Genomic DNA, 55,341 nt, shown 5'->3' with positions numbered 1-55,341 from the left:
TGCGAGGCAAACGACGGTTCCGCATGGCGCTGAGCAGAGATGAAATGCGCCGCGGTCGGGAGCGTGGAAAGCGGCGATTTTTCAGCCATGGTGCCAGTCGTTGGCTGCACGGCCGGTTGGTCCAGAGCGTGAACCGTTCAGGGGAAACCCAAATCGAAGGTTGTCGAGCGACAGGCATGCACGATCCCGAAGCAATCGACGGTTCACGACAAATCGTACACTGAGTCATCTTGTGCAAAGACGCTGTCACCACCGGAAAAGACGGAGTTTCCGGTTCATGCTAATTTCCCTTCAAATCGACGTTGCGGGCAGGCCGGCCTTGGGCGTTTAAGAAGGCCGTTTCCAGAAGCGGCGCGCAGGAGGTGGCGCAAAGGAGTGGAAAGTTGAACGCAATGGCCGGAAAGGTTCGCATCGCAACGCGAGACTTGGCGGAAAGGGACAGGGTTCCATTCGTGCGGGATTTCTACGGCCGCACAATCCTGGGCCTCGACATGGCACCGCTGGTGGACGCGGATTTTGATATAGATATGTCCGTCGTCCAGCTCGACGGGCTGGGCGTGGCCCACGGCTCGATCTCCTCCCTTACGGCAACCCGGACGAGCGCGCTTGTGGCGGACGGCAACTCCAATATTCTCATGGGTATGTGCGACAGCGACTTCATGATGGCGGACGCCTATGGCGACACGCAGGTCATCAGTGCCGGCGAGATCCTGCTCATGCCGCTGGACCAGAAATTTGCCTGGACCTTTCCCGAAGCAGGAATGACGACGGCTATCCATATCGACCGCGCCGCCCTTATCTCGCGGTTTCCCCGTTTCGAACCCAAGGGGATCCATCGCCTCAATACTGGAGTGCCGGGGGCGGATCTGCTCTTCACCTATGCGCGCGCCCTGCATCAATCGGAGAGTGTCACGAATGAGGCTGCCAGCCTCGCCTCCCGTCAGCTTCTGGACCTCGCCGCTTTCGTCATCGCCGAAGCGAACAATACCGACGAGATCGGCGCCGCCGCCAGCGTGCGGGAAGAACGGTTCCGCGCCGTCAAACGCGATGTAGCCCGGCATTTCCACGAGCCCAGCCTCTCCATTCACGATGTTGCAGCTCGCCAGGACGTGACGCCGCGCTACCTGCAGCGTCTCTTCGACGAGAACGGCACGACGTTCACGACCCATCTGCAAAACATGCGGCTCGAGTTCGCCCGAGCCCGCCTGGTGAACGCCAAGTCGCCGGTCCGCATACTGGATGTTGCCCTCGAGGCCGGTTTCACCGACCTGTCCACCTTCAACAGGCTGTTCCGCAAGCGGTTCGCCGTCACCCCGTCGAGTTTCCGGCGGGATCACCGCGAAGTCGCACCCGCTGGTGCCGCGGCCTGACGTATTGTCTGCGTCGAAGACGAAACTTCCCGAAAGCCGAGTTCTAGCATAGGCTTGGAAACCATAACATGGTTGTCGCTTGCCTATGACGTTCACGAAGCTGGAATTCACATCCGAGACGTTGCCCGATGGGAATGCTATCGAGGTGATGAAGGACTATCTCGGTCGAGAGATTTGTCACATCGAGATTAATCTCCCCGAAGGGGCCACAGAAATCGACTATCGCCTCGACCTCCATGTTTCCGGCACGACCAAGTGGGGGTACTGGACGCAATTGGCCGCTACCCATGAACGGACGGACAAGCTGCGGGAGGACGGAAACGACGACGTGATCCTCACGATGGCCGACACTCCGATCCTGATGCGTTCAGCCGGCATGGAAGACTTCGTCGTCAAGACGGGCGATATGCTGGTGCTTTCTCAGGCGCGCAGCACTCAGTTCACGCTTCCGCGGGCGGCCCGTGGTTGGTCCGTACGCCTGCCTCACAAAGTTCTCCACGATGCGGTCGCCGGTCTCGGCGAAGCGCCGCTACGCGGAGTTTCGCGGCAGGCCCCCGGCATGCTCCTCCTCCGCTCCTATCTCCAGGCGACAGCGCACGAACGGTTTAACGATCCAGCAATCACAGCGATGGCGGCCCGGCATCTCCAGGATCTCATCGCGTTGACCCTAGGCAGCGGCGATCAGCGCGGCGCGGAAACGATGGAGGGCGTCGTCTCTCGTTCCCGTCGCAAGGTCATCGAGGCGGACATGCTCGCTTATCTCGGAAAACCGACCCTGAACCTTGAATGGATCGCCGCCCGCCAGGGTGTCAGCGTGCGACATGTCCAACGCCTCTTCGCAAGCCAGGGGACAAGCTTTTCCGACGAACTGCGCCGGATGCGCCTGGAAAAGGCGGCGGCGGTCCTTTCCGACGAGCGGAACGCAGACCGCACGATCCTGTCCATTGCGATGGACCTCGGTTTCTTCGATACACCGACCTTCAATCGCAGCTTCAAGCGCCATTTCGGTTTTACGCCGGGCGAGTTGCGCCCGCGCCGATAAAGATCACGGCAGCGGGTAGAGCGTCATGAAGCGGTTGGCGTTTCCGGCCGCGATCACGGCGCTAGCTGCATCATTGAGCTGAACGGCAGCTCTCGCATAGCGCTGCAGATCAAAGGTCCTGTCGGGCATGAACGGTTCATGGTCCACGAAGACCTGCTCGAACTGGACACTGTAGTCCCTGTTGGTGTCGTTGAACACGTCGACGACGATCTCTGGGGGCAGGAAATCCGGCTTCTCATATCCGGTGAGTTCGGCAAGCTTACCGGCAGTGTTCATTCCGACGAGCGTTATGTTTGTTCCCTGAATCTTGCCTATTTCGGCATCGATCTCGAGCACGAGACCGGCGCCGGCTGGCCGCTCACCGGCATTGGTGACAAGGGTCACGTCCATGCTGAAAATGAACTTCGTGCCCGTGCTGGTTTCACCGCACTGCGCGTTCTTCGCCTCGACGCCGATGGCCCTGAGGTCCTCGACGACATTTGCAAGCTCGGCTCCACAGTGTGCGGGCTTGTTCCATTTCACCATGACGTCGGCAGTGGTGGTCGTAGGCTTCGCGGTCTCCGCGGTCTCGACGATGCTGCTGACGGGAAGGCTGATATGCATGAGAGGCGTGCAGGCACCTGAAAGCGAGACGGCACCGAAGCAAAGAAGAAGCAGACCCACGGGAACCTCCGATGAGCGGGTTGAAGCGAGCGTCCATACCTCTCCGCTTATCGTTTCACGCTGTTGTCTCGCTTGGCGGCGCAGATGCCGCGGGCTTAACCGCCGGCACCGTCGTTCAACATCATGCCGGTCGTGCTCTCGAAGATCGAGGTGCACATCTGCCAGCGCGGGCAACGCTCCATCACGGTCAGGGGCAGATAGAGGCAGATCAGCATAGCCAAACCGAGAAGGACATCGAACCGCCTTGTCCGATTGAAAGCACTGCGGATCAAGAGGACTATTCCGGCAAGAAGTAGCATTGCGGAAAGCGCGGTCTGCGGCAGGCGCATAAGCCGGTCATAGGGGCTGATATAGCCATCCGGGAAACCGGCACTCCCAAGGCCCATGAGTATAAGGCTCGCAATGCCGACACCGGCAAGGGCCCAGATGGCGATGATCAGACGCATGGCGACCTCCGAGGGTTTTTGCAGGGTTATGCCGGATCGCTGTTTCAGCATCTTGCCCCGGAGATGGACTGGCCGAATTCGGAATGAAACAGAGCGGCGGTAGCAAGGGGCATCGAGGGGATTACTCCCCACTCATAAGGATCGCCGTCATGACTCTCCCAGATATTGCCGATGGCATCGTTGTCTCCCGTCCGGATATAGGCCAGCGGCCCGCCGGGAAACAGGTGCGCTACGGGATGCGCCGGCTCGGTCTGGCCGGCCTTATGATGCTTTTCTCCAACTCAATGGGGTTCGCGGATGCATTCACCTATGTCGGCATGAGCCCGCACTGCAACGACCGGATTTTCACACCCAACATCAGCGATCTCCAGCCACTCCTGACAAAGGGCGCGCCGGCCCTCCTTGCGGAGTGAGCGCCATGCGTTGGATTTTCCCTGTCTTCTTCGCAGTGCTCGCCGCCGGATCGGCCTGGCTGTTCCATCTCCGCTACTGGCTTTATCGCGATTGCATAGAGGCGGCGCTGTCGAGCTGCGTGACGGCCGATGGCGACAACCTCACGCCCGGCGGCATGGTCTGGGGCGGGTTTGCTTTCGTCTTCCTCCTGTTGGCGTTGCTCACCGCCCGGCGATAGCCGCCCGTACTCTGCGGCACGCGCCTGAAACATGCGGGGCGCATGGATAGCGACAACGCACTTCCGCGTCGCCCATTCTTGCCGAGGACGCAACAGATGGCCCGTTCCCCGCTCCTTCTTCTCGCCGCCCTGCTTACGCTGGCCGCCTGTTCACCGGCGATCATGACCCCCGTCCGGCTGTCCGAAATCATCACCGTGGGCGATACAGGCGCGCCGCGCGAGATCGAAGCCACCCTTCGCATCCCCCTACCCGCCTCAGCCGACTGCAAGGCGGAGATCGCCGCCCATGTTGCGAAGCTCGCCGAGATCATGCCGGCCAGCGGAGGTACGTGCTACACGGATATGGCCGCGCCGCACGCCGAGATCGACACCAAGGTCTGGGTCATTCGCGCCGAATCCGAGCGGCCCGAGCGGGCGGGCCTCGTCCTCGAAGTCGCCGCCGCTACCGACCGCGGCAAGGTCTATGACCTCACGGTCTTCTCCGGCGTCACGCTCGATGCGATCGAGCGCCAACTGGGAATGGATGACGCCGTGACGGATCCCGAAATCGTCTTCGGAATCGAGAACGATCTTGGCCGCGACATGGGCGTTCAATTCTCCGGCGCCTTCTATCAAAACCGTCCGGCAAAGGCCGATGCGGGCATCCTGCTTGCCGACAAGGAAAAATCCCTCGTGCGGCTCTCCGATGTCTCGACTGCCGTTGTGGCGGGGGGCAACGGCGACGCGTTCATGAGTGTCTTCGACGTCCACTGGCGAGCGGAATAAGCGCATGAAAGAGGTGGCGAAAAAACATGGCTGGGGCACGATCATCGGCCTCCAGATCATCCTGCTGGCAATGTTGATCTTCTCCATCATGCTGCTTTTCGGTGGCATCAATGCCGCTGTGGTCGACCACCTGTATCTCCCGGCGACTTTCTGCATCATCGGCGGCGTCGGCCTTCTCTGGCCGTCCCTTCTCCTCCTGCGGCGCTTCTATCGCGTCCTTGCCGGCAAGAACCCAGATCCGCCCGGCGCGAAGCCGGCCGATGCCGAATGGCGCGCCGGCCGACTCTTCGACAGCCCGGTCGGCAAGATGGCGTTAATTCTCGTGGTCCTGGCAGCCTTCGCCGGGACCATCACCTTCCTCTCCATCGTCAACGCCCACAAGATCGCCTACGGAATCAAGCACAACGGAATCCCTTGGCTGTTTGTCGGGTTCATGGGCCTGATGTTCGCAACCCTCGTCAGCTGGCTGATCGGTCTCATTGCCGCCTGGCTCCGCTACGGCAAGGGCGAGCTGCGTCTGATCGAAGGGCCGGGCCGCATAGGGGGCACCTTCGAAGCGCGCTTCATCGTGCACGGCAAGGAAAGGCTGAGGGAGAGGCTGCGCGCCGAAGTCACATGCCATCGCTCCGATTTCCGCCATCGTCGCACCAACGCGGAAAGCCACACCGCCGACCTGCTCTTTTGGGACGAAATCGAGATCGACCCGGCGCAGGCGCTGCGCACCGGCGCCAACAATGGGCTTCCGATCCTCTTCCGCATCCCCGCCGACCTACCACCGAGCGGTACCGACGAGCGCACCCGCTACACCGAATGGATGGTCCAGATCACTTCGCTGCCGGGAGCCAAATCCTTCGTACAATTCCAGTGGGTCGTTCCAGTCTTCGAAACTGGGAGCTGAGGCCACTCGGCTGGTGTGGGACCGGATTGCCGGCCATGCCAATGGGCGCAGGAGTGTGGGAGGACTACTTCGGACGATCGGAAAACAAGCCAGCCTTGCCGAGCGCAATCGAAACGATGGCGTGCGCAATGAGAGTGGATACGGGTATGAGCGAAAGCCATCCGGCCAGCATGAGGGGAGCGACCAAGCGTACGGCGATATCCGCATAGCCTCCCGCAACGCGAACAGCAGGCGGCGGGAAATAGGACGCGCCCATGTAGAACACCAAGCTGGTCAAGGCGACGACAGTGCCGTAGCCAAGAATGATGAGCGAACCATAGCGCCTCCTGCCAGCAATCAACCATGCGTCGATCATCCCGAGTACGAATGGAACAGTCGTTACCGCGATGACAAGGCAAACGGCGTAATAACGCGTGACTGGCACCGCAAAACCACGCGCGAGGTCCCGAAACCCCTGCACCCAGCCGGCATAGGGATCACCATGGGAAAGCCAGGCGAAGATCAGCGTGAAGACGCCGCCGATGCTGATGGACATGTGCACCGTGATACTGAGGGTCAGTGCTGCGCAAATATGCGCAATGGACGGGGAATTGGCTCGCAACAGGTCTTCCATCGACTATGAGGCTGTCCGCGGCAAAGCGCCTCGATTTCAGATTGGCGCTCTATAGAAAACGGCAAGGTTTCGGGCGGATGTCGCCGATACGGCGCTTCACATCGCCCATCTCTGAAATCCAGGTGAAACAGCGGCAAGCCAGATCCTCGTATTGCTACTCGGCGTCAAGTCCTATGGCTGCGCGGAGGTAGCCGTTCGGCGATGGAGAAAAGCATGCCCCCCAGAACTCTCTCTCAATCAGACTGGCGGGATCACCCGCTCAACGCTGCCGTTTCCGGCGCCATACTCGTGATCATGCTCACTGGATTTGCGACATGGTTCCATCCGGAATTGTTCGATCCGGAACGTCCCATCCCGACGATCGTCACGCCGATCATCATCTATCCCGTCGTCGTGATCTCGCTCCTTTCGTGGGCTGGTCCGCGCGCGCTCCGGAACGCGCGGCGCCTGACAAGATGCATCGGCTTTGCCGGCATTCTCTCGGGCGCATTCTGCCTGCTGGTCTTTTTCATGAGCTCGCGGCAATTCCCGATGCTGATCGGTGCGATGCTGCTCCAGGTGGCTGTGCCCTGGATCCTGCCGCGCTTCGATATGCGCGCGCTCACGCTTCTCTCGATCGTCGTGCGGGGCGGGACGATAACGTTGCTTGTTCTCTGGTTCGTGGCGAGTGCAATATTCGCGACGCATATCAATGCGGTCGGCGCGAGTATGGCCAAGGGACGGCAATATTGCCTCAGTGCGCCGGCATGGCACGATCTCTTTGGCAGCACCGCGCTGTCGACCGGGTCCGACCTGCTTTTGCTTCAGCGGATGGTCGCGTATCCGGTCGACCTCTATTACGGCCGGCATCGCCTCGAACTGACGATCTTTGAAAGCTCCGATCGCTTCGAGACCTTTCATTGGTCGATGCGCAGCCGGCGCTTCGAGCCGGGAGGATTTCTCACGCCGATTGAAGCCTGCAAGACGGTCGTGCGAGGCGGTGCAGCCTAGCCGATCCCAGACTTACCTGTACGACAACCAGTAGACGGGAAGGGCGACAACCTCGCGGGCGATGGAATAGATGTCGCGAAGCTCGAAGAACTCGGCATGCGCCGAGTGAACCGGTGATATGCCGGCACGCTCCAGTGCGAGGCGGCTTCGCGAAACGTGGAAATACTGCGTGACGACCAGCGCGCTCGCGAGGCCTCTCTCTTTCATGATGCGCGCCGCATTCGTGGCCGTCGCCCGGGTCGTATTCCCCTCCTCGTCGATGAGGATCGCCTGGGCCGAAACACCCGCTTCCTCCAGCGCAGCAGCCATCACCCGCCCCTCGCTGAAGCCCTCGACGCCCATGCCGCCGCTCACGATCACGAAGCGCACCGTGCCCTGATGGAACAGATCGGCTGCCCGATCCAGCCGCGCCTGCAATCTCGCCGAGGGTCTGCCATCCGGCATCACCTTCGAGCCGAGGACGACGGCCGCGTCGGCCGGTTGGATATCGTCGATCAGGCCATCGCCCACGAGGACCGCGCAGCCAATGAAGCCGGCAGCGAGAACTATGATCAAGGTGCGGATAAATAGACGCATCGGGTTTCCTACTCTGAAATTCCTGGCGAGATCATAGTGCGCCGCTTCTGCAGCCCTCGATCTCGGCGGTAAAGACATCACGGCGAAACACGCATGCCGGCATTTCCGTGCGGGATACCACAACGGGAAATTTGGCCATGCGCACGCAATCGGTCTGGTTGAAAGCATTCGTCGCCTTGATCTTCGGTCCCGTGGCCGTGACGCTCGGCATTCTCGGCCTGTACGACATGGTGATCGGGCTCGATCAGAGAGCCCTTACTCCGATGGCGACATTCTCTTTTGCCCTCGGGCTTTTGTTCGGCGGGTTCTTCTCCGTTGCATGCGTTCTCGTCGTCATTCCGATCCTGATATCGCGCGGAGAGGTCTCAATGCTTGCGGCGATGGCAACCGGCGCGACGGCCTGCGCACTCAGCATCGCATTTGTTGTTTTCTTTGACGCGGCCCCGGCTGTCGCTCTGGTTTCGCTGGTGGCGGACACGCTGCTTGCCATCGGGCTCTGGGTGATTTTCCGCATCTGGCGGCATGAAAACTGATTTCCCCAGTGTCGAACCTTATTCAGGTGTTTTCCTTTCCGGGGGGCGTGTCGCGCTGCGTGCCGGGAGACATATACCGCCAGGCGAAGGTCGAAAATCCCGAGCCGAAAATCAGGCCCAGGATCGGCCCATAGACGAAGAACGCGCCCATAGCCGCCGCGCCCTCCATATCTTTCCCGCCGAGTGCGACCCATGCGAGATAGCAGCCGAGGGCGAGCACGATCCCGAGGGTCATGCCCGCGCAAAACGCGGCAATTGTGCCGAGCAATCGCATGTTTCTCTCCTCTCCGGCGGGGCGCTCAGATCCCGCAGAGCGGATAACCCGGTGAGGTGAAGCCGCAGCGGCTGCCGCAGCCCGTCAGGACGAGCATTGCGGCGATGGCGATCGGAAAGAGGAATTTCATGGAAAGCTCCATTGTCAGGCAGCGATGGCTGCGGTTGTTTCGAGAATGTGGAGGCCGGTGCACCCGGCCGGAAAAGGATGCGTGGGTGACGGCTTACCGGCGCAGTTCGGTCCACATGGCGTTGTAGAGCGCAGTGACTTCGGCCGAGCACGGCGGCACGAATTCGGTGGCTGCATCGGCGGGCACGTTCAGCTCCGGCGCGGCCTTGAGGTCGGCAGAGAAGAAGGCCGCGCTGCCCTTGATCGCGTTTGCATAGCCCGCGAAATCGGAGGTCAGCGCCGCGTTCTCAGGGTCCATGACGAAGTTCTGGAAGAGCTTTGCGTTTTCCAGGTTCGGCGCGTCCTTCAGCACGGCGACGTTGTCGGAGAAGGCTTCCATCACTTCCTTCGTCAGCGCAAACTTCACGCTTGCAAGCTGCTGGCGGACAACCACGGCCGAGCCGCTCCAGGTCTGCGCCACGTCCGCCTCGCCCGAGACCAGCTTGTTGATGCTGTCGACGCTGTAGGTCCGCCAATAGGGTTTGGCCTTCATCAGGGCATCATAGACCTTCTTCAGCTCCTCGCGATCGGAGGTGCAGCGCGGCACGCCGACATAACGCTCGGCCGCGTGAATGATCGAGACCATATCATCGAGCATGGCGATGCGGCCCTTCAGTTCCTCTGGCGGATCGAAGAGGAGCGCGATGGAATCGGCCGGCCCCTTGTAGGCGTCGGTATTGACGGCGAACGTGGTCAGGCCGTGCGTCCACGGCGTCGTGTAGTTGCGACCGGCATCCCAGTAGACATCGACGAAGCGCGCCTCGATGTTCTTGAAGTTGGGCATCTCGTTCGGGCGGGTCTCTGCGAGAAGCCCTTCCTCAATCATGATTTTCACGGCGTAGTCGCCGGGCACCACGATGTCGTAGCCGGAGTGGCCGGCGCGCACCTTCGCGAGCATGGTCTCGTTGCTGTCGTATTCGTCGACCGTGACCTTTACGTCGTACGCCTTCTCGAATTTCGCGATCAGCGCGGGGTTGGTGTATTCGCCCCAATTGAAGATGTGGAGTTCGCCTGCCGCCAGAGCAGCGTTGGCGGTAGCGAAAAGGGCGACGGCGGAAAGGCCGCCGGCCAGGGCAAGCTTCAGTTTGGTCATGACTTCATCCTGTCGATTAGCGTGTGGTGAGTTTTCCCCTGGCCGTTACGGCCATGGAGAGGCAGATGAGTGCGATGGAGACGACCAGCATGATCGTGCTCATCGCGTTGATTTCCGGGGTCAGCGGACGCTTGAGCTGCGCCCAGATGAAGACCGGCAGCGTCGTCTGACCCGGCCCCGCCACGAGCTGGCTCATGGCAAAATCGTCGAACGAGACCATGAAGGCCAGCGCCGCGCCCGAGCCGATGCCCGGCATCAGCAGCGGGATGAGGACATGGCGCCGCGTGGCGGTGTCCGAGGCGTAGAGATCGGTCGCCGCGGTGAGGACTGAAGGATCGACGCCGCGGAGCGCCGCGCGGATCGGCATCATGGCGAAGGGCACGCAGAACGCGGTGTGGGCGACAACCAGATTGCCGAGCCCGAGATCCACGCCCGTCGCATTGCGCAGGCTCGAGAAGAAGATGAGCGTTGCGATCGCCATGACGACCTCCGGCACGACGAGCGGCAAACCGATCAGCGCGGTGGCAAACTGCTGCTGCCGGCCGCCGGCGCGCTGGAGGCCGATGACGGCACCCGTCGCCAGAACCGTTGCCAGCAGGGTGGCGGCAGTCGAAACGACCAGCGTGTTCACGGCCGCATCGCGGAACCCTTCATTGGCGATGGCCTTCGCATACCAAGCGAAGGAAAAGCCTTCCCAGCGGTGAAACAGGCGTCCGCCGTTGAAGGAGAAGGAGCAGAGCACCAGAATGGGCGCATAGAGGAAGACGAGGCTCAGGCCGGCGAAGAGCGCGAAGGTCCGGGGCAGATGACGGTTCATCACGCGGCCCTCCGCCGGACGAGGTTTGAAAGCGCAAAGGCCAGCGCGACGAAGAGGACGAGCACGACGGATTCCGCCGAACCCAGCGGCCAGTTGCGGGAAGTGCCGAACTGAAGCGCGATCAGGTCGCCAGCCATCATGGAGCGTCCGCCGCCGAGGATCAGCGGCACAACGTAGGAGCCGAGTGCCGGCACGAAGACCAGCAGGCAGCCGGCAGCAATACCGGGCCGGATGTTGGGCAGGACGATCTGCAGGGCGATCCGCCACCGGCTGGCGTAAAGGTCCGCACCGGCTTCCAGAAGACGGGGGTCAAGCTTTTCGAGGCTCGAAAGGAGCGGCAGGACCATGAAGGGCAGAAACGAGTAGAGCAGCCCGAGAAGGACGGCGAAATCGGTGTAGAGCATGGCGACGGGCGCGTTGATCAGGCCAGAACGTATCAACAATCCGTTGATGAGACCCTGGTCGCCAATGATGAGCATGAGGGCGAGTGTGCGCACGAGCAGGCTCGTCCAAAATGGGATCGTAATGGCCAGCACCCACCATTTGCGTGCGCGAGGCGATCGCGATGCCATGTAGGCGGCCGTCGGAAAGCCGACCGCGAAGCACAGGACAGTCGTGGCAAGCGCGAGCAGGACGGAGCGGCCGAAGATCATAAGATGATCGGGCGAGAACACCAGTTCCTCGCTGAAGAGATCCTTGCGGAAGAGAAGAGACCGATAGGCATTCGCCGAGGCGACCCATTCGACACCGCCGAAGGATGCCGGCGTCAGCAGCGAATAGACGACCACAAAGGCGAGCGGGATGCATCCGAGCACGACCGCAAGGACAATGGCGGGCGCGGCGAGCGACAGCCCGCTCCCCGCCGTCGATGTCCGGTGATTGACGATCGCGGCCATCAGCGTGTCTCCCCGACGATGCGCAATTGCTCGAACGGAATGGAGAGAGGGACTTGCTGGCCGATGCGGAGGGCTTCCATCGCCGCGGAGGCGCGGCTGCGAAGCTTCACGGGCGTGCCATCGCGAAGATGGAGCTGGAAGCTGAGATCGGAACCAAGATAGGACTTCTGGATCACGCTCGCGGTCAACGACAATCCCGGCCCGGATCCGAGCTCGACATCCTCCGGACGGAACATGACCGTCACCTCTCCGGGCGCCGGCATGTGGCGGCCGAGGGCGATACTGGCCGTCTGTCCGTTGCGCATCTCGACGGTGGCATGAAAATTGTCGATCGCCCGCAGCTTTGCGCTCAGGAAGTTCGCCTCCCCCAGAAATGCGGCGACGAAGCGGTCCGCCGGCTGGGTGTAGAGAGCCGCCGGCGTCTCGCACTGCAGGATGTCGCCGTCCCTCATGATCGCGATGCGATCCGACATGGACAGGGCTTCTTCCTGGTCATGGGTGACGAAGATCACAGTCTGGCGAAGCTCGGTCTGGATGCGCTTCAGCTCGACCTGCATGTCCCGACGCAGCTTGAGATCGAGCGCCGAAAGCGGCTCGTCGAGCAGTAGGACTTTCGGAGAGGGCGCGAGCGCACGGGCAAGAGCGACGCGCTGCTGCTGACCGCCGGAAAGTTCGCTGACGCGCCTGTGACGAAGGTCGAGAAGCTGCACGAGCCCGAGAACCTCGTCGACGCGCTCGGCAATATCCTCCCGCGACCATTTGAGCATGCGCAACCCGAAGGCCACGTTTCCGGCGACATTCAGATGCGGAAAAAGCGCATAATTCTGGAAGACCGTATTGATGGGCCTGCGCGCGGCGGGAAGGCCTTCAAGTCTGGTCGCGCCGAGCGAAATCGAGCCTGTCTGCGGGCTCTCAAAACCGGCGATCAGCCGCAGCAGCGTCGTCTTCCCGCAACCCGAGGGGCCGAGCAGCGTGAAGAACTCGCCGTCACGAACGGTAAGCGAGATATCCTTGACCACCTGCCGGCCGGCGATCGCATAGGAGACGCTCTCGAGCACCAGGTCCTGGCGGACGGATGCCGCATCCGCTGGACGATCATCGGTAGAACCGATCGACAAAGGCGATCGTCTGGCCACCCTTTCCATGTTTTCGCCCTTTCCCATGACGCCTCCCTTTCCCGCGATCTGATCAGGGGTTCATCACAGGATCACATTGTGGCCAGCCGCACGCACGCCGAAGGCGTCAACGGCAATCTGGCTAACCTGGGCGCGCGTTACGCCGATATCGTCGAGCAGGTGGTCGCTGAGGGAAGCGAGCTTGCGGGCGTGACACTGGAGTTCGCGGCGTTCCCGCGCTCGCTCGACGTAAAGGGTGACTTTTCCAAGAATGCTCATTGGACCTCTCCATGGATCTGATGTTGATGTGGCCTTTATGGAGAGGCATGGTTTCAGTGCGTTGTCGGGTTCGGCCGCCCCGTCGATCACAGGCGATACAATCGATCGCCCTCAGGCGGAAACAGGCTCGAACATGTATCCTTCGCCGCGCACAGTGCAGAGGATCGTCGGGCTGGCAGGGTCGATCTCGAGCTTTTTGCGCAGGCGCGCGATGCGGATATCGACGCTGCGATCACCCTCACCGAGCGGCCGTCCATGAGCCAGTTCGCAAAGGCGGTCGCGCCCAAGAACCTGCCGGGGATGGCGCGCGAAGGTCTCCAGCAGCTCGTATTCCATCGTACTGATCTCGACCTCCAGCCCGTCCGGATCGATGAGGCGCTTGCCCTCGATATCGAGCCGGTGGCGGCCGATCGGCAGCGTGGGCCGCGCCTTCCTGGCAGTTCCGGCGACGCGCGGCGCGCGACGCAGTACGCTTCTGACGCGCGCCAGCAGTTCCCGCAGTTCGAAGGGCTTGACGAGGTAATCGTCCGCGCCGTTCGCAAGGCCCGTCACCTTGCTCGTTTCGTCGGAATTGGCCGTAAGCATGATGACGCCCATACGCTCGGAGGAACCGCGCAGGCGCCGTACGATCGAAAGCCCGTCCTCGCCGGGCATGTTCACGTCGAGAAGGATCAGATCGGGGCGCTTCGTGCTTAGCAGCTTGTCCAAGGAAGCGCCGCTTTCAGCCTCGTCGACGATGAAGCCTTGCATCGTAAGGTAGTCCTGGATCATGGCGCGCAGTCCAGGTTCGTCATCGACGATGACAATGGAGGTTGTGGTTGTCATGCTTCGACCCTCTTGCGATCGGAGTTTCTTGATTTTTCAGATACAGGGGCGGCGGCCGACAGCAACGGCGCGAGTGCAGCTCGAAGAGCGCCGAGGTCAATCGGCTTCTCGAGCACCGTCACCACATCACGTTCGAGTGTGGTTTCGGATCCAAGCGCGTCACCGGTCATCAGGATGACGCGGCCGCCAAGTTCCGGGCGTGTCTCGGCGATGAAGGAGAGGACCCGTTCGCCGCCGATACCTGGCATGCGAAGATCCGTAATGACGGCGTCGAAGGTCCTGTTAGTGAGCATATCCTGTGCCGCCTGTCCGTCGGTCACGGACGTCACGGTCACGCCCTCCATCGTAAGGGCCTCCGATATGAAGGCAGCGATCCCCGGCTCATCGTCCACGACGAGGACATGCCCCTTGAGCGCCGCTGAAGGCATGTCCGGCACCGATTCCGCAACACTCGTGCCGTCGGTGACGGGCAAGGTGACACGGCAGATTGCTCCGCCGCCTGGAGCCGAATCGAGCGTCAGTGTTCCACCGTGGGCTTTGACGATGCCAAGACATACAGAAAGTCCGATGCCTGTGCCGACGCCCTGCGGTTTGGTGGTGAAGAAGGGTTCGAAGGCGCGCTGCTTGACCATATCGCTGATGCCGTGTCCGCTATCGACAACATCGACACCGACCTCCGAGCCTTGGCATGAAGTGCGAACGAGAAGACGGCGCGGCCCCGTGAGGCCCATCATCGCCTGCTGCGCGTTGACGACCAAATTCATGAAAACCTGATGCAGCTGGTCCGCGTCCGCGTGGACAACGATCGGGGTCTCCGACGGCTGATGCACGACCTCGATGCCATTGCTGCGCAATCCGTAGGCGGCGAGCTCCAACACGTCTGAAATGATCTGGTCGATCGACACACTCGTCTTCTCTATAGGCTTGGAGCGGGCCATGGAAAGGAACGTCTTTACGATGCGGGCGCAGCGCTCGGCGGCGCGATGCACCTCGCCGGCGCGCCGCTTCGTTCCCTCGTCGGCCGCCATTTCATGCAGCATGCCGGCATAACCCACGACGATCGACAGCGGATTGTTGAGTTCATGAGCGACGCCGGCGAGAAGAGAGCCGAGCGCAGCGAGCTTTTCGCTCTGATAAAGCGCCTCCTGCTGGCGGCGCAGCTCCTGTTCGGCCCGCTTTTGCGGGGTCAGGTCCACCGCGCATACGCCGACGCCCTCGATGCTGCCGTTCGCGTCGTGAAGCGGGAAGCGGATCGCAAGGCTGTCGCGAAAGAGGTCGAGGGAGGCATGATGCTCCTCCTTCAGTTCCGCCTCGCCCCTTGCGATCACATTGCTCAGCGAGAGCTCCATGAGTGCCGCCTCGTTCTCGGGGACGATGTCGACAAATCGCTTTCCGGCAAGGCCTGCCATATCCAACCCGAACATTCGCTGGGCCTGCGGATTGGCCATGACGAAGCGTCGGTCGAGATCCATGATCATCATTGCGACTGGGGCATAGTCCAGGAACGCAGCCAACCGCGCTTCGCTCTTGCCGAGCGCTTCTTCGGCGCGCCGTTTCTCCGTGATGTCGCGTCCGATCGCCTGGATTTCGATCAGCTTGCCGTCTGCATCGAAAATGCCGGTATCCGTCCACTCCTCCCAATGAAGCGAGCCATCCGGCAGCACGCTGCGAAACTCGACGGTTATCGTCGGGTTCTCAACCGACAGGGTGCGCAGATGTGCATCATGCTGCTCCCGGTCTTCAGCGACGATGTAGTCGAAATCGCTTTGAGGCTTGCTCAACAGCTCTGCCTCGGTCATGCCCATGTAGCGGCAATAGGCTTCATTCGTGAAAGAGGGGATGCCGTCTGGCGTATAGCGTGCGACGAGCTCAGTCTGCGTGTTGACGACCGTCCTGTAGCGCTCCTCGCTTTCACGGAGCTGCAGCTCACTCTTTTTCGCTTCCGTCACATCGCGCAGAACCACCACCGTGCCGCCGTCCGGCATCTCGCTTCGGCGGCCGCTGATCCAGCGCTCCCCAATCAGGCGAGGATCAGTCGCGGACGTGGAGAACCAGTCGTCCTCGAGCAATATTGAAAATGACGTTCCCGCGGCCAGCCGTGCCGCAGCTTCGGGTCCAAGCAGATCCGCAAGCGCACCGTTGTAGAACGCGATCTTCCCGTCGGGATCGACAATGGCAAACCCGTCCACAAGGCTGGAAGCTGCGGCAACCAGGCGTGCTTCGCTGTCTTCGAGCTGGCGGCGATATCCTCGCGCATTGTCGAACGAGCGTGAAATCGTTTCAAAACTCGGCCGCCAAGCCGACGGCAAGACCGGCGGCGAGGGGTCGCGCCCGGCAGCCTTCTCCTCCAGATAGGCAGCGAGATTGAAACTCGGCCGGATGTAAGATCGGTGCAGAAAGAACAGGAGGCCAGCCAGCGTGGCAACGAGGCCCAGCAGGATCAGGCCGTACGATCCGAAGCGCGGCAGGAGGTGGGCGGTCAGATCCCTGCCGGGAACCACATACAGGAGGCGGAATGAGGAGCCGGGAAGTGCATAGCTCAGCACCCAGGACGAGCCGACGAGGCCGAAGGCGCCGGTAGGAAGGCTCTCTTCCGGGGCTGAAAGGAAGCCCCGATCTTTCAGGAAGCTGCGCATCTGTGCCTTATCGCCGCGGAACGCGCTGCCATTGATGCCGATCACGTCATTATGGGCATTCACGATGGCAAGCATGCCGACGGGCTGTTTCATATGCGCCAACACATCGTCGAAGGCGCTGGAGAGCACATCCGTTCCTACCACTCCGTAGAAGGTGTCGCCGACATAGACCGGCGCTGCATGGCTTACCATCGGCCCCGCACCGCCGGCATCCTCGTAAACGGATGTCCAGTAGGCGGAACGGTCTGGATTGCGCGCGGGCGTTCCAAGCTGAAAGACATCGTAGGTAAGCCAGCGCGCGACGAGGTCGTCGACGGATTTCAGGCCGGCCTCGGGCTCGATGGCCTCCACGAAGTCCTTGAGCGGCGCACCGGGAAGGATCGTGATGAAATCACCCTTCGCCGAGAAGAAGTAGCTCCAGTGCGAAATCGAGCCGACCGCGTTTTCCAGCCGTACCGCGGCGAGCAGGTCCACCGCGGCATCGACCGGGCCGGTGGTTCCGGCGGGCCGATGGCCGAGATCGGCGACGCCGATGACGTTGCCGATATCCGCACTTGTTTTTGCCGCGCGCCACTCCACCCCGTGCAGCGTGCCGCTCGGCCGCTCGATCCTCGTATCGTCGAGCTGCATTGCGGTGGCGGCCGATATGCCGTCGTCGCCGGCTTTGATACGGCGTTCCATCGTCAGCCGCATACGCGCCAGGAGACGATCGGCACTGGTCAGCATGGTGGACACTGCATAGTGCTGTTCACCGGTCAGCCCCGCGAGATCGGTCAGAAAGGCGGCACGCTGGCGCGTGAATTGCTCCACCGCAAGACCGACAATCAGCACGGCGAGCGGGAGCGCGCAAAGCAGGACGATGCGGGATGACAGCCCCACGCCGGGAATACGCGATGTGACCATTTTCCTCAGTCTCTCGAAATCCATACCGTCTCCGCCAGCCCGATCCAGCGATTTGCTTTGGAATCCATCGGCGGCGGCCGTTGCATCAAGACAACAGCGGACCATCCGACGCGATTGTTTCACGGCAGTGTCGTGTGACAATTCGCGTAAGAGGAAGACGCTGCGCACCGTCGAAATCAAGTAAAAGAAGGCTTGGATAAGTAGACCGGCGGAATAAAATCGCGGCAGTTCGTTATTCGCATATTCCGAGTTCGCAACTCACAGAGAATTCGGATGAATGCGCGGCTAGTTTTCCACGAAGGTTGGAAAAGATGTCGGAAAGGCGAGGGTATCGTGATCATGCATGAGCGAAAATCCTGCCACGCATTTCCCGGCGTCGCACTGCGGCTGGTCTGACCCAGATGGCCAATGTGATCGTTGTCGATGACGACCCTGCCCTGTGCGCCATGCTGGAGGACGCGTTGGCCATGGCCGGCCATACGGTGCGGGTTGCCGGCGATGCCGCCGAACTCGACAAGCTGCTCGAAAACGACGTGCCCGAGCTTGCTGTGCTCGATGTGAGCCTGCCCGGCGAGGACGGATTGAGCATTGCACGTCGGCTTCGGCAGAGCCACAGCCTCGGCATCATCATGCTGACCGGGGCCGACGATGTCGTCGACAAGGTGGCCGGCCTGGAGGTCGGGGCCGACGACTACGTCACCAAGCCGTTCTCGCTGCGCGAGTTCGCCGCGCGCATGGATGCGGTGCTCCGCCGCCGCCGCTTCCTCCATGTCGATACGGTTCCGTTCGGGGTCTTTTCGCTCGACCTCAAGAACTGGCGGCTTCTTGATCCGGCGGGAGCGGAAGTCGCGCTGTTCCCCACCGAAATCGACCTCGTCGCGGCTTTCGCGACGAATCCCGGCCGGATGCTCAATCGCGACGATATCCTTCGCCTCGCGCCTGCCTATGGCACCGACCCCATGGATCGCAGTATCGACACGCGGATCACACGGCTGCGTCGCAAGCTCGAAAGCACCGGCCATGACAGCGACCTGATCCATACAGCGCGCGGCAGCGGATACATCTACAAAGGTCCCAGCAGCACGCGCCAGGGCCTCTCCGCATAGCGGGGCGACCTTCCGCGACAATCCCCTGAAACGTCCTCTCCCTATTCCATGACCATCGTGGGGCCATGCCCCGCTCCTGCGGACTGGGAGGTTCGGATATGTTCTGGATTGAATTGATTGGCTATTGCGGCACCGCACTGACCGTCGTCGCCTGGGCGATGAAGACCTCGATCCACCTACGGGTGGCGGGCATCCTGAGCAGCATTGCGTTCCTGCTCTATGGATATCTGACCGCGAGCTATCCGGTCATGATCATGGAACTCATCCTCCTGCCACTAAACACGCTTCGGCTGGTCGAGATGCTGCGCCTCGTACGGTCGGTCGAGGCCGCTCGCTCCGGCGAAAGTGCGGATTTTCATCTCGACTGGCTGGTGCCGCATATGAAGCGGATCAACATCGCCAAGGGCGCAACACTGTTCCGGGCCGGCGACGAGGCCGATACGCTCTACGTCCTACTTTCGGGCGAAATCACCTCGCTTGCCGGCGCGCAAAGGATGCGACCGGGGGCCTTCGTCGGTGATGCGACCCTTTTCCAGACGGCGCGCCGGCAAAGCGATACTTTCATCGCCTCCGCAGATGCGACCGTCGCCGCGCTTCCTCAGGCAGCGCTCTCGGAACTCTACTTCCAGAACCCAGCCTTCGGCTATCAGCTCGTGCAACTCGTCGTCGCCAATATGCGTGCCGAACTCGACACGCTCAAGAACCAGCCGACCCATGGCGCGGCTTTCCAAGCTACTGCCGTCTGACGCGGCGAGCCCTATCCTTTTTTACCCACGGACCCCCACCATGATGTTAGCAAAGCCTCCCCTATCCCAAGGACATGCGGCTCGCTCCCTGCGAATTCTTACCGCCGCCGACCGTCCCGACCTTCGTGCCCTGGGCGACGCGCTCGCGACAACGGCCTGGCCTGTTTTCCTCAATGCGGATTCGACAACGGTTGAATGCTGGGACAGGCTGTATGAACCTGGCCTCGACAGGTTCCAGCTCTTTGCCCTCAGCACGGATGAAGATGGCGGCGAGAGACTGGTTGCTACGGCCAACGCCATTCCGTTTTTCTGGAGCACGCCGGAGGACGACAGCTCGCTTCCGCAGGAAGGATGGGGTGGTGTCCTTGCCGCCGGCGTCAGGGCATTCGGCCATACGGTCAACGCGCTGTCCGCGCTTTCGGTTGTCGTATCGGCAGACAAGCGCGGCGGCGATCTGGCCGAGCGCATGATCATGGCGATGCGCGCTATCGCCAAAGCTTCCGGTTTCCAAGCGATGGTCGTGCCGATCCGGCCGACCCGCAAATCCCACTATCCACTCGAAACGATGGAGACCTATCTCTCATGGATGACGGAGAACGGTGAGCCTTTCGACCCCTGGATTCGCAAACACCGTCGCCTTGGCGCACGCGTCGTCGGTATTGCCGGCCACTCGATGGAGGTCTGCGCGAACGTTCCGCAATGGGCTCGCTGGACCGACCTGCGCTTTCCCGTCAGCGGACGCTACCACGTCGCCGGCGGGCTCGCACCGGTCGAGATCGACCTTGCCGGGAACCGAGGCGTCTACCACGAGCCGAACGTCTGGATGCGCCATTTCTAGACCGGCCTCGCCGGGCGGGGATTGTAAAGGACGCAGCCCCGATCACGGCATCGCGATGAAACATCCCCGCCCTATCAGGAGACATCCTGAAACAGCAACTCACCAAGGAGATGATCATGGAGAAGCTCAAGGGAATCGACTTCAAGTACCTCTTTCTCAGCTACGAAGGCCGCATCGGGCGCAGGGATTTCTGGATCTCCGTCGCGGTGATGCTGGCCGTCGGCGTCGTCATGTCCATCGTCTCGTCGATCCTCGGCGCGATCTACGCGCCGCTCGCCTACATCGTCAGCGTCGTCTCTCTCGCCACGATCTATCCGGCATGTGCTGCCTATGCGAAGCGTTGGCATGACCGCGGCAAGTCCGGCTGGTGGACGCTGGTCGCCCTCGTTCCCCTCGCTGGCATCCTCTACATGATCTGGGAACTCGGCATCCAGCCGAGCATCGAACAGTCCAACGCCTGGGGCGAAAAGCCGGTCCCAGCTGCCATTTGAGCCATGTCGGCGCCCTCCTCCCCTCGGGGGCGATAACGCGACATCCGCTCATTGATGCCCTGCCCCAATGCCCCCGGGGTGGGGCATCCGCCTTTCAGACGCCGCCGGCTCCCACATCTTTTCCCTTAATCGTCTCGCCCAGCGCTTGCGGGGCCCTTCAATGCAAGATGGCACGACCAGCCTCGTTATCAGCCTCGCCGTCGTCCTCATCGGAGCCTTTGTCGTTACCGAGACGCTGACGTCCCGTAGCCCCTGGGCGATGCCGGCGACGCTGATGGCGGCTCGCCAATGGATCAGAATGCGGATGGCGTTCGTCCAGTTTGCCAGCCTCGTTCTATTGTTCGGGAAAGGCGGCCTGATCTCCCCTCGCATTCGCGGCGCCGGTGTTTTTCCATATCGTCCGCGTCACCTCGGCCTGATCCCCTTGACGGACGACATATTGGGGAAACGTCGAGACACGACATCATGACCTTCTCCACCTGCAGAAGGTAATCCACCATGCGTGTGCACTTCTTCGCCTTTGCTTTTTCGCTACTGGCATTTCCCGCTGCGGCCTGGGATCAGTCGGTTCTCACCGATACTCGTTTCTCGCCCGACGGCCGCTACTTCTCCTTCGTGGAGTATGTAGAGCCGGAAGCAGAACTGCGCGGCTATGCGACGATGTATGTGATCGACACGGCGAAGAACGCATGGGCACCCCAAACGCCATTGCGTATCGCTCTCGAAGGTGAGGGGGCAAGCGGGAAAGCGGCGCTTGCCGAGGTCAGGAAGAAGGGGGCAGCCCTCATCGATCATTTCGGGCTCGTTGATGCCGGCACGCCTTCCCTCCCCTTCCAGCCCGTCGATCGCGGCGATCCTTATCGCCACAGACACGCCGCGGCACTTCCGAATTTAGGCCAACTCATGCTCGTCGAGCGAAAAGCGCAAGCCGCCCATGGCTGCACGACGGACACACCTGAGCCCAGCGACTTCAAGCTGGTTCTCTCGGCCCGGGACACCGTGACATTGGAAGATTATGCCGGCAGGCTGCCCCGCTCGCGCGGCTGTGCGAATGGATACGACATCGCGGCAGCCTATATCCACGAAGGCGGCGGCCGGAAGGTGCTTGCTGTTCTTGTCGGCATTTACACGCGCGGCTGGGAAGGCTCGGACCGCTATCTGATCGCGGTGACAAAAGTTTTGCCGTGATCCCGGCAAATGAATGAAACATCCCTGGCGGATAGGCTTTGGCTACATCTTCATTTCCACCCGTCGATGGGAGTTTTCATGTCTAGCACCGTGCCGCAGCTCTTCAAGATCATCACCGTCAGGGACGATGTCATCATTGGCGTTGCGCCGGACGATATTCAGGCACTCGGGCCATCAAGCAGTGAAGCGATCAGCGTGATCGGTCATGCGCTGGCCGACCGCGGAGAGCTCACCGCCTGGCAATTCGCCATCCGCAAGGGAGGCGATGGCGCGTTGGAATATGCGCCTCACCAACGTATCAGCCTTCTCGGCCACGATAGCCTGCGGGTCGAACCCTTCCCCACCTCGATGCGCGTCGTCGCGCCCTGAAGGCGCCACCATCCCTCTCCAGCGAGGACTGCACCATGCGAAGATTCGCCCCGATCCTGATCGCCCTATCCTCGGCCGTCGCCATCTTCGCGGCACCGGGCCCGGCGAGCGCCACGGCAAGCGTCTGCTCCTTCACCGCCCATACCTGGGATCCCGACCCCGCCGGAACGAACGTGCGGTCGGAACCGAACGCGTCTGCGACGATCCTTACCAAACTGCCTCAGGAAGCCGGTGAAGGGGACGCGGCGTTTTCGCCGGAATTCGAGGTCGTCGGCTACGAGAACGGCTGGTTCCGGATCAGAAATGTCGCCGTCGATCAGTATGGCGAAAGGCCGGAGCGGACGATCTTCGAGGGACCGGGATGGATTTCCGCAAAACTCGTCACGTTCTCGATCAACAACCCTCACCTGCGCGAGGCTCCCGACCCATCGGCTCGGATCCTGACCGAGCTTGTCGGCGACGACTGGGGACCGGACAGCGCGACCGTCCGAAAGGTTCACGATTGCAGCGGAACGTTCGCCGATGTCACGCTCGAGACACCCGATGGCGCCGAGCACCGTGGCTGGGTAACCGGCCTTTGCGGAAACCAGGTCACGACCTGTCCATAGGAGGAACACATGCCTTCACTCTCTAGCAGGCTGCGCGCCGGCGCGTTTTCGGGCGTGCTTCTTCTCGCAGCAGGCCCTTCTTTTGCCAATGACAGCATGGTGCGCATCGATGCCGGCGGCATCGAGCTCATCACCAGCGACAGCGTCCGCATGGTGAGCGAGGATCTCCACGTCACGCGAGGTGAAATCCGGGTCGATTACGTCTTCGCGAACGAGACGTCCAAGGCCGTCTCGGCAACGATCGGCTTTCCGCTGCCGGCCATAGACAGGGACCTTCAGAACAATTTCGACGAGCAGGCCTATGATCTGGACAATCCGATGGATGATTTCGTCACGCTCATCGACGGCAAGAAAATTCCCAGCAATCGAAGAATGATCGTCCGAACCGAGGCTGGGGACGATATCAGCGCGCTCCTCGAGAGGACGGGGCTGATGCCGCCGCCCAGCTACAAGGAACCCTGGAACTATCGACCGGCCAACGACAAGCAATGGGCCGCACTGGAAAAAGCCGCAGCAAAGGCCGGAATAGGCTCGGTTCGAGGCGAATGGCGATACCAACTCGTTTACATCTGGGACCTCGAACTTCCCGCAGGCGCGAGCGCGAGCGTCAAGCACAGATATCATCCCTGGATCGGAGGATATGGCCTCTACAACACGGGGGATACGTCCGAACTACGGGATCGCCGGCGGCAGATCGTCGATAACTATTGCCTCAGTGATGATGCGGTCAGCACAATGATCCAGAATGTCGGCCCCGACGGACTTGTCGGGTACATATCGGAGGTGGGCTACATCCTAAAAACCGGTGCGAACTGGGCTGGACCGATCGGCCACTTCCGGCTGACGATCGACCCGCCGCAGGATGGGGCGGCGATGATGACATGCTGGCCCGATGCGTCACAGGGGCTCGTGCGCACACCGATCGTCTTCGAGGCGAAGGATTTCACACCGACGCGCGATCTTCTGATTGGTTTCCACTGGAAGCCCGAAGCCAATCCTTTCCTCGACAAGAACGTTTCGCCCGCACCCTAGCTTCACCCTGGCGCCAACCGGCGATTGTCGGAGACCGCCGCCACCGTGGCGACTGCCGCCAGCGCCAGCGAGCCGAGAGAGATAAGCACCGTAGGCAAAACGCGGGAAGCCCGGTCCCAAACGGTCGCGGCGGGCGCATCGACGGCAAGTTGCCTGAAGACGAATCCTGGCGTCCACTGCCCGTGAAGATGGCCCGGACTGCTCACCCGGATGATCGTTCGCCGCTCGCGCTCTTCCGCACGGACCAGGAGCATGCACTGCATACCCTGATCCCCGCCTCGTGCACTGCCTGTCTTGAACCAGACGCATTCGTTTCTCTCGACGATACCCGTAGTCATGGTTCCGACGCCCATGGATAGCGCGGTGTCGAGAAGAACGCCGCGATGCTCGGGGCTGCTGATTGCGACGGCGATGGCCCCGGCGGGGTACAGGAGGCCAATGGCCCAGATAGCCCCCACGAGATCGATCATCTGCCGCCTTGATAACCTGCGTGACGCGTCGGCCTTCTGATAGGCGGCAGGGCTTTGCTTCTGTTTCATGGGAGGAGTTGCGCTCGAAATTCTGGATGGAAACGACGTTGGCTACAGCCATGCGGTTTCAAGAAATTGTCTGTGACGGGCAGAACTCGCCAAGCGGGCGATGTTCAATACGCATGGGCACGGACGAACGAGGTTTCTCCCGTGAAGGGCCTCACTCTCATGATCTCGATCGCGCCTGCATCGTCGTCGGCCGCCTTTGCGTGGCCCCCGAGTAGTTGCAGTCGAAGACGACCGATCTGACGACGAAGATGCAGACGCTCGTTGGGAAGGATCCGCGGAAAGCCGGCGAAGTCAGGCAGCATAAAGTACTCGCATGCAGCACCGGCCTTCCGGTTCAATTCCGGCTTTGGAAGCGGCGAACAGAGCAAAGGCTGGCATCACCGTCGCCATCACCACCACAACAAGTTGCCGTGGCCGAAGCCCTGAGCGGTGAGCTCGCGCGTCTGTATCGCAAAGCCCCACTTTCCAGAAATTCTGGAGATACAACGGAGGTGCATTCCTGACTCCGTCAAACGAACCGTGGCGCTCCACGGCAAACAAGGAGACTGGCATGCACAAAATGATCAATAACGCCGGGCGCGCGCTCGCGGCAATCGGCTTCGCGGCGGTCGCGTTCGCCATTGCTGCTCCCGCCCAGGCGGCTCCCGGCATGGTGACTGGCAACATCAATGTCCGCACCGGCCCCGGCGTGAACTATTCCACGATCGGAACCGTGCTCTACGGGGAAGACGTCGACATCGCGCGGTGCAAGCGCGGCTGGTGCTATATCTCTCATCCCGGCGCAGATGGCTGGGTCTCGCAGAAGTATCTCGCCCGTGCCGTTCAGCGTCGCTACGATTCTACCCCGAGCGTGGGCATTTCCTTCGGCTTCGGCGGCTGGGGCGGCCATCACCATCATGATCACGGCCGCGGGAAGATCCACTGGAAGAAGCCGAGCAAGATCCACATCCCCGGCCCCAACCTGTGACTGGCTGCATTATCTCGACCGTCCACGGCCCGGCTGCTTGCAGCCGGGCCGATTTCATTTCTTCTGGTAGCGCCGGGAAGCCGGCGACAACGCAGCGCTCCAGCATCACATTTCTACGTTGGAAGGCATCGAGAGGTCACCGGGCGCTCAAAACAATGTCGGCTTGCCGAGCATGAGCCAGAGAATGCCGATCACCGCAAAGAAGGCCGGAAAGCCGCAGAGGAACCACACGCGGTAGAGGCGGAAGTACGCCGGAGGGAGCGCTTCGCCGTTCGCCGCTGCCGCGCGAGCGATATCCCGGAGGCGGAGCTGGATCGCGACGACCGGCAGCCAGAAAAGACCGGTCAGAACATAAAGGAGAAGCGACAGGACGATCCAGCCCTCGGTGAGCGACCACCCGATCTCGCGGGCAAGAAGGTATCCCGTGACCGGCTGCAGGACGACGGCCGTGGCCGTGAAAAGCGTATCGGCGACCACAACCGTGCCCGCGACATGGGCGATCAGCGCAGGATTTTTCGTCCGATGCGCCATGACCATGAAGAAGGCGATACCGGCTCCCGTCCCGAACAGGACGGTCGCACCGACTACATGCAGCAGCCGCAGAACGTCCACCCCCTCTGGCATCAGCGTTCCTCCAGTATGGCAATAGTAACGCCCGCCAGGACCATCGACGGCAGTACCTTGACGAACGGCCCGAGCGGATCGAGCCAGAGTTCCGGCGTCAGGATCGTGCCGCCCACCAGATAGGCCGCGGAGACGGCGAGCATACCGAGCAGTGCGCGGCGCGCCCACGGCCGATAAAGGACGGCAAGCCCGAGCGCAATATCGAGGGCGCAAGTGAGGAACGTCGCAAGAAAGGCGACAGCCGTCGGCATGAAAGGCTGCAGGAAGTAGGCGGCCCGCGCGGGATCGAGCAGCGGAACCAGTCCCGACAGCAGCCAGAAAGCCGAGAGGATGACGACGATCAGCGGCTTGAGCAGGTAGAGCCGCGCGAACCAGACGTCCTGCACACCCGCCGGATGGCGCGCGAGGGTCTGGGCGGCGGTCAACAACGTCACGTCGGCCGGCGATGCCCCCTGCCGCCCGGCTGACACACCGCCCGCCATGACGGCCATCGCCGTCGAGCGCAGCGGAGAACGCCAGCCGAGCCGGCCCGCGAGATCGGCGAGCGCACCGACCGGCCGAGAAACAAAGCCGGGAAGCGACAGGATGCGAACCGGCGGCAGCCCGAGCCAGGCGCGATGCAGCGCCACCAGATCGCGGAACCGCAGGATTTCGGGCGCAGCGAGATCATAATCGCCCCCCACGGGGATCGCGCCGGCAACCGCCTTGGCGACGCAAGCGGCGACGTCATCCACCGACACGGTAGCGATGGGATTGTCGGCATAGGCGATGGGGATCGCCCCCGGCATGGCGGCGAGCGCGCGCAGCAGCGCTGTGCCGCCAAAGGCATTACGGCCGATGACCAGGGCGGGGCGCAGGATGACATGCGGTACGCCGCTCGAGGCAAGGGCACGATCGGCTGTCCGTTTGGTGCTGAGGAAGGCCGTTTCGGCGCCGGAATCGGCCGTGTTGGCGGAAATCTGCACGATAAGGCGGAGACCGGCCTGGCCAGCGGCCGCATAGAGCGCCAGCATCGCGCGCTCCTGCGACGCAGCGAGGTCATCATGCGGGCCGTCCTGCAAGGCGCCGGCGCAGTTGACGACGATATCCTGGCCTGCAAGGAGCGGCGCCCAATCGGCGGCAGTGGTAAGATCGCCGAGATCGGCCTTCAGCCAGCGGATGTCGGGATGCTGGAGTTTCGCACGATCGGGGTTGCGGCCAAGCCCGGTCACGGCATACCCGCAACTCCGAAGCCGTTCCGCGACGACGGAGCCGATAAAGCCCGTGGCCCCGAGTATTAAGACGCTGATATGGTCGGGCATTCGTGCCACTGCTCCCTATACGCATGATGGAGGGCTGGCCGCGCCGCGTGCCATCTGCCCCACATAGATCTGACCGGGATATGCTGAGAGAATGGGCGGCGGCCCTCCGGCCGTTGTCTGCAATCGTGTCATTGCATATGGATCAATCGATCCCGGCGTCCCAATCGGGCATCGTTACCGCGGGGCACTCTTCCTCGGGCCGTTTCTGCAGCGTGAAGCGTGCCTCCGCCACGTCCGGCCGGAACCGTATGGGGTCTCCCTGCTCGCCACAATAGTTCAGCCTGATAAAGCTTGTCTGGCTGAAATCCAGATCGACTGCGCCTCCATCTCTGTGGCTGACGATCGCGCCCCCGCCATCACATTCGACGGCACATGCGATGGAATCCGGTCCATCGGGAAGGCAGTTTCCCAGCGCCCGGCCACTGCGCCCGTCGGAAAAGGTTATCGAGAGGTCGTAGTTATAGAGGGTGCGACCTTGCGGCCAGTCCTCGTCGGGTGGGGAGACCTGGGTCTGCATCGACAGCGCCATGGATTTCACCATCCGGTTCGGCTTTGCCGCCAGCTGGGATGGGCTGATTTCGGTTCTCCAGCAGGCGCGTGCACCGTCCTCGGCGCGAACGAACGTGGGTAGCGCCCCATCCGTTTTTCCGGGCTGGAACGTATCCGCGGCGAGAAGTGAAGACGCGCTGAAAAGGAATGGGAACAGTGTTGCAAGGCACCGGATGGTCGATGTCATGAGAACCCTCCAAGGTCAGGGTAGTGCGCGACGGACAGCAGTTTTCGTCGGCATTTGCAGGCATTTTCTACCGATGCGCGCTCGCGCACCTATTCAGGTTTGGCACCTGCGACGGCCTTGGCGCGCTGTCCCCGCAGCACATGCGATGTCATCAGCGTGACGGGGATCGTCATGAAAGACCACAGTCCCATGGCAAGCGCCTCCACATGGTTCCACCGGTGACCGGGGAAGTTGCTCGACAATGCGTGGTTTAGGATCGTGCTGAATCCAAGGTAGACGAGCGGTGTGGCGAGTGCCGCGAGAGCGGCGGCGAAGGCTTGCCGACTGACGTTCGAGGCAGATTGCGGCTCGTTACTGCGAGCATCCGCGAAGCCGGCTCTGATCGGCACGATGAGAACGGCCAGGATGGCCGCGATCTCATAGAGATTATGGGGGTATCGTTTGATGGTGCGAACCAGGATTTCGATCGTTCCGACCCAGTCATCCAGGGGCCTCGAGCCGGATCGCGTCGCGACAAGGAGGACGGTTATGCCGATCCCTATCGATGTGATCGCGTGGATTAGTGAATATCGCAGCGCGGACGTGTATCTCATTCTTTGGCCCTCGGTGGCGTGGCAGTAGCCATCTCAAGCGGACCGTTGTTTCTTCATGATGTCGTCACCCAATCAGCGACCCGCGCGTCGGCCATCAAAGGAAACTATTCTTTTGAGGTGAACCTCCGTGAGAGCTTGGAATTACCCCGGACTTTTTGCTGAGCTTTCCGTAAGGAAGCGGAAAAAGCGGCCCTAACACGAAGGTGGATAGCCGCGTTCGTTGAGCGCACCCGCCATCGGGCATTTTCGGCGATGACCCCAATCAGGTTATGCGTATTGTCGGACTTCAATTTTTCGTCCTGCGCTGGTGGTCTGCGAGGGCGCGGCCGATGTTCTTCTGGCCCACGTCATCGGGTGGTCGGCAGCCCGTTGACGGCGAATTGCGCAAAGGCTGCATCGGTCGCGGCGCCAAAAGCGAGCACCGCGATGACCGCCGCAGAGATTAGAGTTTTCATTTTTTACTCTGAAGGTTGACGGCCCGTTCCGGCCTGCCACGGAGGCATGCCCCCCAGTTTTCACCGAGATTTCTCGGCAGGCGGTCGCGTGAAATGCGACGAACGGCACCGAGGCGAACTGCTGAAACAAATCCGATCCAAATATGGCTTCGCCAGCGCGCTGGCTGGCAGATTGTCCGAGAGCCTTAGACGCTGCGGTCGTCCGACGCTAAGCCCGCTGCGCTGATTGAGGATTGATTCAGAGGAGTGCAGCATGTGCGCTTGGCATGACATGGCAGGGTCTTTCAGAGCGATATCCTTGCGGCTGGCAGCTCTGATCGCCCTCGCTCCAGCGCTCGCTGCGCCAGCAAACGCGGCGAGATTGGAGAGCCGCTATACGTCGATAGCAAACAGTGATTGCGTCATTGCTCCGCCCCTCGATGAGGAGGTTGAGGAGCAGTCGAAGACGTGCCTCGGTCCGGCCGGCATATCCGTGGTCGTCAATGGTTTGGGAACAAGCGTCCAGATCGCGCTAACCTGGGACGAAACGAACGCGGATGGCGCTCCGTCAGTCGTGGAAGCATGGAGCGCCGGCGAGAAAATAGAATGGCGCGGCCCCGTGGTCTCCGGAGTGTTCAAAGCCGAGGCAGCGATCGTACGCATGCTATTCCCGAAAGAGGGAACGCCGGACGTCGGCCATCAGGTTCTCGCGATAATCCGCGTAGAATACGGCGAGGCGTGCCTGCTTGGCGCTGTCGATATCGGCGCCAACAAAAACGGCTACCAGCTTGCTCGCTCCGCAGCCGACAATGCCTCGCAGTTTCAGTGCGATCGCGATAGCGCCGTCGCCATCGGCAAGAAAACAGAGTGGACACGCCGTGTCATCGAGGCGTCCGGCGGATAGAGGCGTGGACCTCTCAACTCGTCGCCATCGCAGATCACATCAAAAAATCAATCAAGCAAACGAACATGGTGATGGAATGGTCTCAAACCTCGGTGCGGTCAATATGATGCGATGGACGATCAGCCTATTTGCCGGTTTTGGACTTCTTGCCTCGCCTGCCGCTGCAGGGGACCGCGCAAGCGCCAATTTCATCGGTTTCTCACTGGAAGCCCGGCATTTTGCCTTCGAGGAGTATGGAATCGAAAGTGATTCCGGCGTCGCCTATTCCAACATCTATCTCGTCGATCTCGGTGCAGATCCCGGACAGGAGAGCACGCGCATCAGCAGTGTTGCGGAGGAAGGCGACAGCAGCGACGACCTGGCGGCGGTGCGTGCTGACGCAAGGGATAAAGCCAGGCCCCTCATCGCCGAACGCAACATTTTCGTACCTGCTGAAATCGCAGCACTGAATGGAGATGGGGAGCTGATCGAGGATTCCTCACGAATTTCGGTCAATTATCCGCTTCCGGCGTGGGGCACTCGGACGAAGACCTACTCCTTCCAAGTCACTGCATTTCCGACGAGTTCGTTGGCCGAATGCGATCTGCAAGGCGATGGTCAGCCCCAAGGTTACGAATTGCGTATCGCAAGCGGGCTTGCAGAGAGTACGCTTTATCGCGACGACGGCATCCTACCGGTCGCCCGTGGCTGCCCTCAAAGCTACGGTGCCTATGCGGTCGTGGTTCCTGGGGTCGGCTCGACCAAAGAGAGGGCTGTCGTGATCATTTCCTACTATCCGAGCAGTTTTGAGGGACCCAGCAGGCGCTTTCTTGCGGTGCCCTTCACCCCATAGCGCCGATCGAAGCGTGACCACCATCCGGCTGCGGATACCACGACACGTCAATCACAGCGCCATCATCAATATCCAACATCCTTTGAGCCTCTGGCAATCGCCATGGGCTTTCGACACCAGCGGGAGTTTTCCTCGTGCGCCAGGCGACAACATTTTCAATGCCCATCATTGCGGTCGTCGGAACGTTCCTTCTGGCAACGATGGTTTATCTAGGCGGTTCCTATGTGATGCTACCGGGCATTGATGAGGATGCGCTCGCCTCGCACTTGGCAGCCATTCCATCCAGCCCAGCCGGGCAGCTTTCCATCATATTCCTTTGGGTCAGCCCCCTTTTTGGGGCTCTTTGCCTCGCTGAGATCGCAAAGTTGATCTGCCCGCCTTTGGCAAGGTGGCAACTTGCACATCAAGACAACGACTACAAACTCCTGATAGGTATCCGCATCTTGACCCTATGCCTCGCTGCGTTCCAGGGATATGGCGTCGTGACCGCACTATCGTCCATAGGGCTGATCTCCGGCCCTGAGCCACTCATGAGGTTGCTTGCGATCGTCGGGCTTATGGGCGGCACAGCACTAACAATCTGGGTTGCCGAGCGTCTGCGACTACCAGAAGGGAATCTGGGTATCTTCATAATGCTCATCGTTCCCGTCGTGACCAGACTTGCGGCTGATGCATCCGGCTATATCGGAGCGATCCGCCAGGGCAGAATATCCATGGAGGAATGCCTCGTCGTGATCGTGATCGTCGCGGTAGCGATCGCGATGATACGAGCCGTTTACGCGGAACTCAGCGCCGGACCATGGAAGTCTATCGACATACTGATATGGCCACCGGTACTGGCCGAGGTGGCAACCGGCTATTTGCTTTCCGCTGTCATCTTGTTCTCTGGAGCCGAGGCTCTGGCGGATGTCGCTCGCATGAGGATTTGTGCAACGGCCATAACCTGCGCATTGATACCGTTGTTTGCCTACGGCTATTTCCGGCGCAGCACTTCGCAGAGTGGGAACGCAGCCACCTCTGCATATCTAAAGACGTTTCTCAAGGTAATCGTGGCTGAGGTGGTGATCGTCCTCGGGTGCGCTTTGATTGGCATCTGGTTGCAACCCATTTTGCTTCTCAACGCCCAAATCTTGATTGCGGGGGTCGTTATCGTACTCGTGGCCATGCGCTACGGCACAACGCAGGGCGAAAGCTAGAAGGCCATCGGTCGGCGGCGATCGTCAAACCGTGAAATAATCACAATGTGTGTGCTTTGTGTAATGTGAGCGGCCCATCGTAGCGTAATACCCTCTTGTGGAACTTCATGCCCGCACATAGTCGCGCCACAGCGTCTTGTAGGGCTCACAGGCTTCGACGAGATCCTCATGCTGTCCGGTTCCTGCAATCATGCCTTCGTCGAGCACGACAATCAGGTCCGCGGCCCGGGCGGAAAACAGGTGATGGGTAACAAGAATGATGAGGCGATCTCGCCCCATCGTCAGGATTTTGCGCTCCAGTGCCAAAGCCTGCTCGGCGTCGAGCGCTGATGTCGGCTCGTCAAAGACGGCTATCTGTGGGCTTCGCGATGCGGCACGCGAAATGGCAAGGCGCTGACGCTGACCACCCGAGAGGTTCTGCGCGGCAGGAAGCAGCTCCGTTTCCAGGCCTTTGGGAAGACTTTGCACAAAGGTTTCCGCGGAAGAGAATTGCAGCGCGGCGTCGATCTCGGCTTCCGTCAGCGGATGGGAAACAGCTGCCTGGATATTTTCGCGAACACTGCCCGAGAAAAGCGAAGTTTCCTGATCGACACCCCCGAACCTCTGACGCAACCATCGTGGATGATAGGTGCGCACATCCACATCGCCGATCGTCACCCGACCGTCATACTGGCGTTCGAGCCCAATCAGGGTCCGCAACAAACTGGATTTCCCCGAGCCATTGCGACCGACGATCGCGACCACACCGGTGAGCGGCAGTTTTAGAGATACACCATTGAGGGCCGGCTGCCGTGCTTGCGGATAAGAGAGCGTCAGACCTTCGACCGCGATTGCTCCAAGATGGGTCGGACGATGCGCTGGTGCGCTGTCGGCGCGTTCCGGTTCGTGACGCAGATACGCATCGATGGCCGCAACGGTGGTGCTAACGGAATGGAACTGGACCAGAATGCCGGCACTTGTCAGCATCGGCATGACCGCGCGCGTGACGAGCATCTGCAACGCCAGAAGGCCACCGATCGTCAGGTCGCCGTTGAGGATGCGCAGACAGCCGACAAGAACCACCAGCAGGATGAGAATTTCCGTAAGGAGCCCCATCGTGAAGGCGTAGGAATGCGAGAGGTTCAGAATTCGCCAGCGCGCTCGAACCGCCTCATCCGATTTCGCCGTCCACCGCTGAATGAAGAAGCGCTCCACGGCATTGGACTTGATGGCCCGCAGGTTATTGACCGTTTCCGCCGTAGCGCCTTGGAGGACACCGTTCAGCCGGAAACTGGCGCGGCTTGCCTCCCCGAGTTGCGCATTGGTTTTGCGGGCAAAGAATGCGAATACAGCTGCGACCCCGGCCGCCAGCACGGAAACGACCGGATCATAGTAGAAAGCGACGACAAACGAGACGACAGCGCCGAGCAAGGTGAAAAAGAAATTCGGCGCCGTCGAGAGCATAAATGTGGCGACACGCTGAGATTCGTTAAGCAAGTTGATTGAGTTGCCGGCGCCGGAGACAGACCCCTGAAAAGGCAGGCGCATCATTCGGATATAGATACGTCTCGACAAACGAGTTGTCAGCCGTGCCTCAAGGTCATTGATAAGGCTGTTTTGCCAACGCACAGAAATGTGCCGTGCGGCGGCGGCCGCAATTGCAATCCCAGCAAAGATTGCCGCTGCACGACCGTCGTGACCTGTCATGACGCTATCGATAATCTTCTGCGACAGGATCGGCACGACGATGGAAAGACCGATCCCCACAAGCGACAGGGCGATAGATAGCGCAAAGCGACGGCGGTGCATCGTGAACATGCGTAGAATTGCAGACCAGGAACCGAATCGCAGGCCGCGCAGGGAGGTCATGGTTTCGTGGAATCGCATTGTCTGCCATCGAAAAAGTGGAGCTGTGAGGGACAGCTAGTCTATCGACGCCCCAGCGTCAAATAACATGATAATTGAGATCATATTTTTAACCCGAACCCCTTGAGGCCTCGACACATCGCCATACGATTGCTCTAAGGAAAGCCGTCGCATTGTGGGCCGCCCGATACGCCGAGAAGCAATTTAGAATATTTTCAAATGCATAGCGGCTCGCCAAAATATGATTCTTTTTATCCACTTTAAACTTGATTCTTCGATTCAAGTTTAATAGGCCGACACCCACACCACGTGAAGGTGGTTGAAACAGGGGTTGGGCCATGTTGAAAAATGTCACCGACGCGCCGCGCGCGTCATTCCGTCGTCATGTCGGGCTGCTTGCCGGCGGGGTTGCATCCGTCAGCCTCGCCATGCCGCTTTCGGCGCTCGCGCAGGACAATCCGTCCGGGCTTACGGACACCCAGGCGACAGTCCTCGAGCAGATCGTCGTGCTCTCGACGCGCCGGGAAAAGAGAGTCCTCGACGTTCCCCAGTCGATTTCGGTGATCGACCGACAGCAGCTCGACGAACGCAACGTCCGTGACATCCAGGACCTCGTTCGCCATGAGCCCGGCGTCTCGGTGACGCGAACGACGTCGATCACCAATCCGTGGGGACAGCTGACCTCCTTCTCGATCCGCGGCATGGGCGGCAACCGCGTTCAGCTGACGGTCGATGGTTCCCGCGTTCAGGAACAGATCACCGACGGCAGCCGCGATTTCCTTGACATGAGCAACATGAAGGCGGTCGAAATCGTCAAAGGCCCGAACTCGGTGCTTTGGGGCGCCGATGCGCTAGGCGGCGCGGTCATGTTCCGCACGCGCGACCCCTCCGACCTCCTGACGAAGGACGGCAAGCCCTGGGCGCTTGAAGTGAAGAGCGGTTATGACAGCTTCGATCACAGCTGGCGCAAGCAGGTAACCGCCGCCTATGATTTCGGCGACGTCCAGGTTCTCGGCAGCTACGGCCATACGTCTGCCAGCGAACCGCGCCTCAGCAATGCCCGCGCCGATGGCGGCATCTGGGGTTGCACGCGCCTCTACATCGGCTGCGACAAGATTTTCCCGGCCGACACGGACGTCAACAATGCGTTGGCAAAAGTCGTCTGGACGCCGGACGGCGAACACACGATCAAGCTGACGGGCGAGCTTTTCGACCGGAAGACCAGCATCACTCAGCTGTACGACATGACGGAATCCACGACAGGTGTTCCCTCGCCCATGTCCTATGTCAATGATTCCTACCTGCGCGACCTCGACATGAGCCGCAAGCGCATTGCACTCGAACACAATTGGGATGTCGGCGCGAGCTGGCTCGATACGCTGAACTGGCGCGTTTCCTATTCGCCGCAGGAGCGTGAAACCGACAGCAACCAGCGCCGCCGCTATTCGGATCGCTACCAGCTGCACAACCAGTATCGTGACTACAGCGAGACCTTCTATGAAGCGGATATCCAGCTCCAGTCGTCGTTCGATCTCGGGCCGACCCAGCACACGCTGACCTACGGCTTCGACGGCGACCGTACGAAGGGCGACTATGCCGGCATCAACACGATCTACAACTCCCTGACGGACGCGACCACGACCACCATCAACCAGGGCTTCAGCTTCCCGCGTGTGACGACGGAGCGGGCGGACATCTACCTCCAGGATGAAATCGCCCTGCTCGACGGCCGCCTGACCCTGACGCCCGGCGTGCGGCTGGCGCACTATTCGATCGATCCGACAGGGGACAGCACCTATCCCGGCCTGCCCGGCTTCGAACCGGAAAAGCAGAGCCAGACCGAACTGATCAAGCGCTTCGGTGCAAACTACAAGCTCGACGATACCTACTCGGTCTATGCCGCCTATGGCGAGGGCTTCAAAATGCCGACCTCGGCACAGCTCTTCCAGTCCAGCACTGATATTTTCACGGGCTCGTCGATCGTGCCGAACCCGGCGCTTCGGCCGGAATCGGTCCAGAACTACGAGGTCGGTTTCCGTGGCGAGCTTGACCGCGGCTACTTCACCGTCAGCGCCTTCTATGCCGAATATACCGACTTCATCCGCAGCCTGCGCCCGACGACGGTCACCGCACCTGATGGCACGAAGGTCACGGCCTACACCTCCGACAATGTCGAGGACGTGCGCTTCTGGGGCCTCGAATTCGGCGGCGAATACGAAGTCATGGAAAACACCACGGCGTCGGCCAACATTGCGTGGAGCCGCGGACGCCAGAAGGTGAACGCGGCAGCGGCTACCACGTCCTTCGACGGCGCCATCCCGGTCGTCGCGGTCCTCGGCCTGAGGCATGAGCTGCCGGACTACGGCCTGCAGTTCGAGCTTCTCACCACCCTCGCCTCCGGTCGGAACGAGAGCAGCAATCCGGATGCCTATCTGCCCTCCGGCTACGCCCTGTTCGACGCCTACGCGAAGTGGTCGCCACGCGAAAACTTCGAGCTGACGGCGGGCATCGAGAACATCTTTAACCGCCGCTACTTCCCCAACACGCTGACGAGCCACGCCAATTCCGCAGATCCACTCACGGCCAACGTGAACCCGCTGGAACTGCAGACTGGCGCGGGCCGCACCTTCAAGCTCGGCGCGACGGTGAAGTTCTGACGCACGCAAACGGGAGGGACGGTACACGCCGCCCCTCCCCGCCTTCTGGATAGATGGACCGATCCCATGCTGAACGTCTTCAGGCAGTTTCGCCGGCTCATGGCGCTGTGTCTCACCGCCCCCGGAAACAAGGCGAGCCTGCTGCTCTTTGCCGTGGTGGTCGCGCTCAATCTCGGCAGCGTCTACGCCACGCTGCGCCTCGTGCAATGGACGGGGGAATTTTACTCCGCTGTGGAAAAAGTGAATGCCGCGGAAGCGCTGCGGCAGATCGGCATTTTCGGCATCATCGTCGGCCTGAATTCCACACGCCACCTGCTTGGCGAATATCTGCGCAAGACACTGGAAATCCGCTGGCGCCGCAGTCTCACCGACGCGGCCATCGACGCATGGACGCGGGGCAAAGCCTATTGGCATCTCGCCCATGGGGAGAATGCCATCGACAATCCGGACCAGCGGATCGCCGAAGATTGCCGCCTCTTCGTCAGCGGCCTGCTCGGCGAAGCGATCGACCTCATCCAGCGTGTCGTTGGCCTGTTTTCCTACATTGCCCTTCTCTGGACGCTCGCCGCCTTCCCGTTGAGCATCTCGCTTTTCGGTCTTTCCGTGAACATCCCGCATTACATGGTCTGGGCCGCCTTCCTTTATGTCGCGCTGTCCAGCGGCATTACCCATCTGCTTGGACGGCCGCTCAAAAGCCTCTTTGCCGAACAGCAGCGTCGGGAAGCAAGTTTCCGCTATGCCATGGCCCGTTGGCGTACCGCCTTCGACGAGGTGGCGCTGACCAATGGCGAGGACGCGGAAAAACGCCTCTTCCGCAATCGTTTCGATCTCGTTGCCTCGAACTGGCGGCGGTTGATCGGCCGGGAACTCATCCTTGGAACCTTCACCTATCCGTTCCAGCATTCCGTCCTGCGCATTCCGCTCTTCGTGGCACTGCCCGGTTACTTTGCCGGCCACGTCGCCTTCGGCGGTCTCATGCAGCTCGCCACCGCTTTTTCCAGTGTCGTGACGACGCTCTCCTGGTTCATCTTCTCCTACAGGGACCTCGCCGACCTGGTCGCCACGTCAGCACGCCTCGACACGTTCATCCAGAAGGCGAAGGCAGCGGCAGAAAGCCCCTCTCCCTTCACGCAGGCTGCCGCGCGTTCGGACGCCCGGCTCCGGAACGTGCAGGTGAAGGCACCCGACGGACGCAACCTGATTGCGATCGATGACCTGACGATCAGACCGGGAGAAACAATCTGGCTGCGTGGTGATTCCGGGCTCGGCAAGACGACGCTCACCAAGGCTCTGGCCGGTTTTTGGCCGCATGGCGAGGGCGAAATTGCGCGCGCTGCCGGCAACTGGATGTTCCTGCCGCAAAAACCATGGCTGTCGTCCGGCACCGTGATGGAGGCAGCGGCCTATCCGCTGACCATCGATATTTTCGGCACCCAGGCCGTGCAGCAGGCGCTTTGCGACGTCGGCCTCGGCACGAAAACGGATGCTTCGACCGAAGGGCTCTCCGGCGGAGAAATACAACGCGTCGCGTTTGCCCGCCTTCTGTTGCATCGGCCGCAATGGGCCGTGCTCGATGAAGCGACGAGCGCGCTCGATCTCGCATCGGAACGCTACCTGCTCTCCCTGCTGCGCCAGCGGATGCCCGATACCGCCTTCCTTGTCATCGCCCATCGCGATCCTGCCGCGATAGCACCACAGCGGACAATCGACCTCGGCGCCCCCGCCGTGGCGATCGCCGCCCTCGCCTGATCCTTCTTACATCTCTGGAGTTCCAAATGACCGACCACGCCCCTTCCACCCGCAGATCCATCACCGACCGCGCCGATACCGTGCTCCAGCGCCTGCCGCAGATCGGCAAGCTCATGATCATCGGCAAGACCGACGCCGTGACCCACGAGCGCATCGGACCGGTCGAGACCGTCGAGCATGACGGCGACCTGCTCGTCTGTCGCGGTGCAGCTCATGACAGCCGTATCGAGACGGCCCGCATCGCGTCGATGATCATCGACATATCCAGCGTCATGCGCGAACAGGTCTATCCCCGCATCGATTTCAACGACGCCGCGGGCAACGCGGTCGTGAGTGTGGTCGGCTTCGGCGGCCTTGAACCTTTCGAAGCCGCGCTTGCGGGCCTTTCTCTCGCGCCTCTGGCCGAGGCCAAGGCGGTTTCCGAACGCAAGGAGCGCCCTGAGGTCGCCATCGACGACCCCGGTCGCGCGCCACTGGAAGCGGCGCTCGCCTCCGGACACCGCATCACGATCGCTTTCGAAAAACCGGGATTTTCCCAGCGATGGACGGGCGTGGTGCCCAAAGTCAGCCCCGGAATGGGCTTCATCAATGTGATGGATGGTGACTTCCACCTTCATCTGCCCGGCGGATCCGTGGCGCACTGGACGCGCCAGAAGGCCGGCGACCGCACGCAACTGATAGCGCTCGGCAGCGACGGCCAGCCCATCGGCCTTTCGCTTTCGGCCGAAGACGACGCGGCCTTTGACGTCGTCGGCGAAGCAGCGGAGTAGGATCATGACCGGCATCCTGCATCTGCCAGGCACATGGCTCGACCCGCAGACAGCGACGGAACTGTCACATGCGGACCTCCTGCACAGACTCGCCCGCAAGCGCGCCGTGCTTCTTGGCGAAACCCACGACCGTTACGACATCCACCGCTGGCAGCTTCATGTCGCCGCCAGCCTGCTTGCCACCGGAAGGCCGCTGGTCATGGGGTTCGAAATGTTCCCCCGCCGTGTGCAGCCGGCGCTGGACGCGTGGGTTACCGGCCATCTCGAAACAGCCGATTTCCTTGAGCAATCGGAATGGGCAACGGTCTGGGGCTTCACGCCGGAACTCTATCTTCCGCTTTTCCATTTCTGCCGGCAGTTCCGCGTACCGATGAAGGCCCTCAATTGCCGCCGCCCGCTCGTCACCGAAGTCGGCAAGCTGGGCTGGGAGGCCATTCCCGAAGCTGAACGCGACGGCGTGACGCCCGCAAAGCCGGCAACCGCCGCCTACCGGCAGTACCTCTTCGATCTCACCGGCGGGGGGAGCCCGGCACGCAAGGTCACCACCGCCGACAGCCCGGATTTCGATCGCTTCGTGCGCGCCCAGCAAACCTGGGATCGGGCTTTCGCCTGCGGCATCGCCGATGTTCTCAACGGCACGCCCGACGCACTGGTGATCGGCATCATCGGCCGGGGCCACCTGGAATTCGGCCACGGAACACCCTTCCAGTTGGCCGATCTCGGCGTTGCGGAGGTTGCCGTGCTCCTGCCCTCCGACGAAACATCATTCGATCCTGACCGCTCCGCCGGCATTGCGGATGCCCTCTTCCGGCTCGACACCCATGACAAGGCTCCAGGGAGAACCGCCTCGTGATACGCAACGCCCTTCTTCTCACACTGTGTGTCGCATCGATCGCCACCGCGACTGCCCCCGCGTCGGCCGCCGAGACGAGCAAGGCCGCGGCTCTGCCCGGAGGCGCTTCCTCCCTTCAGGAAAATCACGGTGACTGGACGGTCTCGTGCCGCGTGGCAGAAGCGCGCAAATCCTGCATGATCCTGCAGGCGCTCGGCCGCAGCTCGGGCGAGACGGTCCTCAGTCTGGAACTGGTCCCGCTCAGCGAAACACGCGCGGAAGGCATCCTCCTTTCGCCCTTCGGATTGAAACTTTCAGACGGCGTGAAAATCGCTGTCGATGGAAAGCCCTTCGACACGTCGCTGCCGTTCATGACCTGCGTCGAAGCCGGTTGCATCGTCCCGATCACGCTGGAGACGGAGCAGCTCGCCCAATTGAAGAACGGCAAGGAAGTGCTTGTTTCCGCGGCCAATGCAAGCAGTGGCGCCGCCGTAGACCTCAAGCTTTCGCTTTCCGGTTTCAAGACCGCCTTCGACCGGGCGCGTTCATTGCTTTCCTCCACCAATTGATCCGCTCAGGAGATATCCATGACAGCCATCACCCCGCGCGGGATCGAAATTAACGCCGACGCGGCGCTGCCATTCGAGGCCATTCGTGTCGCCCAGCAGTTGCTGCGCACATCACGAACCCTCGCCTTGGCGACTCTCGACCCCAGCGGCTACCCCTACAACACTGTCACCAACTTCATCTGTGAACCCGATGGCACGGTCCTCTTCTACGTGTCCGGCCTGGCCGTTCACGCACGCAATATCGAGCGCGACAACAGAGTTGCGGTGACAGTGGCGGAAACTTCAAACGACGTGTTGACGACGCCCCGACTGACGCTCGTCGGCCGCGCCGTGCGCATCGGGGACGCCGAGATCGACGCGGTAAAGGCGCGTTACCAGGCCACCTTCCCAAAGGCGAAGCTCTATCTCGCCCTGCGTGATACGGCGCTCTACCGTGTCGAGGTAGAAAGCGTACAGCTGAACGGAGGCCCGGCGCGCAATGCAAACGACGTGCTGCCGATGCACCTGCGCGTGGATTTGAGCGATGCTGGAGACTTGATGGCGAACCTTGAGGACACTATCGAGCGCCTCAATGCAGACGGCTTGCCCGAAAGGCTTGCGACGCTGGCAAGCGCCACGGCCGACCGTTGGAGCGTCGTCTCCCTCGATCCGAACGGAATAGACCTCGCCTCGGCGGGCGCCGTCGCACGCTACTGGTTCCCGGAACCGATTGGATCACGGGAGGCACTTGACGCTCTGGTCGAGACCTTTCGCTAGTTGACCCGTGGGCTGAAGTGGCACCGCTTTTGCCGCAGCCGAGTCAAACACGTGAGCAACAATTCCAGTGAACCAGAGAATGTACCGAAGTGCCCTTGGATACGGTATGTTACGGAAGCTGCGATCCTCACCTGGCGCGCACTCAGCAGGAAACTGGCTACAATCTGTGGGAAAACGATACGTCCCTTGACCCCAGCTTTGAACCGTTCATAAGCTGGGTCACGAAACAGGTTCCGTCAGCACGACGGATGAAAAGGGAACACGGTGAGGACTACCCATCAGGGGCCGAAACCGGGACTGCCCCCGCAACTGTAACCGCCGAGCTTGCCCCATGATGCCACTGCGCGAAAGCGCGGGAAGGCGGGGAGAGCAATGACGCGGAAGTCAGGAGACCTGCCTGTCTCGGTCACCCATGCCAGGATACGGGGAGTGTCCGGGCGCGGCCGTCCGTAGCGGTGACATTGTCGAAGATGTCGCCGTGATGCCGGATGATCCGTGGAAGCCTTCTTCCCCCGATACCTTTCCAGCCCGCGGTGGAGAACCGTGCAGGCACGTCCTGCCGTGGGGGAAAGATGAGAAACTATCTGGCGGGGACATCCCTGCTTGCCGTCGCGTTTTGCCAACCCGTTCTTGCGCAGGACCAGACACCGACCGAACTCAAGGAAATCGTGATCACCGATGGCTTGACTGCGGTGGAACTCAGGAAATCCGGCCGCGCCGTCACCGTCATCACCGGTGAGGAGATGAAAAAGAACCAGATCCACTATGTCTCGGACGCCCTGCGGCAGGTACCCGGCTTTGCCATTTCTCGCACAGGGTCCGCCGGTGGCCTCACTCAGGCGCGCGTGCGCGGCGCGGAAGGCAATCACGTGCTCGTCGTCATCGACGGCGTCGAGGTGAACGACAATGGCCAGGGCGAATTCGATTTCGGCAGCCTCATCGCCGATGACATCGAGCGCATCGAGATTCTGCGCGGCCCGCAAAGCACCTTCTGGGGCGCCAACGCGATGTCCGGCGTCATCAACATCATCACCAAGAAGGGCGAACGCAATTCGACCACATCGACGGCACGCACAGAGTTTGGCACCGACGGCACTGTCCTGGGCGCGCTGTCGACCCGCGGCGGCGGCGAGAACTTTGACTACTCGCTCTCGGGCACCCTTCGCCGCTCCGAGGGCTTCAACATTTCCGACATCGGCGGGGAGGACGACGGCGACCGCAACGGTACGCTGAACGGCAAGTTCTCCCTCGACCTGTCGCCCGACACGACGGTGGACGGCACGTTGCGCTACGTCGATCGCCGCAGCGACCTGGACCCGCAGGACTACGATACCGCGATGACCTACGATGCGGACGACTACACGAAGAGCCGTGAGATCTTCGGTTCGATCGGTCTCACCAACACCGCGCTCGATGGCGCATTGACGCAGAAGGCGCGTTTTTCCGGTAACGATATCGACCGTTTCAACCATTCCGGCGCATTCGGCGACAGCTGGAACGACGGCAATCGCTACAACGCGACCTACCAAGCCTCCTATCGCTATGACGAGCTTGAAAACCAGGTCCATCAGGTGACCGCCGGCTATGAATGGCAGCGCGAAACCTTCTCGCCCTCCCACCTCGCCGAGACTTTCAGCCGCAATGCCCATTCGCTGATCGGAGAGTATCGCGGGGAGTTCTTCGACCAGTTTTATCTCAATGCCGGTGCAAGACAGGACTGGAACGACGCCTTCTCGGATGCCGCGACCTGGACGGTCAGCGCCGCCTGGCAGATCCCCGATGCGGATACGCGGCTCCATGCCTCCATCGGCACGGCCGTGACCAATCCGACCTTCTACGAGCAGTTCGGCTACATTCCCGGTACATTCATCGGCAACCCGAACCTGAAGCCGGAGGAAAGCCTGGGCTGGGATATCGGTGTGGAGAAGAGCTTCTTCGACGGAGGTCTGGTCGTCGATGTCACCTACTTCAAACAGAACCTCGAAAACGAGATCGCCACGGTCTATAATCCCGACTTCACTTCATCGCCCGTCAACCGCAGCGGCGAAAGCCTGCGGCAGGGCGTCGAGGTTTCAGCGACCGTCGATTTCTTCAACGGCCTAACCATGACCGGCGCCTACACCTATACCGATGCAAGCGAGCAGATGGTGGCTGGCGGGCCAAGGCTGGCGGAAGTGCGCCGTCCACGCCATACGGGCTCACTGAATGCCGCTTATGTCTTCTATGAGAACCGGGCGCGCGTCTTTGCCGAAGCCGTTTTCAACGGCAAGATGGAAGATAATGTCTTTGCGACCTTCGTACCACCGCGCGTCACGCTCGGCGGCTACACCGTGGTCAATGTGGGCGGCAGCTTCAAGGTCAACGAGACAGTGGAGGTCTTCGGCCGCATCGACAATCTGTTCGACCGCGACTACCAGGAAGTCTACGGCTTCAACACGCCGGGCCTGACGGCTTTTGCCGGCGTGAAGGCGACCTTCTGATGGGCGGCAGGCGTTGGCATGCGGTGATCCTTGCCGGCCTCCTCTGGCCGGAAGCGGCCGTCCGTGCCGACGCCTTTCCCGAACGGGTCGTGTCGATGAACGTCTGCACGGACCAGCTGGCCATGCTCGTCGCACGGCCCCGACAGCTTCTCTCGGTCTCCTATCTGGCGCGCGATGCCGGCACCTCGGCCATGGTGGAGGAAGCCGGCGCCTATGTCGTCAATCACGGGCTGGCAGAGGAAATCTTCCTGATGAAGCCGGACCTTGTGCTCGCTGGCACCTATTCGACACGCACGACCGTCTCGCTGCTGCGCCGTCTCGGTTTCCGCGTCGAGGAATTCGAACCCGAAACCTCCTTCGAGGCGGTTCGCGCGAACATCACCCGCATGGGCAGCCTGCTCGGCAATCCCGAACGGGCGACGGCGCTGGTCGCCGGTATGGACGCGGAAATCGCCGCCCTCGAAACCACCGGCACGCCGCGCCTGCGCACAGCGCTCACGTTCGCCAACAGCTACACGTCCGGTTCCGGGACGCTCGTTTCCGAAGTGGTCAGGCACGCGGGCCTCGTCAACATTGCCGAGACCTTCGGCATAGCAGGCGTCGCCCGCCTGCCGCTGGAACTGCTTGTCCTTGCCGATCCCGAACTGATGGCCGGCGGTCGCCCGGGGGTTGAAGGCCCTGCCCTCGCCGAGCAGAACTTTGCCCATCCCGCCTACCGCGCCCTTGCGGCTGCCACCGCCGAGGCGCCGCTCGAAAACCGGCTGACGGTCTGCGGCGGACCGTTCACTCTTGAGGCGGCCCGTGTGCTGCAGGATGCGGCCCGCCGGGCAAAGGGGCCGGCCCCATGATCATTCGCTCCCACCACCGCGCCAGCCTCGCCTGCCTTGCGGCGGCGTGCCTTGCACTCTTCCTTCTCTCGCTCACCATCGGCCCGGCCGATATCCGCTTTTCCGACAGTCTTCAGGCACTCTTCGGCAGCGGCGACGACCTCATGGTTCTGGTGATGCAGGAAATCCGCCTACCCCGGGCCCTGCTCGGCCTTCTGGTGGGGGCGACGCTCGGTCTTTCCGGCGCGGCATTGCAAGGCTATCTGCGCAATCCGCTCGCCGAACCGGGCCTGATCGGCGTCAGCGCTTCGGCCTCGCTCGGTGCGGTCATCGCCATCTATACCGGGCTTTCGGCGCTGTTCGTGCTCGCCCTGCCGCTGCTGGCCCTTCTCGGCGCGATGCTGGCCGTCCTCGTCCTGCAGACCATGGCCGGCATGGACGGGCGACCGCTCACCGTCATCCTCACAGGCATCGCGATTTCCAGCCTTGCTGGCGCGATGACCTCGCTTGTGCTGAACCTCTCGCCCAATCCCTTCGCCGCAACCGAGGTCATGTTCTGGATGCTCGGCTCGCTCACCGATCGCTCGATGCCGCATGTCTGGCTGATGCTGCCCTTTACGGCGCTCGGCTGGCTGTTGCTTTTGCGCCTCGGCCGGGCGCTCGATGCTCTCAGTCTCGGCCCGGATGTCGCCGCCAGCATGGGTGTCGACCTCGGGCGCGTGCAGCGGCTTGCTGTGCTCGGCACGGCGCTTTCGGTCGGTGCGGCCACCGCCGTCGCCGGCGCCATCGGCTTCGTCGGCCTCATCGTGCCGCACCTGCTGCGTCCCCTTGTCGGCGCACAGCCCTCGCGGCTTCTGCCGGCCAGCGCGCTCGGCGGCGCGGTGCTTTTGCTAAGCGCCGATATCCTTGTGCGCGTCATCGCGCCGGATCGCGACATCAAGCTCGGCGTGCTGACGGCCATCGTCGGCGCACCCTTCTTCTTCTGGCTTGTCTGGTCGCACAGGAGGACGGGACTGTGAGTGTTCTTGCAATCGAGAACCTGTCGGCGACGCTTTCCGGCAGACGGGTCGTGGACGGCGTCTCGCTCACCGCCGGCAAGGGTAGCTTCACCGGGCTCATCGGCCCGAACGGCGCCGGCAAGTCGACGTTCCTGCGCGCCTGCCTCGGCCTCGTCCCGGCAAGCGGCGCGATACGCCTCGACGGCACCGACCTTTCGGCCCTGCGCCCCGCCCAGCGCGCGCGGCATCTCGCCTACCTCCCGCAAGAGCGCGAGATCGCCTGGGCAATGAGCGTGGAGGCCGTTGTGGCGCTCGGCCGCCTGCCGCACCATGCACGCTTCGCTGCCCCATCGCAGCGCGACAAAGCGGCGACAGAGGCGGCGCTGACACGCATGGATCTATGCGCCTTCCGCCATCGCGCGGTCACCAGCCTTTCCGGCGGCGAGCGCGCGCGTGTGCTGATCGCCCGCGCGCTGGCGCAGGAAACGCCGGTGCTGTTTGCCGACGAGCCGCTGGCCGGGCTCGACCCGCAGCACCAGATCGCGCTCATGCGGCTCTTCCGGGAGCTTGCGGCGGAAGGCCGTATCGTCGTTGCCTCGATGCATGACCTCACGCTCGCGGCGCGCTGGTGCGATCGGCTGCTCCTTCTAGAGGGTGGGCATGCGCATGCGGAGGGCCGGCCGGAAGACGTTCTGACCGCCCGCACCCTCGAAGACGTCTACACGGTCGAGGCGTTCATCGGCACGGCCGCCGGCGGCCTGATCGTGCAGCCCGTCGGCCTGTCGCAGAAAAAGAAGGAAGAAAACCATGGCTGATCTCAGGGACACCCTGCAACGCCATCTCGTCGACGAGAAAACCGGTTGGAGCATGGGCTCCTTCGGCGCCGTTGCGGAATTCCATCAGGATAAGGGGGAGTTCCTGGAAGCAGACGCGCCGGCGCTTTTCGTGCGCGCGACCCGCCGCGGCGCGATCCGCCTCAACGCGGCGACGGTGGACCGCATCGAACCCGTCGCCTACGAGACGCTCAGCCCGAAGCCGCACCGCTGGAGCCACGCGCTGGCGCTTTGTCTGCCGGTGAAGGAGGCTGTCGGGAACAGGCGCAATACGCTGACCGAACTCGGCCCGGACGAAAACGCCGTGCGCTCCTCCGACCGCCAGGCGGTCCTGTTCGACATGGGCCTTGCATTGCCGCAATGCGATTTCTGCATCCGCACCGAAGACCCGGATCTTCTCGCGGTCTTGCGTGAGAATGCCGGACGCAGCCTGTTCGACCCAGCCAACCCGGCAGGTGGCGCCGTCTTGAAGGCCCATCCGCACCGCGTTGCGCTGACCGGGATCGGCCGCGTCGAGGTTTTCCAGAAGATCGGCGGGCCGGATACCGGGGGCGTCTCGCCGCCCGGCCCCCATACCCATCTCCTGCCGCAACTCCTGAAGGCGAACCGCACCCATTCGGCCAACACGCCAATCCCCGACCATCTCGTACCGCTCGGCTATCTGCATCCGGCAAACCCGGTCATGGACGGCATGGGCGCGGACATCGACTTCGATCTCGACGACCATGCCCGTTTTCAAAGCCTTTATGAGCAATTCGCTCGGCCGGACCTGCCCGTGCTCCGCAAGATCGTGCTGGATGCCTTGGCCAGGAAGATGGAACCGAATGATTTTACCGCGCCGGCGGATCGTTTCGGCCGCGCGGCACTGCGCCTGACGCTTCGCCAGCAGCACCGCCTTGCCGAGAAATTCGGGAGCGCTACCTATCGCGAACTCGTCGCCCGCTGGCGGGAGGTCTTCGACAAGGTGACCGACACCGCAGCGGCAGACGATGATGCTCCAGGACACTGAAGGGACACGGCCGGCAGAGCCTATCGCGGCCTTTTCGATCTGGAGCGCCGCACCTTTCCTCGTCGCGGAATTCGACACGCCGCAGAACATGCTAAGCTGGTCGCTGACCCGTCCCGGTTTCGTCGTGGCCCGGTCGGTTGTCTGGCTCGAGGTTCGCGATAGCGACCTGCCCATCCATGTCGATCCCGCCGAACTCCTACGCGAACGCATGTGCAGAGAAGGGCATGCTGAGGCCGTGCATCTCATGACCTCGCGCGATCTCGCCCACCATCATCTGGCCAGCGCCGCCGCTGGCGCGGTTACATCTTCCTGCCTTGCCACGGTCGGCCTTTCCAATGCCGCCCGGATCGGCGAGCCCTTCGATGGCAGCGCCCCCATCGGCACGATCAACCTTCTCGCCCATGTCAACGCATCCTTGTCCGAGGCTGCACAACTAGAAGCGCTTTCGATCGTCACCGAAGCCCGCACCGCCGCTGTCATGGATCTTGGTCTCAAACGCAGGGGCCATATCGTGACCGGTACAGGAACCGATTGCATTGTTGTCGCGTGCCCATGCGATGGCCAGGAGATGCAATTTGCCGGACTTCATACCGATATCGGCCTATCGCTAGGACGGGCAGTCTACGATGCTGTTACCGAGGGAGGTCTGCAATGGCTCGTGGAACGATCCGTTGCATCAGAGGAGACATTCGAACCTGACGAGCTGCCAAAAGGCTGATCGTGCTCTTCTCAAGAAGAAGACAAGACGGAGAATCAGAAGCAGCATTGAAAGAGCCTTTAGAATCTTGGGCCACTCTCCGCCGCTGCTGACTCCAAAGGATCTAGGATCCTGCAGCTTGTTATCGCTGTCCTCCGGCGGCGAATACCACGAAAACGCGGATCGATAGATCTCGCACGACAAGGACATCATCTTTCTCTAGTCCAACCAGAACGTTCGATCCCAGACGGTGACCGCACCAGCCACCTCAGCGATGATGAACCGCACGCGTCGTGCCACCTCGGGCGGGATACGCCCCTCGATCACAATGGCCTGCGGCTGAAACGTGATTTCGATCACGAACTGAGCACAGAGTTCATCATAGGCTACCGCAGCTTTGATCGATGCGCGCAAGCCGTATTCCTGCGCACCGAAGCCGCCACTGAGAGATGCTTGAAACATCTCACCCTCCCATGTTTTCTAATATTCTTAAAAAACAGGATCGGCGCTGCGATGTTCCCATTAATCTACTGAAAAACAACGGATTTCACGGTCGGCATGAAGGCAAGGCAACACTAGGGGATCCAGCCCACTCCTGGGCCGGATCCCAACCGCCCCCCCGGATGGTCCATTCGCATTCTGCGGCAGGTCGGAGAACATTGCTATTAAATTTGACGCACCGATAATCGCTGACAATTCGAGTTACCGCGGTCCGTATACTGCGGATACATCGCGCCGTGGCTTTAGATGCAGCGAGCCGCTCAGCCTTCGGAGACGACCTCGCGAGCGAGCAGCGAGACAAGGCCGGCGCGTATATGGTCGATATGCAGATGCATGAAATGTGCGCCTTCCTCGAAGGCGCCCTGTTCGCAGAGGCGCAGGAGTTCCGCATGTTCGGCGACAGCCCGTTCGCGGTCACCGCGGATGGTCGAGAGCTGGATGCGGGTATGCCGGTCGCATTCGACGAGCAGGTTCTGTACCGTGAGCGCGATACGCGGGCTATGCGCGTGCCGATAGAGGGTAAGGTGGAACTCGGTATTCAGTTCGTTCCACCTATCGATGTCGAGCGTGTCGATGGACTTTGCATAGTGCATCTGGATCTGGCGCAGAGCCTTGAAATCCTCCTTCGTCAACAACGGAGCCGACCGCCTGAAGAGGAACGGCTCGAGGAGCAGTCGCATATTGAACAGCTCCTCGATCTCTTCCGCCGTGAGCTGCACGACCACCGCGCCCCGATGCGGCAGAATCTTGAGCAGCCCCTCGCTTTCGAGCTGGACCAGCGCTTCGCGGATCGGGATGCGGCTCATCCCGAGGTCGCCGGCCAAACCGTCCTGCCGCAGCTGGAAGCCCGGAGGATAACTGCCCGACAGGATGCGGTTGCGGATTTCCTCGGCCGCCGCGGACGCCATCGTCTTGTGCTTGAGGTTCTTTCCGACTGCGGTCATGACTCGATTTCCGTGCGTTTTTCACAGCCTATAGTGAGTTTGTGATTTTATACAATATTCGCGCCAATTGACGGACGTCGGCCTTGTGCACCCGCCATTCCGCATGAACGCACCTTTGCAACCATTCGAAATGGCGCAGCCGCTTGATAATCGCTAATTTATATTTTATACAATATACAAAATTGGATTGGAGAACGTCATGAAAATCGTCGGTATCGATATCTTCAAATACGAAGTCGGCTACGCGCACGGCACCTACGTCATGTCCGGCAATCGCATCGCTGACAACGAAGACGGTACGGTCGTGCGGATTAGGACAGATGAAGGCCTCGCCGGCTGGGGTGAGATCACGACGCTCGGCAAGGTCTATCTGCCCACCTTCCCGGATGGCATCCGCACGGCTTTGAAGGATCTCGGCGAAGCGCTGCTCGGTGCGGACCCGACGAATATCGGCAAGGTCGCACGCATCATGAACGGCACGCTGATGGGCCAGGAATTCGCCAAGAGCCCGATCGACATCGCCTGCTGGGACATTCTGGGAAAATCGTTGAACCGGCCGATCTCGGCGCTGATCGGCGGCGTCCTGAACGAACGCTTCCCGATCTACGAGGCGGTTCCGCTGGATCGCCCCGAGGCGATGGCAGAATTCATTCAGGAACGGCGGCGCGCCGGGATCAATCGCTTTCAGCTGAAGGTCGGCAACAACCCGTTCGACGACATCGCCCGCACGCGGGCGAGCGTCGAGGCAGGCGATTTCCAAACCGTCATCGTTGCCGATTCCAACGGAGGCTGGTCACTCGCCTCCGCCAAGCTGGCACTCCAGGGGCTGGCAGGCCTGCCCGTCTATGTCGAGCAGCCCTGCCGCAGCACGGCCGACTGCATCCTCGCCCATCGCGGGTCGTCGGTCCCGCTGGTGCTCGACGAGTCCATCGTCAACCACGACGAGGTTTACCGCGCGAAATACGAGGCCAATGCGGTTTCCGTTAACCTGAAATTCGGAAAGCTCGGCGGCCTCACCAATGTCGTGAAGGCCCGCGACCTGCTGCAGGAACTGAACATGGCGGTATCCGTCGAGGATATGTGGGGCGGCGACATCATCACGGCCGCTACCTCACATGTGGCTGCAACGACACGTCCGGAATCCCTCCTGATGACCCCGTTCTTCAACGACTGGACGGACGGTCACCTGGCGAACTACACGCCCCGCTCCGCGGCCGGCTTTGGCTCCGCACCGACAGCGTCCGGTCTCGGCATCGAGGTCGACGCATCGAGGCTGGGCCAGCCGTTGTTCACTGTGGGAGAAAAATAGATCACCGGTCGCCCGCGCGAACGTCTTTTCTACCATGTCGTGGAGAGAACCCGATTCTCGGAATTCAGGAAGCCACCTGAGCATAGTTCTTGATGGGAGAAGAACCCTCGACCCCGTCATTCCGCACGTTGAAAGACCCTAAGCTCGGTCACTTCGCCAAGTCCACCCTTCGACCGAAAGATAGCACATCAAGCATCTCGGTACTTAACTGAAGGTCCGACAGCATGGCCGCAGGCGCATATATGCCGCCTGGCACTGGGAACGCGATGGGTGCTGATCGCGGCGGCGACGCCCTAGACAAGTTCGCGGATCAAGTCTTACGCCGGTCGCGGACCGGCCGTCGGGGTCAGCCGACGAAACCGAAGATCACGGCGCTGACGAAGAGGAAAGCGCCGACAACGGCGACATTGCTGACCAGTACCTGCCGCTCTGCGCGACGCGCACGACGGTCGCTGATGGCGCCGAGCGCGCCATAGGTGGAACGGCCGTCGAGTTTCGCATTGCTCATTCGCCATCATCCCTTCTGTGGAGGCCGGTTTTTAAGGCCTTCCGAAGGGCGGACCGTCATGCCCGCCCCGTTCTCTGGAATGAAGTTATATAGGATCCCTATAAGTTTGGTAGGGTATTTTTTCTCAATTTCGCCACAGTCGTAAATTCACGTTTCATGCTTCCATCATGTGACGGACTTCGCGATACGGAACTTCCGCTTTTCAAGCTCCGGGAAGTAGGTCGCGACGTCGAAATAACTTTCCGGCGCATGAACTCCCGGCTTTTTCGGCAGTTTGAGGATGAGCTGCGCGGCGATGGACGCGTTCATCGAGGTGCAGGCGTCGACATAAGGCCCATACATCTGATCCGGCGAAACCGTGACCTCGACGCGCACCGTGCGCTCCACGCCGCCCTTCCGGCCACGGCCGATGGCGAAATGAATTTCGTGGCTCTCCTGCGCCGGGATTTTTTCCGCATGTTTGCGGATGTTGCGCTCGATCACCTTGTTGAGGACATCCAGCGGCTTCACTTTTACGCCACCGATCTCCACCAGCTCATCGAAATCACCGAAACCGGCCTTCACCAGCCCCACCCACGCCTCGTGCTCGCGATGCGGCAGATGCAGCTTCCAGGAAAATTCCCGGATACCCTTGTCGCGAATACCGTCCGCGAGCGGCACGGTCAGTTGCTCGGAATGCGGTGAATGCATGAATTCACAGCGTCCCCACGGCTCCGGAAGGTCGAGAAATTCGCTGCCGCTCATCGGCGCGCATTGGACATGTTTGCCGCCATAGAACTGCGTGCTCGGATGGGCATATTCGGCAAGCACGGTCGAGACGCTGTAGGGCGGCACGAGAACCGGGTTTTCGTCGCCGACCAGCTCCGCCGCCCAGTAGAGATTGATCCTGTCGATCTCGTCCAGTTCATCGGCGACCGCGCGGCAGATGACGTTGGACATGCCGGGATCGGCGCCGCAGCCGATGACCGCCGGGATGCCCGCCGCCTTGAAACGCTCGTGCTCGGCAAGCTGCTTGACCGTATAGGTGCCGAGACCGCCAAGATCCATATAGGGCACCTTCAGGGCAAGCGCCGCTTCGAAGATGGCCATCTGGAAGCCGAGCAGGGTCGGCACGCAGTTGATGCAGATATCGGCGCCGGAAATGGCGGCCTTCAGCGCCGACGCATCGGTGACGTCAAGATTGACGAGCGTGATGCGCGGATCGGCGAGTTCATCCGCCAGCGCCTCCATCTTTTTGCGCGAGGCGTCGCAGAGACGGATGGTCTTGATGTCGATGATGGCGCGCTCGGAAACGAGGTCGCGCACGATGCCCGCGCCCATGAAGCCGGCGCCGCCGAGAAGGGTGATGATCATTGTTCTGTCCTCAAATGAAAATGTCTCAGACGTGCTTGCGCCCGCCGTCCTCGTAGAACCAGTCGTCCGGATAGGGATACCACCAGCCCTGGATCACCGGCTTGTGGTCGATGATGACCATTTTCGAGCGGCGGAAGGCATCAAGCCCGAGCTTCGAGAGCTCGCGCCCGAGCCCGGATTTCTTCCAGCCGCCGAAGGGCAGCGCGTCGTTGTCTATCAGCGGATTGTTGACCCAGACCATGCCAGCCTCCAGCCGGTCGGCCGCCTCCATCGCCTCTTCGAGCGAGGTGGTGAAGACGGAAGCGCCGAGGCCGAACTCGCTGTCATTGGCTCGTTCGATCGCCTCGTCGAAATCCTTCACGCGCATGACAGCGGCGACCGGGCCGAAACACTCTTCGCGCAGGATCGCCATGTCGGGCGTGCAGTTTGTAAGGATCGTCGGCTCATAGAACCAGCCCGTCGGCTCGCTCTCCGGGATTTTCCCGCCCAGCATGACCTTGGCCCCCTTGGCCCTGGCATCCTCGACCAGCCGGATGACTTTCGCGCGGGCCGCCTCGCTGACGAGCGGGCCGATTTCGGCGCGGGCCAGACCGTTGCCGACACGCAAGCGCTTCGCCTCGGCGACGAACTTTTCGATGAACGCGTCATGCACGGAATCGACGACGAAAAACCGTTCCGCCGAGGTGCAGACCTGGCCGGACATGTGAAAGGCAGCTGTGACGGCACCGGCGGCGGCCACATCGAGTGGCGCGTGCGCGGTAATTATCATGGGATCCGAGCCACCCGCCTCGATGACGGCGGGCTTCATCTGCGCCGCGGCGGCCATGGCCACCGCCTTGCCGGCGGCGACGGAGCCGGTGAAGGCCACCGCATGGGTTTTGGCAGAGGCGATCAAGGCGCTGCCAAGCTCGATGCCGCCCGGCAGGCAAGCGATGAGGCCTTCAGGCAGCGCTTCGAAAACCGGCATGAACGCCAGGGTCGAGAGCGTCGTCGCCGGCGCCGGTTTGATGATGCAGGCATTGCCGGAGGCGAGCGACGCCGCGACCGTCCAGCACATCAGCAGGATCGGGAAATTGAACGGCATGATGTGGACGCTCGTGCCGAGCGCCTCGTAGCGTGCGTGCTGGAAGGAGCCGGCCTGCGTGGTGCCCGCCACCTTGCCGCCCTCGTCGCGGGCCATTTCGGCAAAATAGCGGAAGGCGCCGGCGCAGTTTGCCACTTCGCCGATCGCCTCCGGATAGGGTTTGCCCATCTCGCGCGACATCAGTTCCGCGCAGCGCCGCATGTCCGTCGCCTCGATGCGGTTGGCGATGCGATGCAGGATCGTCGCCCGCGTCTTGGCGTCCAGCCGCTTCCAGTCGCGCTGTGCCGCAGCAGCGGCATCGAGCACGGCCTCCATGTCTTCCAGCGTCGTATCGGCGATGGTGCCGACGTTGGCGAGCGTCGCGGGATCGATCACCTGATGGCGCGCGCCCTGGCTCGAAAGATAGGCCGGGTGCCGGTAGAACACGGGTTCGGCGGGGTTGAACATGGTTTCAATCCTTTGCTGTCAAGGGAGGTGATAGCCCCCTCACCCTGTCCTCTCCCCGAGGGGAGAGGGGATGCCGCGTACGCGGCTATGCTGAGCTTCACAGCCAGCGCTCATGCCCTTCTCCCCTCGGGGGAGAAGGTGGCCGAAAGGGCCGGATGAGGGGGAGCCCCGCTACCGGATCATGTAGACCTTCTTCACCGTCTCATGGACGGTGCATTCGCCCTTCCAGTCCTTTGGGAAGAAGGCGGCGGTGTCGGGGGTGATCTCGATCACCTCGCCGCTTTCATGCACATAGGTGCAGCGTCCCTCGAGGAAGTGGCAGAACTCATCGCTGGTGACGTGGCAGAACCATTTACCGGGTGTGCAGATCCACAGGCCGCATTCGGACTGGCCGTTCGGGCCCTTGTGGATGACCTTGCCGGAGGTGCGGCTTTCGCCCTCGATCATGGTGGGGATGACGCCCCAGTCCTTGAGGTCGGTTTCTTCCAGCGGCTTGCGCATCAGGGGTGTCGCGGTCATGGGATGTTTCCTTTCATTCATTGTATTTGGCGTCAGACCAGCATGTAGATGTTGCGCATGGCCTCGATGACGGTGCATTCGCCGGTCCAGCCGCCGGGGAACATGACGACGGTGCCGGCCTCGACCTCGATCACCTCGCCCTCATCCGAACGATAGACCGCTCGTCCCGCCACGAAATGGCAGAACTCGTCGCGCGGGATCGACAGGCGCCAACGGCCCGGCGTGCAGACCCAGATGCCGGATTCCGGCTGGTTATTCGGCCCCTTGAAGACGAGCCGGCCGGAGGAATGCGATTGCCCCTCCTGGCTGTCCGGCTGATCGCCCCAATCGACGAGGTCGGAGAAGGTCGTCGCGTTATAGATGTGCGGCGCCGAGGAATTTGTCGTCTCAACCATTGTAGGCACCCGTCTTCACGAGTTCGTCGAGAATACCGGCGGCCTTCTTCGGGCCGTTGCGGGCCTGCATATGGGCGCTTGTCGCGGCAAGGCGCGTCTTCATGGTCGGATTATTGACGCAGGCCTCGAGCTTGGCGGCGAGGTCGGCATCCGTCCAGTCATAGCGTGGCATCTTGAAACCATGACCGGTCTCGTCGACGCGCGTCGCATTGTCGTGACCAT

Annotated in this window: 60 protein-coding genes and 1 riboswitch (1 of these 61 cut by a window edge); of the genes, 34 read left to right on the top strand and 26 right to left on the bottom strand. The window is 61.7% G+C overall.

What is annotated here, in order from left to right:
• Positions 1-392 precede the first annotated feature (392 nt).
• Positions 393-1,370 carry a helix-turn-helix transcriptional regulator gene (locus tag MUU55_RS17905; protein ID WP_244762176.1) on the top strand — a complete coding sequence of 326 codons (978 nt, stop codon included), beginning with the start codon at positions 393-395 and terminating at the stop codon, positions 1,368-1,370.
• A 148-nt stretch (positions 1,371-1,518) separates the two neighbouring features.
• Positions 1,519-2,412 (top strand): AraC family transcriptional regulator, encoded by an 894-nt coding sequence (locus MUU55_RS17900; RefSeq protein ID WP_244762103.1) that lies wholly within the window; start codon positions 1,519-1,521, stop codon positions 2,410-2,412.
• A gap of 3 nt (positions 2,413-2,415) precedes the next feature.
• Here MUU55_RS17900 and MUU55_RS17895 read toward each other — a convergent pair whose 3' ends face one another.
• Positions 2,416-3,075: a DUF7424 family protein gene (locus MUU55_RS17895; RefSeq protein WP_244762102.1), complete on the bottom strand. Its 660-nt coding sequence runs from the start codon at positions 3,073-3,075 to the stop codon at positions 2,416-2,418.
• A gap of 95 nt (positions 3,076-3,170) precedes the next feature.
• Positions 3,171-3,521, bottom strand: coding sequence for a hypothetical protein (locus MUU55_RS17890; RefSeq protein ID WP_244762101.1), 351 nt, complete (start codon positions 3,519-3,521; stop codon positions 3,171-3,173).
• Between the two features lie 149 nt (positions 3,522-3,670).
• Between MUU55_RS17890 and MUU55_RS17885 the strand changes: the two genes are divergently transcribed.
• The 4 genes from MUU55_RS17885 to MUU55_RS17870 all read left to right on the top strand — a co-directional run bounded on the left by MUU55_RS17885 (position 3,671) and on the right by MUU55_RS17870 (position 5,815).
• On the top strand, positions 3,671-3,934 hold the full coding sequence (locus MUU55_RS17885) for a hypothetical protein (protein WP_244762100.1): 264 nt from the start codon (positions 3,671-3,673) through the stop codon (positions 3,932-3,934).
• Between the two features lie 5 nt (positions 3,935-3,939).
• Entirely contained in the window at positions 3,940-4,152 is a 213-nt protein-coding gene (locus MUU55_RS17880) for a hypothetical protein (protein ID WP_244762099.1), read from the top strand.
• Between the two features lie 96 nt (positions 4,153-4,248).
• On the top strand, positions 4,249-4,917 hold the full coding sequence (locus tag MUU55_RS17875) for a DUF7424 family protein (RefSeq protein ID WP_244762098.1): 669 nt from the start codon (positions 4,249-4,251) through the stop codon (positions 4,915-4,917).
• A 4-nt stretch (positions 4,918-4,921) separates the two neighbouring features.
• A complete protein-coding gene (locus MUU55_RS17870; protein ID WP_244762097.1) occupies positions 4,922-5,815 on the top strand; it encodes a hypothetical protein in 894 nt (297 codons plus the stop codon).
• 64 nt (positions 5,816-5,879) lie between these two features.
• Here MUU55_RS17870 and MUU55_RS17865 read toward each other — a convergent pair whose 3' ends face one another.
• Entirely contained in the window at positions 5,880-6,428 is a 549-nt protein-coding gene (locus tag MUU55_RS17865) for a hypothetical protein (protein WP_244762096.1), read from the bottom strand.
• Between the two features lie 213 nt (positions 6,429-6,641).
• On the opposite strand from MUU55_RS17865, the gene MUU55_RS17860 reads away from it, so the two are divergent.
• On the top strand, positions 6,642-7,418 hold the full coding sequence (locus tag MUU55_RS17860; protein ID WP_244762095.1) for a hypothetical protein: 777 nt from the start codon (positions 6,642-6,644) through the stop codon (positions 7,416-7,418).
• A gap of 12 nt (positions 7,419-7,430) precedes the next feature.
• Here the strand turns inward: MUU55_RS17860 and MUU55_RS17855 are convergent, their stop codons facing one another.
• Positions 7,431-7,994 (bottom strand): YdcF family protein, encoded by a 564-nt coding sequence (locus MUU55_RS17855; RefSeq protein ID WP_244762094.1) that lies wholly within the window; start codon positions 7,992-7,994, stop codon positions 7,431-7,433.
• Between the two features lie 137 nt (positions 7,995-8,131).
• Between MUU55_RS17855 and MUU55_RS17850 the strand changes: the two genes are divergently transcribed.
• Positions 8,132-8,527 (top strand): hypothetical protein, encoded by a 396-nt coding sequence (locus MUU55_RS17850; protein ID WP_244762093.1) that lies wholly within the window; start codon positions 8,132-8,134, stop codon positions 8,525-8,527.
• Between the two features lie 22 nt (positions 8,528-8,549).
• Here the strand turns inward: MUU55_RS17850 and MUU55_RS17845 are convergent, their stop codons facing one another.
• From MUU55_RS17845 to MUU55_RS17810, 8 genes are all read right to left on the bottom strand, one after another.
• On the bottom strand, positions 8,550-8,801 hold the full coding sequence (locus MUU55_RS17845) for a hypothetical protein (RefSeq protein WP_244762092.1): 252 nt from the start codon (positions 8,799-8,801) through the stop codon (positions 8,550-8,552).
• Positions 8,802-9,024: 223 nt separating this feature from the next.
• On the bottom strand, positions 9,025-10,062 hold the full coding sequence (locus MUU55_RS17840; protein WP_244762091.1) for an extracellular solute-binding protein: 1,038 nt from the start codon (positions 10,060-10,062) through the stop codon (positions 9,025-9,027).
• A 16-nt stretch (positions 10,063-10,078) separates the two neighbouring features.
• A complete protein-coding gene (locus tag MUU55_RS17835; protein WP_244762090.1) occupies positions 10,079-10,879 on the bottom strand; it encodes an ABC transporter permease in 801 nt (266 codons plus the stop codon).
• The gene (locus MUU55_RS17830) at positions 10,879-11,775 is read right to left on the bottom strand and encodes an ABC transporter permease (RefSeq protein ID WP_244762089.1); all 897 of its coding nucleotides are present in this window, start codon (positions 11,773-11,775) and stop codon (positions 10,879-10,881) included. Before MUU55_RS17830 ends, MUU55_RS17835 begins: the two co-directional genes overlap by 1 nt.
• Positions 11,775-12,893 carry an ABC transporter ATP-binding protein gene (locus tag MUU55_RS17825; RefSeq protein WP_342346062.1) on the bottom strand — a complete coding sequence of 373 codons (1,119 nt, stop codon included), beginning with the start codon at positions 12,891-12,893 and terminating at the stop codon, positions 11,775-11,777. Before MUU55_RS17825 ends, MUU55_RS17830 begins: the two co-directional genes overlap by 1 nt.
• 81 nt (positions 12,894-12,974) lie before the next feature.
• Positions 12,975-13,169 carry a DUF1127 domain-containing protein gene (locus MUU55_RS17820; RefSeq protein ID WP_244762088.1) on the bottom strand — a complete coding sequence of 65 codons (195 nt, stop codon included), beginning with the start codon at positions 13,167-13,169 and terminating at the stop codon, positions 12,975-12,977.
• Between the two features lie 111 nt (positions 13,170-13,280).
• A complete protein-coding gene (locus tag MUU55_RS17815) occupies positions 13,281-13,994 on the bottom strand; it encodes a response regulator (RefSeq protein WP_244762087.1) in 714 nt (237 codons plus the stop codon).
• On the bottom strand, positions 13,991-17,533 hold the full coding sequence (locus MUU55_RS17810) for a PAS domain S-box protein (protein ID WP_244762086.1): 3,543 nt from the start codon (positions 17,531-17,533) through the stop codon (positions 13,991-13,993). The genes MUU55_RS17815 and MUU55_RS17810 overlap by 4 nt, the downstream gene beginning before the upstream one ends.
• 401 nt (positions 17,534-17,934) lie before the next feature.
• Here MUU55_RS17810 and MUU55_RS17805 point away from each other — a divergent pair, with 401 nt between their 5' ends.
• The 9 genes from MUU55_RS17805 to MUU55_RS17765 all read left to right on the top strand — a co-directional run bounded on the left by MUU55_RS17805 (position 17,935) and on the right by MUU55_RS17765 (position 23,911).
• A complete protein-coding gene (locus MUU55_RS17805; RefSeq protein WP_244762085.1) occupies positions 17,935-18,639 on the top strand; it encodes a response regulator transcription factor in 705 nt (234 codons plus the stop codon).
• A 98-nt stretch (positions 18,640-18,737) separates the two neighbouring features.
• Complete coding sequence (locus MUU55_RS17800) at positions 18,738-19,385, top strand: cyclic nucleotide-binding domain-containing protein (RefSeq protein ID WP_244762084.1); 648 nt, start codon at positions 18,738-18,740, stop codon at positions 19,383-19,385.
• On the top strand, positions 19,354-20,223 hold the full coding sequence (locus MUU55_RS17795; protein WP_244762083.1) for a hypothetical protein: 870 nt from the start codon (positions 19,354-19,356) through the stop codon (positions 20,221-20,223). Before MUU55_RS17800 ends, MUU55_RS17795 begins: the two co-directional genes overlap by 32 nt.
• A gap of 116 nt (positions 20,224-20,339) precedes the next feature.
• A complete protein-coding gene (locus MUU55_RS17790; RefSeq protein ID WP_244762082.1) occupies positions 20,340-20,714 on the top strand; it encodes a DUF805 domain-containing protein in 375 nt (124 codons plus the stop codon).
• Positions 20,715-20,874: 160 nt separating this feature from the next.
• Positions 20,875-21,183: a hypothetical protein gene (locus MUU55_RS17785; RefSeq protein WP_244762081.1), complete on the top strand. Its 309-nt coding sequence runs from the start codon at positions 20,875-20,877 to the stop codon at positions 21,181-21,183.
• A gap of 29 nt (positions 21,184-21,212) precedes the next feature.
• The gene (locus tag MUU55_RS17780) at positions 21,213-21,902 is read left to right on the top strand and encodes a DUF2259 domain-containing protein (RefSeq protein ID WP_244762080.1); all 690 of its coding nucleotides are present in this window, start codon (positions 21,213-21,215) and stop codon (positions 21,900-21,902) included.
• A 78-nt stretch (positions 21,903-21,980) separates the two neighbouring features.
• Positions 21,981-22,271: a hypothetical protein gene (locus tag MUU55_RS17775; protein ID WP_244762079.1), complete on the top strand. Its 291-nt coding sequence runs from the start codon at positions 21,981-21,983 to the stop codon at positions 22,269-22,271.
• Between the two features lie 35 nt (positions 22,272-22,306).
• Positions 22,307-22,879: an SH3 domain-containing protein gene (locus MUU55_RS17770; protein WP_244762078.1), complete on the top strand. Its 573-nt coding sequence runs from the start codon at positions 22,307-22,309 to the stop codon at positions 22,877-22,879.
• Positions 22,880-22,888: 9 nt separating this feature from the next.
• A complete protein-coding gene (locus MUU55_RS17765) occupies positions 22,889-23,911 on the top strand; it encodes a DUF4424 family protein (RefSeq protein WP_244762077.1) in 1,023 nt (340 codons plus the stop codon).
• A 2-nt stretch (positions 23,912-23,913) separates the two neighbouring features.
• On the opposite strand, the gene MUU55_RS17760 is transcribed toward MUU55_RS17765, so the two are convergent.
• A complete protein-coding gene (locus MUU55_RS17760; protein WP_244762076.1) occupies positions 23,914-24,450 on the bottom strand; it encodes a hypothetical protein in 537 nt (178 codons plus the stop codon).
• A 550-nt stretch (positions 24,451-25,000) separates the two neighbouring features.
• On the opposite strand from MUU55_RS17760, the gene MUU55_RS17755 reads away from it, so the two are divergent.
• Positions 25,001-25,417, top strand: a complete 417-nt coding sequence (locus MUU55_RS17755) for an SH3 domain-containing protein (RefSeq protein ID WP_244762075.1) — start codon at positions 25,001-25,003, stop codon at positions 25,415-25,417.
• 147 nt (positions 25,418-25,564) lie between these two features.
• Here the strand turns inward: MUU55_RS17755 and MUU55_RS17750 are convergent, their stop codons facing one another.
• The 4 genes from MUU55_RS17750 to MUU55_RS17735 all read right to left on the bottom strand — a co-directional run bounded on the left by MUU55_RS17750 (position 25,565) and on the right by MUU55_RS17735 (position 28,671).
• A complete protein-coding gene (locus MUU55_RS17750; protein WP_244762074.1) occupies positions 25,565-26,041 on the bottom strand; it encodes a DUF2269 family protein in 477 nt (158 codons plus the stop codon).
• Positions 26,041-27,330, bottom strand: coding sequence for an SDR family oxidoreductase (locus MUU55_RS17745; RefSeq protein ID WP_244762174.1), 1,290 nt, complete (start codon positions 27,328-27,330; stop codon positions 26,041-26,043). The genes MUU55_RS17750 and MUU55_RS17745 overlap by 1 nt, the downstream gene beginning before the upstream one ends.
• Before the next feature lie 154 nt (positions 27,331-27,484).
• Positions 27,485-28,078 (bottom strand): hypothetical protein, encoded by a 594-nt coding sequence (locus MUU55_RS17740; RefSeq protein ID WP_244762073.1) that lies wholly within the window; start codon positions 28,076-28,078, stop codon positions 27,485-27,487.
• Between the two features lie 89 nt (positions 28,079-28,167).
• Positions 28,168-28,671, bottom strand: coding sequence for a hypothetical protein (locus MUU55_RS17735; RefSeq protein WP_244762072.1), 504 nt, complete (start codon positions 28,669-28,671; stop codon positions 28,168-28,170).
• A 708-nt stretch (positions 28,672-29,379) separates the two neighbouring features.
• Here MUU55_RS17735 and MUU55_RS17730 point away from each other — a divergent pair.
• From MUU55_RS17730 to MUU55_RS17720, 3 genes are all read left to right on the top strand, one after another.
• On the top strand, positions 29,380-30,009 hold the full coding sequence (locus tag MUU55_RS17730; RefSeq protein ID WP_244762071.1) for a hypothetical protein: 630 nt from the start codon (positions 29,380-29,382) through the stop codon (positions 30,007-30,009).
• A gap of 4 nt (positions 30,010-30,013) precedes the next feature.
• Complete coding sequence (locus MUU55_RS17725) at positions 30,014-30,841, top strand: DUF2259 domain-containing protein (RefSeq protein ID WP_244762070.1); 828 nt, start codon at positions 30,014-30,016, stop codon at positions 30,839-30,841.
• Positions 30,842-30,975: 134 nt separating this feature from the next.
• Positions 30,976-32,037 (top strand): hypothetical protein, encoded by a 1,062-nt coding sequence (locus MUU55_RS17720; RefSeq protein ID WP_244762069.1) that lies wholly within the window; start codon positions 30,976-30,978, stop codon positions 32,035-32,037.
• Between the two features lie 105 nt (positions 32,038-32,142).
• Here MUU55_RS17720 and MUU55_RS17715 read toward each other — a convergent pair whose 3' ends face one another.
• A complete protein-coding gene (locus MUU55_RS17715) occupies positions 32,143-33,903 on the bottom strand; it encodes a peptidase domain-containing ABC transporter (protein ID WP_244762068.1) in 1,761 nt (586 codons plus the stop codon).
• Positions 33,904-34,220: 317 nt separating this feature from the next.
• Between MUU55_RS17715 and MUU55_RS17710 the strand changes: the two genes are divergently transcribed.
• From MUU55_RS17710 to MUU55_RS17655, 12 genes are all read left to right on the top strand, one after another.
• The gene (locus MUU55_RS17710) at positions 34,221-36,539 is read left to right on the top strand and encodes a TonB-dependent receptor (protein ID WP_244762067.1); all 2,319 of its coding nucleotides are present in this window, start codon (positions 34,221-34,223) and stop codon (positions 36,537-36,539) included.
• 66 nt (positions 36,540-36,605) lie between these two features.
• Positions 36,606-38,288, top strand: coding sequence for an ABC transporter ATP-binding protein/permease (locus MUU55_RS17705; RefSeq protein ID WP_244762066.1), 1,683 nt, complete (start codon positions 36,606-36,608; stop codon positions 38,286-38,288).
• A gap of 26 nt (positions 38,289-38,314) precedes the next feature.
• A complete protein-coding gene (locus MUU55_RS17700) occupies positions 38,315-39,058 on the top strand; it encodes a ChuX/HutX family heme-like substrate-binding protein (protein ID WP_244762065.1) in 744 nt (247 codons plus the stop codon).
• A gap of 4 nt (positions 39,059-39,062) precedes the next feature.
• A complete protein-coding gene (locus MUU55_RS17695; protein ID WP_244762064.1) occupies positions 39,063-39,911 on the top strand; it encodes a ChaN family lipoprotein in 849 nt (282 codons plus the stop codon).
• On the top strand, positions 39,908-40,459 hold the full coding sequence (locus MUU55_RS17690; protein ID WP_244762063.1) for an invasion associated locus B family protein: 552 nt from the start codon (positions 39,908-39,910) through the stop codon (positions 40,457-40,459). The genes MUU55_RS17695 and MUU55_RS17690 overlap by 4 nt, the downstream gene beginning before the upstream one ends.
• 18 nt (positions 40,460-40,477) lie before the next feature.
• Positions 40,478-41,215 (top strand): HugZ family pyridoxamine 5'-phosphate oxidase, encoded by a 738-nt coding sequence (locus MUU55_RS17685; RefSeq protein WP_244762062.1) that lies wholly within the window; start codon positions 40,478-40,480, stop codon positions 41,213-41,215.
• A 211-nt stretch (positions 41,216-41,426) separates the two neighbouring features.
• Positions 41,427-41,630, top strand: a riboswitch (cobalamin riboswitch).
• Between the two features lie 157 nt (positions 41,631-41,787).
• Entirely contained in the window at positions 41,788-43,695 is a 1,908-nt protein-coding gene (locus MUU55_RS17680) for a TonB-dependent receptor plug domain-containing protein (RefSeq protein WP_244762061.1), read from the top strand.
• The gene (locus MUU55_RS17675) at positions 43,695-44,543 is read left to right on the top strand and encodes an ABC transporter substrate-binding protein (protein ID WP_244762060.1); all 849 of its coding nucleotides are present in this window, start codon (positions 43,695-43,697) and stop codon (positions 44,541-44,543) included. Before MUU55_RS17680 ends, MUU55_RS17675 begins: the two co-directional genes overlap by 1 nt.
• The gene (locus MUU55_RS17670) at positions 44,540-45,541 is read left to right on the top strand and encodes a FecCD family ABC transporter permease (protein ID WP_244762059.1); all 1,002 of its coding nucleotides are present in this window, start codon (positions 44,540-44,542) and stop codon (positions 45,539-45,541) included. The genes MUU55_RS17675 and MUU55_RS17670 overlap by 4 nt, the downstream gene beginning before the upstream one ends.
• Positions 45,538-46,335 carry an ABC transporter ATP-binding protein gene (locus MUU55_RS17665; protein WP_244762058.1) on the top strand — a complete coding sequence of 266 codons (798 nt, stop codon included), beginning with the start codon at positions 45,538-45,540 and terminating at the stop codon, positions 46,333-46,335. Before MUU55_RS17670 ends, MUU55_RS17665 begins: the two co-directional genes overlap by 4 nt.
• Positions 46,328-47,362, top strand: a complete 1,035-nt coding sequence (locus MUU55_RS17660) for a DUF6925 family protein (protein WP_244762057.1) — start codon at positions 46,328-46,330, stop codon at positions 47,360-47,362. The genes MUU55_RS17665 and MUU55_RS17660 overlap by 8 nt, the downstream gene beginning before the upstream one ends.
• On the top strand, positions 47,346-48,080 hold the full coding sequence (locus MUU55_RS17655) for an adenosylcobinamide amidohydrolase (protein ID WP_244762056.1): 735 nt from the start codon (positions 47,346-47,348) through the stop codon (positions 48,078-48,080). Before MUU55_RS17660 ends, MUU55_RS17655 begins: the two co-directional genes overlap by 17 nt.
• Before the next feature lie 198 nt (positions 48,081-48,278).
• Here the strand turns inward: MUU55_RS17655 and MUU55_RS17650 are convergent, their stop codons facing one another.
• Together MUU55_RS17650 and MUU55_RS17645 are read right to left on the bottom strand one after the other, a co-directional pair.
• Entirely contained in the window at positions 48,279-48,521 is a 243-nt protein-coding gene (locus tag MUU55_RS17650) for a hypothetical protein (protein ID WP_244762055.1), read from the bottom strand.
• A gap of 299 nt (positions 48,522-48,820) precedes the next feature.
• Complete coding sequence (locus MUU55_RS17645) at positions 48,821-49,504, bottom strand: GntR family transcriptional regulator (RefSeq protein WP_244762054.1); 684 nt, start codon at positions 49,502-49,504, stop codon at positions 48,821-48,823.
• A gap of 199 nt (positions 49,505-49,703) precedes the next feature.
• Between MUU55_RS17645 and MUU55_RS17640 the strand changes: the two genes are divergently transcribed.
• The gene (locus MUU55_RS17640; protein WP_244762053.1) at positions 49,704-50,813 is read left to right on the top strand and encodes a mandelate racemase/muconate lactonizing enzyme family protein; all 1,110 of its coding nucleotides are present in this window, start codon (positions 49,704-49,706) and stop codon (positions 50,811-50,813) included.
• A 346-nt stretch (positions 50,814-51,159) separates the two neighbouring features.
• Here MUU55_RS17640 and MUU55_RS17635 read toward each other — a convergent pair whose 3' ends face one another.
• From MUU55_RS17635 to MUU55_RS17610, 6 genes are all read right to left on the bottom strand, one after another.
• Positions 51,160-51,321 carry a hypothetical protein gene (locus tag MUU55_RS17635; protein WP_244762052.1) on the bottom strand — a complete coding sequence of 54 codons (162 nt, stop codon included), beginning with the start codon at positions 51,319-51,321 and terminating at the stop codon, positions 51,160-51,162.
• Between the two features lie 165 nt (positions 51,322-51,486).
• Positions 51,487-52,674 (bottom strand): saccharopine dehydrogenase family protein, encoded by a 1,188-nt coding sequence (locus tag MUU55_RS17630; protein ID WP_244762051.1) that lies wholly within the window; start codon positions 52,672-52,674, stop codon positions 51,487-51,489.
• Between the two features lie 25 nt (positions 52,675-52,699).
• Complete coding sequence (locus MUU55_RS17625; RefSeq protein ID WP_244762050.1) at positions 52,700-54,205, bottom strand: aldehyde dehydrogenase family protein; 1,506 nt, start codon at positions 54,203-54,205, stop codon at positions 52,700-52,702.
• A gap of 171 nt (positions 54,206-54,376) precedes the next feature.
• Positions 54,377-54,724 (bottom strand): cupin domain-containing protein, encoded by a 348-nt coding sequence (locus MUU55_RS17620; protein WP_244762049.1) that lies wholly within the window; start codon positions 54,722-54,724, stop codon positions 54,377-54,379.
• A gap of 32 nt (positions 54,725-54,756) precedes the next feature.
• On the bottom strand, positions 54,757-55,119 hold the full coding sequence (locus MUU55_RS17615) for a cupin domain-containing protein (protein WP_244762048.1): 363 nt from the start codon (positions 55,117-55,119) through the stop codon (positions 54,757-54,759).
• A protein-coding gene (locus MUU55_RS17610) for a nucleotide disphospho-sugar-binding domain-containing protein (protein WP_244762047.1) crosses the window boundary here: on the bottom strand, positions 55,112-55,341 show its final stretch. The gene runs 1,063 nt beyond the window's last position; the window shows 230 of its 1,293 coding nt (coding positions 1,064-1,293); its start codon lies beyond the right edge, outside the window; the stop codon is at positions 55,112-55,114. Before MUU55_RS17610 ends, MUU55_RS17615 begins: the two co-directional genes overlap by 8 nt.

It is taken from the genome of Shinella curvata, from assembly GCF_022899935.1.
Taxonomy (GTDB): Bacteria; Pseudomonadota; Alphaproteobacteria; order Rhizobiales; family Rhizobiaceae; genus Shinella; species Shinella curvata.
The sequence above is the reverse complement of the archived record's forward strand: the minus strand, read 5'-3'. Positions and strand labels throughout refer to the sequence as shown.

Coding starts and splice junctions, on each gene's coding strand:
- MUU55_RS17905 (WP_244762176.1), top strand. CDS start 393: ATGGCCGGAAAGGTTCGCATCGCAACGCGAGACTTGGCGGAAAGGGAC.
- MUU55_RS17900 (WP_244762103.1), top strand. CDS start 1,519: ATGAAGGACTATCTCGGTCGAGAGATTTGTCACATCGAGATTAATCTC.
- MUU55_RS17890 (WP_244762101.1), bottom strand. CDS start 3,521: ATGCGTCTGATCATCGCCATCTGGGCCCTTGCCGGTGTCGGCATTGCG.
- MUU55_RS17885 (WP_244762100.1), top strand. CDS start 3,671: ATGACTCTCCCAGATATTGCCGATGGCATCGTTGTCTCCCGTCCGGAT.
- MUU55_RS17880 (WP_244762099.1), top strand. CDS start 3,940: ATGCGTTGGATTTTCCCTGTCTTCTTCGCAGTGCTCGCCGCCGGATCG.
- MUU55_RS17875 (WP_244762098.1), top strand. CDS start 4,249: ATGGCCCGTTCCCCGCTCCTTCTTCTCGCCGCCCTGCTTACGCTGGCC.
- MUU55_RS17870 (WP_244762097.1), top strand. CDS start 4,922: ATGAAAGAGGTGGCGAAAAAACATGGCTGGGGCACGATCATCGGCCTC.
- MUU55_RS17865 (WP_244762096.1), bottom strand. CDS start 6,428: ATGGAAGACCTGTTGCGAGCCAATTCCCCGTCCATTGCGCATATTTGC.
- MUU55_RS17860 (WP_244762095.1), top strand. CDS start 6,642: ATGCCCCCCAGAACTCTCTCTCAATCAGACTGGCGGGATCACCCGCTC.
- MUU55_RS17855 (WP_244762094.1), bottom strand. CDS start 7,994: ATGCGTCTATTTATCCGCACCTTGATCATAGTTCTCGCTGCCGGCTTC.
- MUU55_RS17850 (WP_244762093.1), top strand. CDS start 8,132: ATGCGCACGCAATCGGTCTGGTTGAAAGCATTCGTCGCCTTGATCTTC.
- MUU55_RS17845 (WP_244762092.1), bottom strand. CDS start 8,801: ATGCGATTGCTCGGCACAATTGCCGCGTTTTGCGCGGGCATGACCCTC.
- MUU55_RS17840 (WP_244762091.1), bottom strand. CDS start 10,062: ATGACCAAACTGAAGCTTGCCCTGGCCGGCGGCCTTTCCGCCGTCGCC.
- MUU55_RS17835 (WP_244762090.1), bottom strand. CDS start 10,879: ATGAACCGTCATCTGCCCCGGACCTTCGCGCTCTTCGCCGGCCTGAGC.
- MUU55_RS17830 (WP_244762089.1), bottom strand. CDS start 11,775: ATGGCCGCGATCGTCAATCACCGGACATCGACGGCGGGGAGCGGGCTG.
- MUU55_RS17820 (WP_244762088.1), bottom strand. CDS start 13,169: ATGAGCATTCTTGGAAAAGTCACCCTTTACGTCGAGCGAGCGCGGGAA.
- MUU55_RS17815 (WP_244762087.1), bottom strand. CDS start 13,994: ATGACAACCACAACCTCCATTGTCATCGTCGATGACGAACCTGGACTG.
- MUU55_RS17810 (WP_244762086.1), bottom strand. CDS start 17,533: ATGGTCACATCGCGTATTCCCGGCGTGGGGCTGTCATCCCGCATCGTC.
- MUU55_RS17805 (WP_244762085.1), top strand. CDS start 17,935: ATGGCCAATGTGATCGTTGTCGATGACGACCCTGCCCTGTGCGCCATG.
- MUU55_RS17800 (WP_244762084.1), top strand. CDS start 18,738: ATGTTCTGGATTGAATTGATTGGCTATTGCGGCACCGCACTGACCGTC.
- MUU55_RS17795 (WP_244762083.1), top strand. CDS start 19,354: ATGGCGCGGCTTTCCAAGCTACTGCCGTCTGACGCGGCGAGCCCTATC.
- MUU55_RS17790 (WP_244762082.1), top strand. CDS start 20,340: ATGGAGAAGCTCAAGGGAATCGACTTCAAGTACCTCTTTCTCAGCTAC.
- MUU55_RS17785 (WP_244762081.1), top strand. CDS start 20,875: ATGCAAGATGGCACGACCAGCCTCGTTATCAGCCTCGCCGTCGTCCTC.
- MUU55_RS17780 (WP_244762080.1), top strand. CDS start 21,213: ATGCGTGTGCACTTCTTCGCCTTTGCTTTTTCGCTACTGGCATTTCCC.
- MUU55_RS17775 (WP_244762079.1), top strand. CDS start 21,981: ATGTCTAGCACCGTGCCGCAGCTCTTCAAGATCATCACCGTCAGGGAC.
- MUU55_RS17770 (WP_244762078.1), top strand. CDS start 22,307: ATGCGAAGATTCGCCCCGATCCTGATCGCCCTATCCTCGGCCGTCGCC.
- MUU55_RS17765 (WP_244762077.1), top strand. CDS start 22,889: ATGCCTTCACTCTCTAGCAGGCTGCGCGCCGGCGCGTTTTCGGGCGTG.
- MUU55_RS17760 (WP_244762076.1), bottom strand. CDS start 24,450: ATGAAACAGAAGCAAAGCCCTGCCGCCTATCAGAAGGCCGACGCGTCA.
- MUU55_RS17755 (WP_244762075.1), top strand. CDS start 25,001: ATGCACAAAATGATCAATAACGCCGGGCGCGCGCTCGCGGCAATCGGC.
- MUU55_RS17750 (WP_244762074.1), bottom strand. CDS start 26,041: ATGCCAGAGGGGGTGGACGTTCTGCGGCTGCTGCATGTAGTCGGTGCG.
- MUU55_RS17740 (WP_244762073.1), bottom strand. CDS start 28,078: ATGACATCGACCATCCGGTGCCTTGCAACACTGTTCCCATTCCTTTTC.
- MUU55_RS17735 (WP_244762072.1), bottom strand. CDS start 28,671: ATGAGATACACGTCCGCGCTGCGATATTCACTAATCCACGCGATCACA.
- MUU55_RS17730 (WP_244762071.1), top strand. CDS start 29,380: ATGTGCGCTTGGCATGACATGGCAGGGTCTTTCAGAGCGATATCCTTG.
- MUU55_RS17715 (WP_244762068.1), bottom strand. CDS start 33,903: ATGCGATTCCACGAAACCATGACCTCCCTGCGCGGCCTGCGATTCGGT.
- MUU55_RS17710 (WP_244762067.1), top strand. CDS start 34,221: ATGTTGAAAAATGTCACCGACGCGCCGCGCGCGTCATTCCGTCGTCAT.
- MUU55_RS17705 (WP_244762066.1), top strand. CDS start 36,606: ATGCTGAACGTCTTCAGGCAGTTTCGCCGGCTCATGGCGCTGTGTCTC.
- MUU55_RS17700 (WP_244762065.1), top strand. CDS start 38,315: ATGACCGACCACGCCCCTTCCACCCGCAGATCCATCACCGACCGCGCC.
- MUU55_RS17695 (WP_244762064.1), top strand. CDS start 39,063: ATGACCGGCATCCTGCATCTGCCAGGCACATGGCTCGACCCGCAGACA.
- MUU55_RS17685 (WP_244762062.1), top strand. CDS start 40,478: ATGACAGCCATCACCCCGCGCGGGATCGAAATTAACGCCGACGCGGCG.
- MUU55_RS17680 (WP_244762061.1), top strand. CDS start 41,788: ATGAGAAACTATCTGGCGGGGACATCCCTGCTTGCCGTCGCGTTTTGC.
- MUU55_RS17675 (WP_244762060.1), top strand. CDS start 43,695: ATGGGCGGCAGGCGTTGGCATGCGGTGATCCTTGCCGGCCTCCTCTGG.
- MUU55_RS17670 (WP_244762059.1), top strand. CDS start 44,540: ATGATCATTCGCTCCCACCACCGCGCCAGCCTCGCCTGCCTTGCGGCG.
- MUU55_RS17660 (WP_244762057.1), top strand. CDS start 46,328: ATGGCTGATCTCAGGGACACCCTGCAACGCCATCTCGTCGACGAGAAA.
- MUU55_RS17655 (WP_244762056.1), top strand. CDS start 47,346: ATGCTCCAGGACACTGAAGGGACACGGCCGGCAGAGCCTATCGCGGCC.
- MUU55_RS17650 (WP_244762055.1), bottom strand. CDS start 48,521: ATGTTTCAAGCATCTCTCAGTGGCGGCTTCGGTGCGCAGGAATACGGC.
- MUU55_RS17645 (WP_244762054.1), bottom strand. CDS start 49,504: ATGACCGCAGTCGGAAAGAACCTCAAGCACAAGACGATGGCGTCCGCG.
- MUU55_RS17640 (WP_244762053.1), top strand. CDS start 49,704: ATGAAAATCGTCGGTATCGATATCTTCAAATACGAAGTCGGCTACGCG.
- MUU55_RS17635 (WP_244762052.1), bottom strand. CDS start 51,321: ATGAGCAATGCGAAACTCGACGGCCGTTCCACCTATGGCGCGCTCGGC.
- MUU55_RS17630 (WP_244762051.1), bottom strand. CDS start 52,674: ATGATCATCACCCTTCTCGGCGGCGCCGGCTTCATGGGCGCGGGCATC.
- MUU55_RS17625 (WP_244762050.1), bottom strand. CDS start 54,205: ATGTTCAACCCCGCCGAACCCGTGTTCTACCGGCACCCGGCCTATCTT.
- MUU55_RS17620 (WP_244762049.1), bottom strand. CDS start 54,724: ATGACCGCGACACCCCTGATGCGCAAGCCGCTGGAAGAAACCGACCTC.
- MUU55_RS17615 (WP_244762048.1), bottom strand. CDS start 55,119: ATGGTTGAGACGACAAATTCCTCGGCGCCGCACATCTATAACGCGACG.